Source organism: Priestia aryabhattai B8W22, from assembly GCF_000956595.1.
Lineage (GTDB): Bacteria > Bacillota > Bacilli > Bacillales > Bacillaceae_H > Priestia > Priestia aryabhattai.
In genome coordinates, this window is sequence record NZ_JYOO01000020.1 from 1 (window position 1) to 57671 (window position 57671).

The 57671-nt window shown below is 34.4% G+C and carries 60 protein-coding genes and 3 pseudogenes; 43 read left to right on the forward strand and 20 right to left on the reverse strand.

What is annotated here, in order from left to right; genetic code table 11:
* The first annotated feature begins 275 nt into the window (after positions 1-275).
* On the forward strand, positions 276-428 hold the full coding sequence (locus N178_RS15950) for a YjcZ family sporulation protein (protein ID WP_013058439.1): 153 nt from the start codon (positions 276-278) through the stop codon (positions 426-428).
* Positions 429-730: 302 nt separating this feature from the next.
* Positions 731-1201, forward strand: a complete 471-nt coding sequence (locus N178_RS15955; protein WP_045293422.1) for a DinB family protein — start codon at positions 731-733, stop codon at positions 1199-1201.
* A 377-nt stretch (positions 1202-1578) separates the two neighbouring features.
* Here N178_RS15955 and N178_RS15965 read toward each other — a convergent pair whose 3' ends face one another.
* Complete coding sequence (locus N178_RS15965; protein ID WP_045293424.1) at positions 1579-2769, reverse strand: DHH family phosphoesterase; 1191 nt, start codon at positions 2767-2769, stop codon at positions 1579-1581.
* Positions 2770-3095: 326 nt separating this feature from the next.
* Here N178_RS15965 and N178_RS15970 point away from each other — a divergent pair, with 326 nt between their 5' ends.
* From N178_RS15970 to N178_RS16015, 10 genes and pseudogenes are all read left to right on the forward strand, one after another.
* On the forward strand, positions 3096-3371 hold the full coding sequence (locus N178_RS15970; protein WP_045293426.1) for a hypothetical protein: 276 nt from the start codon (positions 3096-3098) through the stop codon (positions 3369-3371).
* Positions 3372-3422: 51 nt separating this feature from the next.
* A complete protein-coding gene (locus N178_RS15975; protein ID WP_045293428.1) occupies positions 3423-3836 on the forward strand; it encodes a general stress protein in 414 nt (137 codons plus the stop codon).
* A 660-nt stretch (positions 3837-4496) separates the two neighbouring features.
* Positions 4497-5855 (forward strand): SLC45 family MFS transporter, encoded by a 1359-nt coding sequence (locus N178_RS15980; RefSeq protein ID WP_045293429.1) that lies wholly within the window; start codon positions 4497-4499, stop codon positions 5853-5855.
* A 168-nt stretch (positions 5856-6023) separates the two neighbouring features.
* Positions 6024-6581, forward strand: a complete 558-nt coding sequence (locus N178_RS15985; protein ID WP_045293431.1) for a sugar O-acetyltransferase — start codon at positions 6024-6026, stop codon at positions 6579-6581.
* Positions 6582-6646: 65 nt separating this feature from the next.
* Positions 6647-7119, forward strand: a pseudogene (locus N178_RS27315) (aldo/keto reductase); the annotation flags it as partial.
* 319 nt (positions 7120-7438) lie between these two features.
* Positions 7439-7594 (forward strand): hypothetical protein, encoded by a 156-nt coding sequence (locus N178_RS27095; RefSeq protein ID WP_045293432.1) that lies wholly within the window; start codon positions 7439-7441, stop codon positions 7592-7594.
* A 317-nt stretch (positions 7595-7911) separates the two neighbouring features.
* The gene (locus tag N178_RS16000; RefSeq protein ID WP_033580026.1) at positions 7912-8241 is read left to right on the forward strand and encodes a PadR family transcriptional regulator; all 330 of its coding nucleotides are present in this window, start codon (positions 7912-7914) and stop codon (positions 8239-8241) included.
* Entirely contained in the window at positions 8228-8791 is a 564-nt protein-coding gene (locus tag N178_RS16005; RefSeq protein WP_045293558.1) for an HAAS signaling domain-containing protein, read from the forward strand. The genes N178_RS16000 and N178_RS16005 overlap by 14 nt, the downstream gene beginning before the upstream one ends.
* The gene (locus N178_RS16010) at positions 8781-9644 is read left to right on the forward strand and encodes a DUF4097 family beta strand repeat-containing protein (RefSeq protein ID WP_045293435.1); all 864 of its coding nucleotides are present in this window, start codon (positions 8781-8783) and stop codon (positions 9642-9644) included. Before N178_RS16005 ends, N178_RS16010 begins: the two co-directional genes overlap by 11 nt.
* A gap of 306 nt (positions 9645-9950) precedes the next feature.
* Positions 9951-10337, forward strand: a complete 387-nt coding sequence (locus N178_RS16015) for a hypothetical protein (protein WP_045293437.1) — start codon at positions 9951-9953, stop codon at positions 10335-10337.
* A 130-nt stretch (positions 10338-10467) separates the two neighbouring features.
* On the opposite strand, the gene N178_RS16020 is transcribed toward N178_RS16015, so the two are convergent.
* From N178_RS16020 to N178_RS16030, 3 genes are all read right to left on the reverse strand, one after another.
* Positions 10468-11580, reverse strand: a complete 1113-nt coding sequence (locus N178_RS16020; RefSeq protein ID WP_045293439.1) for a type II asparaginase — start codon at positions 11578-11580, stop codon at positions 10468-10470.
* A gap of 526 nt (positions 11581-12106) precedes the next feature.
* The gene (locus N178_RS16025) at positions 12107-12940 is read right to left on the reverse strand and encodes an STAS domain-containing protein (RefSeq protein WP_045293440.1); all 834 of its coding nucleotides are present in this window, start codon (positions 12938-12940) and stop codon (positions 12107-12109) included.
* A gap of 412 nt (positions 12941-13352) precedes the next feature.
* Entirely contained in the window at positions 13353-13844 is a 492-nt protein-coding gene (locus N178_RS16030) for a general stress protein (protein WP_237758495.1), read from the reverse strand.
* A gap of 176 nt (positions 13845-14020) precedes the next feature.
* Here N178_RS16030 and N178_RS16035 point away from each other — a divergent pair.
* The 7 genes and pseudogenes from N178_RS16035 to N178_RS16065 all read left to right on the forward strand — a co-directional run.
* A pseudogene (locus N178_RS16035) lies at positions 14021-14218 on the forward strand (KGG domain-containing protein); the annotation flags it as partial.
* Positions 14219-14314: 96 nt separating this feature from the next.
* The gene (locus N178_RS16040) at positions 14315-14512 is read left to right on the forward strand and encodes a hypothetical protein (RefSeq protein ID WP_045293443.1); all 198 of its coding nucleotides are present in this window, start codon (positions 14315-14317) and stop codon (positions 14510-14512) included.
* 17 nt (positions 14513-14529) lie between these two features.
* Positions 14530-14820: a spore coat protein gene (locus N178_RS16045; RefSeq protein WP_045293445.1), complete on the forward strand. Its 291-nt coding sequence runs from the start codon at positions 14530-14532 to the stop codon at positions 14818-14820.
* A 222-nt stretch (positions 14821-15042) separates the two neighbouring features.
* Positions 15043-16620 carry an FAD-dependent oxidoreductase gene (locus N178_RS16050; protein ID WP_045293447.1) on the forward strand — a complete coding sequence of 526 codons (1578 nt, stop codon included), beginning with the start codon at positions 15043-15045 and terminating at the stop codon, positions 16618-16620.
* Positions 16621-17013: 393 nt separating this feature from the next.
* Entirely contained in the window at positions 17014-17418 is a 405-nt protein-coding gene (locus N178_RS16055) for a hypothetical protein (protein ID WP_045293449.1), read from the forward strand.
* Between the two features lie 402 nt (positions 17419-17820).
* Positions 17821-18321: a hypothetical protein gene (locus tag N178_RS16060; RefSeq protein WP_045293451.1), complete on the forward strand. Its 501-nt coding sequence runs from the start codon at positions 17821-17823 to the stop codon at positions 18319-18321.
* Between the two features lie 387 nt (positions 18322-18708).
* Positions 18709-19254: a CBO0543 family protein gene (locus N178_RS16065; RefSeq protein WP_045293453.1), complete on the forward strand. Its 546-nt coding sequence runs from the start codon at positions 18709-18711 to the stop codon at positions 19252-19254.
* A 199-nt stretch (positions 19255-19453) separates the two neighbouring features.
* Here the strand turns inward: N178_RS16065 and N178_RS16070 are convergent, their stop codons facing one another.
* On the reverse strand, positions 19454-20038 hold the full coding sequence (locus tag N178_RS16070) for a YitT family protein (protein WP_080890204.1): 585 nt from the start codon (positions 20036-20038) through the stop codon (positions 19454-19456).
* 540 nt (positions 20039-20578) lie between these two features.
* Positions 20579-21292 (reverse strand): hypothetical protein, encoded by a 714-nt coding sequence (locus tag N178_RS16075; RefSeq protein WP_045293454.1) that lies wholly within the window; start codon positions 21290-21292, stop codon positions 20579-20581.
* A 553-nt stretch (positions 21293-21845) separates the two neighbouring features.
* On the opposite strand from N178_RS16075, the gene N178_RS27100 reads away from it, so the two are divergent.
* The 7 genes from N178_RS27100 (at position 21846) to N178_RS16100 (ending at position 27403) form a co-directional block, all read left to right on the forward strand.
* Positions 21846-22004 carry a hypothetical protein gene (locus tag N178_RS27100; protein WP_169746676.1) on the forward strand — a complete coding sequence of 53 codons (159 nt, stop codon included), beginning with the start codon at positions 21846-21848 and terminating at the stop codon, positions 22002-22004.
* Positions 22005-22173: 169 nt separating this feature from the next.
* The gene (locus N178_RS16080) at positions 22174-23094 is read left to right on the forward strand and encodes a CPBP family intramembrane glutamic endopeptidase (RefSeq protein ID WP_045293456.1); all 921 of its coding nucleotides are present in this window, start codon (positions 22174-22176) and stop codon (positions 23092-23094) included.
* Positions 23095-23137: 43 nt separating this feature from the next.
* A complete protein-coding gene (locus N178_RS27105) occupies positions 23138-23284 on the forward strand; it encodes a hypothetical protein (protein ID WP_165351634.1) in 147 nt (48 codons plus the stop codon).
* Positions 23285-23614: 330 nt separating this feature from the next.
* The gene (locus N178_RS16085) at positions 23615-23998 is read left to right on the forward strand and encodes a hypothetical protein (protein ID WP_045293457.1); all 384 of its coding nucleotides are present in this window, start codon (positions 23615-23617) and stop codon (positions 23996-23998) included.
* A 197-nt stretch (positions 23999-24195) separates the two neighbouring features.
* Complete coding sequence (locus tag N178_RS27110; RefSeq protein WP_169746677.1) at positions 24196-24363, forward strand: hypothetical protein; 168 nt, start codon at positions 24196-24198, stop codon at positions 24361-24363.
* A 1221-nt stretch (positions 24364-25584) separates the two neighbouring features.
* Entirely contained in the window at positions 25585-26094 is a 510-nt protein-coding gene (locus N178_RS16095; protein ID WP_045293458.1) for a GNAT family N-acetyltransferase, read from the forward strand.
* A 106-nt stretch (positions 26095-26200) separates the two neighbouring features.
* On the forward strand, positions 26201-27403 hold the full coding sequence (locus N178_RS16100) for an iron-containing alcohol dehydrogenase (RefSeq protein WP_045293460.1): 1203 nt from the start codon (positions 26201-26203) through the stop codon (positions 27401-27403).
* A gap of 281 nt (positions 27404-27684) precedes the next feature.
* Here the strand turns inward: N178_RS16100 and N178_RS27860 are convergent, their stop codons facing one another.
* Positions 27685-28020, reverse strand: a complete 336-nt coding sequence (locus tag N178_RS27860; protein ID WP_337588887.1) for a sulfite exporter TauE/SafE family protein — start codon at positions 28018-28020, stop codon at positions 27685-27687.
* Positions 28021-28079: 59 nt separating this feature from the next.
* Positions 28080-28421, reverse strand: coding sequence for a TSUP family transporter (locus N178_RS27865; protein WP_272946337.1), 342 nt, complete (start codon positions 28419-28421; stop codon positions 28080-28082).
* Positions 28422-29021: 600 nt separating this feature from the next.
* Between N178_RS27865 and N178_RS16110 the strand changes: the two genes are divergently transcribed.
* Positions 29022-29201, forward strand: a complete 180-nt coding sequence (locus N178_RS16110; RefSeq protein ID WP_045293462.1) for a hypothetical protein — start codon at positions 29022-29024, stop codon at positions 29199-29201.
* A 211-nt stretch (positions 29202-29412) separates the two neighbouring features.
* A pseudogene (locus N178_RS16115) lies at positions 29413-29883 on the forward strand (spore coat protein); the annotation flags it as partial.
* Between the two features lie 213 nt (positions 29884-30096).
* Here N178_RS16115 and N178_RS16120 read toward each other — a convergent pair.
* Together N178_RS16120 and N178_RS16125 are read right to left on the reverse strand one after the other, a co-directional pair.
* Complete coding sequence (locus N178_RS16120) at positions 30097-30897, reverse strand: DUF2935 domain-containing protein (RefSeq protein ID WP_045293464.1); 801 nt, start codon at positions 30895-30897, stop codon at positions 30097-30099.
* 414 nt (positions 30898-31311) lie between these two features.
* Positions 31312-32085 carry an alpha/beta fold hydrolase gene (locus tag N178_RS16125; RefSeq protein ID WP_045293465.1) on the reverse strand — a complete coding sequence of 258 codons (774 nt, stop codon included), beginning with the start codon at positions 32083-32085 and terminating at the stop codon, positions 31312-31314.
* A gap of 386 nt (positions 32086-32471) precedes the next feature.
* On the opposite strand from N178_RS16125, the gene N178_RS25530 reads away from it, so the two are divergent.
* Complete coding sequence (locus N178_RS25530) at positions 32472-32807, forward strand: hypothetical protein (protein ID WP_052942409.1); 336 nt, start codon at positions 32472-32474, stop codon at positions 32805-32807.
* 323 nt (positions 32808-33130) lie between these two features.
* Here N178_RS25530 and N178_RS16135 read toward each other — a convergent pair whose 3' ends face one another.
* Positions 33131-34090 carry a DMT family transporter gene (locus tag N178_RS16135; protein WP_045293467.1) on the reverse strand — a complete coding sequence of 320 codons (960 nt, stop codon included), beginning with the start codon at positions 34088-34090 and terminating at the stop codon, positions 33131-33133.
* A 157-nt stretch (positions 34091-34247) separates the two neighbouring features.
* Here N178_RS16135 and N178_RS16140 point away from each other — a divergent pair, with 157 nt between their 5' ends.
* Entirely contained in the window at positions 34248-35090 is an 843-nt protein-coding gene (locus tag N178_RS16140; RefSeq protein ID WP_045293469.1) for a TrmB family transcriptional regulator, read from the forward strand.
* A gap of 1078 nt (positions 35091-36168) precedes the next feature.
* Here N178_RS16140 and N178_RS16145 read toward each other — a convergent pair.
* From N178_RS16145 to N178_RS27115, 5 genes are all read right to left on the reverse strand, one after another.
* Positions 36169-36420 (reverse strand): YnfE family protein, encoded by a 252-nt coding sequence (locus N178_RS16145; protein WP_045293471.1) that lies wholly within the window; start codon positions 36418-36420, stop codon positions 36169-36171.
* Between the two features lie 429 nt (positions 36421-36849).
* Positions 36850-37674 carry a malonyl-ACP O-methyltransferase BioC gene (gene bioC, locus N178_RS16150; RefSeq protein WP_045293472.1) on the reverse strand — a complete coding sequence of 275 codons (825 nt, stop codon included), beginning with the start codon at positions 37672-37674 and terminating at the stop codon, positions 36850-36852.
* Positions 37667-38413: an alpha/beta fold hydrolase gene (locus N178_RS16155; RefSeq protein WP_045293473.1), complete on the reverse strand. Its 747-nt coding sequence runs from the start codon at positions 38411-38413 to the stop codon at positions 37667-37669. Before N178_RS16155 ends, bioC begins: the two co-directional genes overlap by 8 nt.
* Positions 38410-39588: an 8-amino-7-oxononanoate synthase gene (gene bioF, locus N178_RS16160; protein WP_045293474.1), complete on the reverse strand. Its 1179-nt coding sequence runs from the start codon at positions 39586-39588 to the stop codon at positions 38410-38412. Before bioF ends, N178_RS16155 begins: the two co-directional genes overlap by 4 nt.
* 310 nt (positions 39589-39898) lie before the next feature.
* Positions 39899-40036: a hypothetical protein gene (locus N178_RS27115; protein ID WP_165351633.1), complete on the reverse strand. Its 138-nt coding sequence runs from the start codon at positions 40034-40036 to the stop codon at positions 39899-39901.
* A gap of 219 nt (positions 40037-40255) precedes the next feature.
* On the opposite strand from N178_RS27115, the gene N178_RS16165 reads away from it, so the two are divergent.
* Positions 40256-40489: a hypothetical protein gene (locus N178_RS16165; protein ID WP_045293476.1), complete on the forward strand. Its 234-nt coding sequence runs from the start codon at positions 40256-40258 to the stop codon at positions 40487-40489.
* 265 nt (positions 40490-40754) lie between these two features.
* Here the strand turns inward: N178_RS16165 and N178_RS16170 are convergent, their stop codons facing one another.
* Positions 40755-41234, reverse strand: coding sequence for a hypothetical protein (locus N178_RS16170; protein WP_045293478.1), 480 nt, complete (start codon positions 41232-41234; stop codon positions 40755-40757).
* A 164-nt stretch (positions 41235-41398) separates the two neighbouring features.
* On the opposite strand from N178_RS16170, the gene N178_RS16175 reads away from it, so the two are divergent.
* From N178_RS16175 to N178_RS16195, 5 genes are all read left to right on the forward strand, one after another.
* Positions 41399-42214 (forward strand): DUF2935 domain-containing protein, encoded by an 816-nt coding sequence (locus N178_RS16175; RefSeq protein WP_045293480.1) that lies wholly within the window; start codon positions 41399-41401, stop codon positions 42212-42214.
* A 511-nt stretch (positions 42215-42725) separates the two neighbouring features.
* Complete coding sequence (locus N178_RS16180) at positions 42726-43358, forward strand: TetR/AcrR family transcriptional regulator (protein WP_045293482.1); 633 nt, start codon at positions 42726-42728, stop codon at positions 43356-43358.
* A 135-nt stretch (positions 43359-43493) separates the two neighbouring features.
* Positions 43494-45191: an MFS transporter gene (locus tag N178_RS16185; RefSeq protein ID WP_045293484.1), complete on the forward strand. Its 1698-nt coding sequence runs from the start codon at positions 43494-43496 to the stop codon at positions 45189-45191.
* Between the two features lie 199 nt (positions 45192-45390).
* A complete protein-coding gene (locus N178_RS16190; RefSeq protein WP_045293486.1) occupies positions 45391-45897 on the forward strand; it encodes a DinB family protein in 507 nt (168 codons plus the stop codon).
* A gap of 108 nt (positions 45898-46005) precedes the next feature.
* A complete protein-coding gene (locus tag N178_RS16195; protein WP_045293488.1) occupies positions 46006-46539 on the forward strand; it encodes an SF0329 family protein in 534 nt (177 codons plus the stop codon).
* Between the two features lie 398 nt (positions 46540-46937).
* Here the strand turns inward: N178_RS16195 and N178_RS16200 are convergent, their stop codons facing one another.
* A complete protein-coding gene (locus N178_RS16200) occupies positions 46938-47132 on the reverse strand; it encodes a hypothetical protein (RefSeq protein ID WP_013058394.1) in 195 nt (64 codons plus the stop codon).
* A 563-nt stretch (positions 47133-47695) separates the two neighbouring features.
* Here N178_RS16200 and N178_RS16205 point away from each other — a divergent pair.
* The gene (locus tag N178_RS16205; protein WP_045293491.1) at positions 47696-49141 is read left to right on the forward strand and encodes a DHA2 family efflux MFS transporter permease subunit; all 1446 of its coding nucleotides are present in this window, start codon (positions 47696-47698) and stop codon (positions 49139-49141) included.
* A gap of 252 nt (positions 49142-49393) precedes the next feature.
* The gene (locus N178_RS16210) at positions 49394-49861 is read left to right on the forward strand and encodes a hypothetical protein (protein ID WP_045293493.1); all 468 of its coding nucleotides are present in this window, start codon (positions 49394-49396) and stop codon (positions 49859-49861) included.
* A 264-nt stretch (positions 49862-50125) separates the two neighbouring features.
* On the opposite strand, the gene N178_RS16215 is transcribed toward N178_RS16210, so the two are convergent.
* Together N178_RS16215 and N178_RS16220 are read right to left on the reverse strand one after the other, a co-directional pair.
* Positions 50126-51424: a CitMHS family transporter gene (locus N178_RS16215; protein ID WP_045293495.1), complete on the reverse strand. Its 1299-nt coding sequence runs from the start codon at positions 51422-51424 to the stop codon at positions 50126-50128.
* Between the two features lie 727 nt (positions 51425-52151).
* A complete protein-coding gene (locus N178_RS16220) occupies positions 52152-53003 on the reverse strand; it encodes a MurR/RpiR family transcriptional regulator (RefSeq protein WP_045293497.1) in 852 nt (283 codons plus the stop codon).
* 438 nt (positions 53004-53441) lie between these two features.
* On the opposite strand from N178_RS16220, the gene N178_RS16225 reads away from it, so the two are divergent.
* From N178_RS16225 to N178_RS16245, 5 genes are all read left to right on the forward strand, one after another.
* Entirely contained in the window at positions 53442-54122 is a 681-nt protein-coding gene (locus N178_RS16225; protein WP_045293499.1) for an S-adenosylmethionine--2-demethylmenaquinone methyltransferase, read from the forward strand.
* Between the two features lie 20 nt (positions 54123-54142).
* Positions 54143-55033, forward strand: coding sequence for a prephenate dehydrogenase/arogenate dehydrogenase family protein (locus N178_RS16230; protein ID WP_045293501.1), 891 nt, complete (start codon positions 54143-54145; stop codon positions 55031-55033).
* Positions 55034-55078: 45 nt separating this feature from the next.
* Positions 55079-55231 (forward strand): hypothetical protein, encoded by a 153-nt coding sequence (locus N178_RS26765; protein ID WP_160297361.1) that lies wholly within the window; start codon positions 55079-55081, stop codon positions 55229-55231.
* A gap of 1013 nt (positions 55232-56244) precedes the next feature.
* A complete protein-coding gene (locus N178_RS16240) occupies positions 56245-56811 on the forward strand; it encodes a hypothetical protein (protein ID WP_052942410.1) in 567 nt (188 codons plus the stop codon).
* Positions 56812-57618 (forward strand): DUF2262 domain-containing protein, encoded by an 807-nt coding sequence (locus N178_RS16245; RefSeq protein ID WP_045293506.1) that lies wholly within the window; start codon positions 56812-56814, stop codon positions 57616-57618.
* Positions 57619-57671 lie beyond the last annotated feature (53 nt).

The following is a 57671-nucleotide window of genomic DNA, read 5'->3' on the forward strand; positions in this document are numbered from 1 at the left end:
GTCTTTCTCTAATTTGAGAAAGACTTTTTTATTCTAGGTTGTGCAGGGAGTACTTTTATACGCAATAGAACTGATTGGGCGGAAGTCAAACAATCTATTGCAGAGGGAGTAAAACTCATATATGGGATCTGAGGATGCTTCATTGTATGTAAAAGAAACTAAAAGGTTATTATTTTTTTATTTATAGTGATATAAAACGTAGTCTATCCACTTCGTGGAGCAAATTTTGTTTTTCATCATATGCTAAATGTATGAACGAGAAGGAGGTGAAGTTTATGTTCTTTGGCGGTTATGGCGGAGGTTGTGGCTATGGTTATGGCGGCGGCTGCGGTTACGGCGGTGGCAGTGGTTTTGCTTTAATTATCGTGCTGTTTATCTTATTAATCATTATCGGCTGTGCTTGTTGGGGAGGATTTGGAGGTTGCTAATTATTAGCCTGCCTTTGTCTCTAACTTAAAAAAGTTAGCTTTATGCTAGCTTTTTTTCTTTGTTAAATTTGTACATGTCCAGTGATTACGCCTTATATCTCTCGTGTTAGCCAATGGTTTACAGCTTGTTACTAAACGTTTATGGGATTTTTTACATAAAAGAATTGAAGATACGATTCCTAAAGTGTGAAAGTTATTATACTCAGCATAAGAACCATGAATATTTAAAATAAGTTTAGTTGAAAATTCACCTCTTTGTTTTGGGAAAATCATGTAAAATAATGATAAGAGGAGGAATGGAAATGAATGGTACAGATGCGATAGTATTAAATATAAAAGAGATTAGAAGAAGAAGTATAAAGATTTGGCAAGCAATTCCTGATGATAAACTCGATTGGAAGCCAGATAAAGAAGCTATGACATGCGTAGAAATGGTTCGTCATGTCCTAGAGTCAGAATACTATTATCATCTAGCGATCAAAAATTTGGGCAGCTTAAAAGAATTTGATTCTCCTTTTGAAAAAAGACCCTTACAATCTATAAAGGATGAATTGGAGTTTGCAGCATCATACCACAAACAATTTTTAGACATGATTACTACTTTTTCTGAAGAAGATTTAACTAATATTCAAATAGACCGTTCAGATGTTGGGTATATTCGTTCTTTAGGGGATATGTTGATGCGGATAGGCTATCATGAATCCGTACATGCTGGGCAACTCTTACACTATTTGAGAATCATGGAGGTTGATCGACCTAGGATATGGGATTAAATCAATTAAATAATATGTATGTTATGGATAAAGTTAGTTACCGTAATGTCCTTATTTGCTAAAAAACATTTTTTGTATTTATAGAAAGCTCATTGTTTACAATCTGTGCTTTTTGCACGTGAATTTGTCCAAACATCGCTGCAATATCTGCTCGAATAGACTAGTCAATTAATTAGCTATAAGCAACTATACCAGGGGCTATCTCCATGGAAATAGCCCCTGCGATTTCTGGATCTTGAAAGCGTGCTCCGAATGGAATATCATCCAAACCTGCTTCTGAATGTTCAGGCGAGGTCGAGGGAAAGCTACTCCATTTTCTTTTAATAGCTTTTCTACATCTTTCATTCATTAGATTAATCAAATGAATGTTTTGGTGCTTATTCTCCATGCTTTAGTTTTTTTATATACCTTATTAAGTACTTTACAAAGATATCATCTCTTACTAACCAAGCGGCATAATTCCTTTTTAAAAAGATTTCTGCTTCCTTAAAGCTTTTAAATGTATGAATCGATAGCCCTTTGCTATTTTCAATTATCCATTCATCTTCATTCTGAAGAGAAACAAGGAACATATCATCATTTCGAGTTTCGTAGAGAGAACCAGATGAAGATTCTTTCAAATTATATCGGTTTCTTCTTGCATCCTCTCGCACAGGATCCAGATGAAATGTATCTGTTACAAACTCGTTATAAGCTTCATTAGTTAACGAACATCCAGCAGCTTTTGCGTGACCTCCGCCTCCATAGTGGCCAGCAACTTCTGATACATCCACATGATCATGAATGGTTCGAATGCTAATTCTTTTTCCTCCCATATTCAACATGGCGATGTAATCAAGGTGAGGATATTCTTTTCCTAATTCGTTTCCAAGTTCTGAATGATACGATTCAGCGTATACGATTCCTGCTAAATAGTCACCTATAGAGGTTTGCACCAGTTCTCGTCTTTTTCGACGAATATAACGTTCTACTTTATCTTCTTCCATATCTAATATCTTCTGTTCAAACTCGTCAAAAAAGAAGTGGTCACTGTTTTGAAGCCTGTTAACCATTTTGTCTTCAAACTCGTCAATCGATATTAAAAAGAAGAGAGCATTTAGCCTGTGTGCTTCTTGGTTGTTGTTCTTTTCCCATTCCCAAGTATCATACTGCCTTACTAGTTCTACAAATTGATCAACCGCATTGGAAGTCTGGATAAGTTCATTTTCTATAAGGTATTCATAAAACAAGGACGTTCCTGAGGCTAAGTTCCCTTCGTTATCTTCCACGACAACGTGTCCCCATTCATATTCGTTGAAATGAAGAGCTGTTTTATGATGATCAAGCAGCTGGACTTTTCCTCCTGTTTGATAAAACTCTTCAAGTCTTTTTTCATTCTCTTCGTTTACTGATAAATCCGTGATAAATAAATGTGTATTTCTTTCTTCATTTTCTAAAAACCACTCTACTTCACGGTTAAGCGATGCAATAGAGTTATAACGAATTTTTATTCTGTCTCCAAAAGCTAACTTTGCTAAAACTCCGCATCCAACTCCATCTAAATCCGTATGCGATAACAGCTTATACATATCTTTCACCTCGAAATTATTATGATACGAGAGAAAGATTTTTAACCACTGAGGCTTTAGATTGCTGGAGAGCACTATCGTAAAACTAATTTTTCTTTAGTTAGCTATGTTAACGTCCTAAGAGCATAGCATATAAAGCTTCTTTCCATTTGATCTACCTGAATACAAACTAAAGTGCTGCCTTAATTATATGTTTAAGGAAGAGCTTCTTCGTTTAAAAGTATTGTATGTAACAAGAAAACATCTTGGTTAAGCATAATGATATCTGTGGTATAAGAAAAACATTGGTTGTTTACATTCTTTTAAGAACAGAAAGGGGATAATATATGAAAACTTCTGCTGAAGCACAAAAGAGTTTCGTTCAAACACCATTAAAAGGGAAAAATATTTTATCGAGACCTTATCTAAACAAAGGGTCTGCATTTACAAAAAGAGAAAGAGAAGAACTCAAGTTGGATAGATTATTACCGCCCACCCTACTGACATTAGAAGAACAGGTACAGCGTGCTTATCAACAGTTTAAGAATGCATCAAAAGATCTGCAAAAAAATAATTTATTCACTCTTTTAACTACGGGTCTATTGTTAAGAAGGCTAGAATAGCGGGTACATACAAAGTAAGGAGAAAAGATCTTAATGAAGGAGGAAAGCTCTATGAGTAAAAGTATTATAGGTGTATATGAGTCGCCGGAAGAAACATTAACTAGAATTGAGGAATTAAGAATGACAGGGTATGAGGATAATGAAATTACAGTTCTAACTAATCAAGAGACCGCAGCGGGCAATCTAGCTTACAGAACGAATGTAAACGTGGATAAGCTGTCTGCTGCTGACCAAGATGAAGTCACTCATGAAGATATGACTGGAGGGGCCCAGCCGGATTCTTTTTTTGATAAATTAAAGAAATTTTTTGTGGTCCAAAATTACTCAAATGAAGAAGACCGCGCAACAAATTTAGGTATTCCCACGGAGGAGCTAACCTCTCATAAAAAAGATTTAGATGATGGAAAGTTTGTAATTGCTGTGACTTCGCATAAATTGAATGAAAAAGGGTTAGACCTAGAGTAATATATTTAATTTAAAAGTGGAATGAAAAGGCGGCTGTAGGCATTAGCTTACAGCCCCTTTTGAGATATAGAATTCATAAGAAAAATTCTTTACAAAGAAGATTATTTATGGCCATACTCTGCCTTTAAATATTTGCGTAAGTGAATTAGGGACAGTCAAACCCAAGGAATACGTAAATTCTTTGGGTTTTTTATAAGATTTTAAGATTAAATCTTTCTTTCACTTAGAAATATTAAAACGACAGTAGTGAGCATGTACGCATAGTGTCACAAGATTTAATGGTCTTTAAATGCCTAAAAATAATTTGTGCAAACGGTTGCATTGAATTGTTAGTTTATTATATAATGTTCAAATAAAAGTATTCTCATGATTTTAATAATTGGATTTTATGACACTTTTAAGAAGGTATAAGCGATAGTCAATCGCTTACGAATGAGCAGATAGTGGGGATTTTTACTTACTCAAACAGCATTTTTAGACCAGGACTATTAGTTATGCCGTATTCCAGAGGTAATCTAGCAAAATAGAAAACTGCCAGCCAAAGACACTAGTATTTACAGTATTCATCGTTGTTTTGAAAACGTTAACAACGAACGTTGTAGCAATTTACATCAGAACTCTATCTTTGCGCGGCTGTTAATTAAATCATAGGAGGCAGTTATGTTAGGAGAAAAAATCGTTGAAACCAGTGAAAAAAGCGTTCAGCCAAACTTACCTTATCTACCGATCAGTACCATATGGTTAATTAGTTTTGGATTTTTAGGTGTACAAATGGCATTCTCATTACAGAGTTCAAATATGGGACGCATATTTCAAACAATCGGTGCTGATCCAACTACATTAGGCTTTTTCTTTATTTTACCGCCGTTGGCTGGTTTAGTCGTTCAGCCCTTAGTTGGCTATTTTTCAGATCGTACGTGGATGCCAAGGCTTGGCCGTCGTATACCTTATCTACTGATTGGCGCAATTGTAGCCGTAATTGTTATGTGTTTGCTGCCAAACGCCGGCAGTTTTGGTTTTAGTGCGGTGGCTGCCATGACTTTTGGAGCTATCACTATTTTGTTTATGGACGTATCATCAAATGTAGCCATGCAGCCATTTAAGATGATGGTTGGAGACATGGTCAATGAAGAGCAAAAAGGTTTTGCCTATTCTATTCAAAGTTTTCTATCAAACAGCGGTGCTGTGCTAGCTTGTATTTTCCCTTTTGTGTTAACGGTATTAGGTGTATCAAATAGTGCACCAAAAGGAGTAGTACCGCAATCAGTTGTTATTTCATTTTATGTTGGAGCCGGTGTGTTAATTATTTGTAGTTTATTTACAATACTTAAAGTAAAAGAATATTCACCTGCAGAATTTGCAGCATACCACGGTATTACAGACGAAGCTACAAAAGAAAATGTAAACGTTTTTAAACTGCTTCGCAACGCTCCAAAGATTTTTTGGACGGTCACGCTTGTTCAATTTTTCTGCTGGATGGGCTTTCAATATTTATGGACGTACGGTACAGGTGCAGTCGCTGAAAACGTTTGGTATACGAATCAGCCGTCTAGCTCAGGCTATCAAGCAGCTGGCAATTGGTTCGGTATTTTATCAGCTGTACAGTCGGTTGCCGCAGTCATTTGGTCGCTGGTTTTGTCCCGCGTAGCCAACAACGAACGTAAGCCAGCGTATGCTTTTAGTTTACTGCTAGGCGGTATTGGTTTTGGATCTGTCTTTTTTATTCACAATCAATGGATGCTGATTGCTTCATTTATTTTAATTGGTATCGCTTGGGCTGCGATGATGACGTTTCCGTTTACAATGCTTACCAACGCCCTGTCAGGAAAGAATATGGGAACATATCTAGGATTATTTAATGGAAGTATTTGTTTACCGCAAATTATAGCTTCTTGCTTGAGTTTTGCTTTGTTCCCAATAATCGGATCTTCTATGCCAGGCATGATTTTAATCTCAGGTATTTTACTTGTTACGGGAGCAGCGTCTGTTTCAATTATTAAGGAAACATACTCAAAGTAATCAGCAGCTGTGCGCGTGGTAAAAGAGTAACGTGGTTTCTTACGTTCTTTGTCTTCAAACTGTTGACTCAAACCTATAAGAATCTTATTTTTAAGTCTATTATCATGATAAAATGTAAACGAATTCAATCTGGTGGGAATTTTGATAACAAGAATGGAGAATGAATCAATGAAAACTGAAAAAGAAAAAATGATTGATGGCGAGCTGTATTTTCCAGCAGACCAAGAATTAGTAAAGGACCGAGAATCTGCAAGACGGCTTGTTCGTTTGTTTAATAATACAGACGAGACAGATTATGAAAAGCGTACAAAGCTATTAAAGGAACTATTGGGTTCAACGGGAGAACGTCTCTACCTTGAATCTAACTTTCGATGCGACTACGGATACAATATCCACGTAGGAGAAAATTTTTATGCGAACTTTGACTGCACACTTTTAGATGGGGGACGAATTACAATAGGGAAGAACTGCATGATGGCACCGGGCGTACATATTTATACGAATACTCATCCTGTGAATGCAGAACAGCGAATTACAGAAGTTGAATATACCAAGCCCGTCACGATTGGAGATAATGTATGGATTGGAGGACGAGCTGTCATCAATCCAGGCGTTACAATTGGACATAATGTTGTAATCGCTTCCGGAGCTGTTGTGATAAAAAATGTTCCAGATAATGTAGTAGTGGGAGGGAACCCCGCAAAGATTATAAAAAAGTTGGATTAGTTTTTACTAGCTGAACATCGTTTATAAAGTAACTAGAAAATAAAGTATTGCTTTATAAATAAAGGGAAATTCGTACGATCGGTGTTTCCAATTTCTATCCGGATCGTTTAGTTGATTTAATTCTAAATAATGAAGTTGTTCCGGCTGTAAATCAAGTGGAAAACCATCCGTTCTTTCAACAGAAAGCTGCAAAGGAAGTGATGGAAGAATACGGTGTGCAAATACAAGCATGGGGACCATTTGCAGAAGGTCAGAATAATATCTTCCAAAATGAATTACTTGCCGGTATTGGAGAGAAATATGGAAAAACAGAGTAGCACAAGTTATTTTGCGCTGACATATTCAACGTGGAGTAGTTACCATTCCAAAATCTGTTCATAAAGAACGTATCGCTGAAAACTTTAACATCTGGGATTTTACGTTAAGTAATGAAGACATGGCAGCAATTACTGCTATGGACAGTGGGAAAAGTGAAATCATTGATCATTTTATCGCCGATACGGCTAAGACTTTAAATGGATGGAAGGTTCATAAATAATGAAATACTTGCATCACCTAAGCAGTGAGATTTTTGATAGTAATCTACTTAAAACAGTCATAAAATTGACTGTTTTTATTATTGGAAAATGTAAAATAACGGTTACTTTTTTCTTAAACTTATTACAAAAAATCAAACGAAATTGATCCATTTCTATCAATTGCGGCAGAAACTGTTAAATTTTATCTAAAAAAGTGATATTCTTACAGTGATTCAATCAATATACTTTCAAAGCTATTTGTGGATTTAGTTTTTACAGTATAAAAAATATTGAGAACCATGATTACTGTATCACTCTGAGACTAAGGATGAGCAATGTATGAACAAACTTACAATACCAGCCATATTAGTTATCTTCGCTTTATGGGTCTTATTACAATTGGCTTTAGACGGTAATATCTTTAAAAACTCGCTAAATTATTTTATCTTAATTACCGTTTTCTTTTTATTTATCAAGCAAGCAAAAGAAAAATAGCCGAGAATGATCGCTGCTGAGTAGTCTATAGTTATAGGCTACTTTTTCTTTTGGTACATTAAAAATAATTCTATCTACAAGCTCCTTTTAAAAAGAAGGTTGAAACTTTCTTTTTAAAAAACACTTTATTTAATTATTATCAATCTAGGTTTAAAACTTCATTACGAGTGTAAAAATGGTTAAAATTCAAAAAAATATTAAACAGTACCTTGCAATAAACAATAGCTGGTGATATATTGTAATTATTAGGAAGTTATTATAAATCAGTACTATACAATAAACAGTAGTGGGCTGTGGAAAGAAAAGGGTGAAGAACAGTGAACGTACAATTTAAAAAAGGAGTTTTAGAGCTTTGTGTCCTTGTGTTACTTGATAAGAAAGACCGCTATGGATATGAATTAGTTCAAAAAATCTCTGATCAAATTGAAATATCAGAAGGGTCGGTATATCCTCTTCTGCGCCGGTTAACAAAAGAAGAATATTTTACAACGTATTTAAAGGAATCTACAGAAGGTCCTTCAAGGAAATATTATCAGCTTACCGATAAAGGCAGGGAGTATTTATACGAACTTATCGATGAATGGAATGAGTTTTCAAGAGGTGTTAATCAATTAATTAAAGAAGGTGTGAACAATGTCGAAGAGTAAATTTTTACAGCAATTAAATGAATCCTTAAAACCATTGTCCTCAAAAGAACGGGCAGATATTTTACAAGATTATGAAGAACATTTTTCGATTGGCTTAGAAGAAGGAAAAACAGAAGAAGAAATTGTAACATCGCTAGGTTCTCCGAATCAAATAGCTAAAGAATTGCTGGCAGACTATCACGTTGAGCAAGCAACAGCTAAGGCAACAACTCAAAATATTTTGAGAGCTACTTGGGCCGTAATTGGTTTAGCTTTTTTTAATGTAGTAATTGTGCTTGGGCCTGCCGTTGCATTAGCTGGCTTTATTCTGTCAGCTTGGGCAATAGGTATATGTTTCTTGCTATCTCCTATTCTAGTTCTTGGTGAGGCTATTGTACATTTGAGCGGCTTTTTTCTCTTTAATTTATTTATGTCTTTAGCATTTTGCGGCCTTGGATATTTTATTATGTTAGGTATGTTAGTTGTAACGAAGCTAGTTATAAAAGGCTTTGTACGTTATCTAAAATACAATGTATCACTTGTGAAAGGCGGTTTAAAACGTGTTGAATAAAAAGAAACTCTCCGTTCTTGCGGGCATTCTCATCATCGTGGGTATTATAGGAAGTCTCCTTACTTATCGTGCGATTGATCCTGAACCTATTTCAAAAGAAAAAGTCATTAACAGCAATCAAGTATCAAAGGTAAACATCGATACGGATAATACTCGTGTTCATGTGTACCCTATCAAAGGCAGTGATATCAAAGTAACGTTAAAAGGCGAAACATCTTCTAATATAAAAAAAGACTTCACTACTGATGTTAAAAATTCAACACTTTTCATCTCTTATAATGAACAGCAGCGCAGCTGGATCAATTTTGATATTGTTAGTGTATTAAAGCCGCTATCTATCAACGTTTATCTGCCTGAAAAGCAGTATAATTCATTGGGGGTTTCCAGTAGCAATGGATATGTGTCTGTTAAAAAATTACGCGCAGAAGATGTCTCCATTCGCGCGAACAATGGACGTGTAGAATTAGAGAACATTGATTCAAAAAACCTGAACACCAGCGTACACAATGGACTTACAAGCATAAAGAATGCTGCAGCAAAAACGATTCAAACGAAAGCAAATAACGGGAAAATTACGCTGAGTAACGTGGAAGGCAGTTTAAAAGGTGAAACCCATAACGGAAGCATCGCTCTTGAAACAGCAGAACTTGATCGAAATATAGACTTTAAAACGCACAATGGAAAGATTAAGATTACAACGAAAAAAGAACCGAGTAACGTTCAATTTAACGTTTCTGTCGACAACGGAAAAGTAGATATCTTGAATAAATATGATAGGGACTCTGTTATTGGGGAAGGAAAGAATATCATTAAACTAGCTACTCATAATGGCAGTATTTCAGTAGTAAAGTAACTATTTATTATAACTAAATTAAAAAGGTTTCACTCACTGAACGTTGATGAGTGGAACCTTTTTTCGTTTAGTTTATGCGCCTGTAGTAATGGTAACTGATAATGAGCTGTATACAATCCTCTCTCGGTTAACGCGTTTTTTAGTAGGGGAGGTCTACAAAAAATATATCTTCTTTTATCTTTTCTTCAAAAAAGGAATATTTCTTTAAATAAAACGATACTATTTTCTGATACAACCTATCTATCTCCCCAGCAGGAATGTTCTTCGCTATACCTATTAACCACTATCAGAAAGGAGCAAAAATAAATGAAACGAAATGTTGCCTACGGTTTGTTACTAACAGTATCTTTAGTATTTGCGTTTTTTTTAATTGTTGATTGGCGCCAATACGAAAATGGGTTAGAACATGCTATTGAACCTGCTGATAAGAACTATGAAAACAGCGAAAACTATGTTTCTGACGAACGTATGATAAATGTAATTGTAAAGCTAACGGAAGAAAGTCCTGCAACATTTGGAACGAGATTAAAAAGTGCGCAAAGAATAGATGAGAAACGTGTCCATGTGAATACCAATAAGCTAGAGGGCATTATCGAGCTAAAAGATATAGAAGGTAAGACCTTGGTATGGCGTGTGCTAGACGCCACATCCCATCATTTAATTATAGAAAGCAAGAACTGGGGAAATGAATAAGGGACCTGCTGATGTTTTTTCTTATAAAAACAGGCTGAGACAAAACTATGCTAGTGGTGTCTCAGCCTGTTATACTTTTGTTACCAATTGTTCTTAAAGCACCAAAATAGAAGAGGAAAGATATTTTTAATTAATACTCATTAAAATATTCTTGAATCTTTTTAGGGTCCTTTGTTTTCGTTAAAGCAAGCATTAAAAGAATACGGGCTTTTTGTGGGTTTAGCGAATCAGAGGTAACAAACGTATCTTTATCATCTGACTTTTCATGTGTCACAACTCCGCTTCCTACCCGGCTAGATCTAACAATAACTACGCCTTTTTTTACCGCATCTCTAGCACCTGTTAGAGCAGCATCGGAGAGCAGTCCATTTCCTGCTCCTGCAACGACTATTCCTTTTGCTCCAGCTTTTACGGCTGTATCATAAAAATTCCTAGAATCGTTTTGATACCCGTATATGATGTCTACTTGAGGAAGCTTATCTAATTTTGATACATCGAATATTGATTGTGTTGTATGCTTGCGAGTTGGTTTGTTATAAAATATTACCTTATCTCCAGCTATTTCTCCTACATATCCCTGTTCGTGAGATTTAAACGTATCCACTGCCGTTGTATGTGTTTTTGTTATATAACGAGCTGCGCCAATTCGATCGTTAAGCGCTACTAAAACGCCGATATTTCGTGCGTCTTTTGTAGAAGCAATTTTTACTGCATTATACAAGTTTAGCGGTCCATCTGCACTTATAGCGGTAGCTGGTCTCATTGAACCAACTACAACCACAGGTTTGTCACTCTTTACTACTAGGTTTAGAAAATAAGCCGTTTCCTCCATCGTATCAGATCCGTGCGTCACGACAATTCCATCAACATCCTTAGAAGCTAATAGTGTATTAATTCGCTTCGCTAGCTTTAACAAAATGCTGTTATCTATATTTTGACTTCCTATATTTACGACTTGTTCTCCGCTTACATTCGCTATTTTTTTTAACTGAGGAACAGCTTTGATAATTGTTTTAATGTTAAGAGCTCCTGATTCATATCCTGTTGTGTCTGTGCTGCTTTCAGAAGAGCCTGCAATCGTACCTCCAGTGGCCAAAATCTTTATATTGGGCTGTTCTTCTTTCACTGAATGTTTTACAGTCATTTTAGAATCATTTACCGATGCATTGACCAATGATAAAGGTCCCAAAAATAAGATAACGCTTGATAAAAAAGTGAGGCCTATTATTTTTTTCAGTTTCATCTTTGTTTAGCTCCTTTTGTTGAAAATACATGTAATGGTATTATTGATGATTTAAATTTAAAATATCCAATCATTTGTCCACATGAAGAATAAATAGATAAATGAATTATTTTTATAAGATACTTTACTATTTGTTTACTATCAAACGGATTATAAGAACGGGAAACCCTTAATAAAAAATGTGCAAACCATTTAAATATGTTAAGATTGATTCTATCATTTACATAACTTATAGAAGAAGCTCGTCAAAAAGAAGCCTTTGCTATGATTAGCAAAGGCTTCTTTTTGGCGAGAATTATGATGAATATGACTAGCTTAAAAGAAATGCACCGAATACTGCTTTTTTTATTTCTACCTGTCAATATTAGGAGTCCTAAAAGCTAACTCACAGTAGAAGATAAATCAAATACATTTTTAAAGCCATCACTAAAGAAATAGATGCCCTTCTTAATTTCCACCTTTAGGAAGGGTACGTCTATTTATGATATAACCTACATAAAAAAATGCTTAGTACTTTAACTCAATATCACTCACGCAAAAGCTTATTTACTGCATCTTTTAACTTTCCATAAGTTTTCAATTTGCTCATATCTATTCCTAATTGAACGGCAGTTAAGGCTATTTCCGGACGGATACCTGTGATGGTTGTATCAATTCCAAGTAGGTCCAACATCTTTATAACTTGAAATAATTCATTGGTCATCATAGTATCAATCGAAGGTGCACCTGATAAGTCAATAATTAAGCAAGACAGATCAAGTTCTTTTGCTTGCAGCATAACTTTCTTCGCAAAATCACTATTCTTATAATCATCAACCTGACCAATGAGAGGCAGCACGCCCACTGTATCGGAAATGCTAATAACAGGCGTACTAAGCTCAGAAATTAGCATTTTTTGAGCTTGAGACTGTGCTTCTGAAACTTGTCCATAATAAAGGGTGAAAAGTTCTATCATCCGATCAAATGCTTCATTCACTATTTTATTCCATGAAAAAAGCTCTTCGCATGTAATGCTAGATGAATGAAGGTGAAAAAATGATTCAATCCGTTTAAAAAAGATTAAACGAAACTTTTTAAAATGATGAATACTATGATACAGAGAATCGCCTCTCTGAGCCCTTTTTGTGGCAACTTCCTGTGCCCAATCACTAAGAGTATCCAATGACTCTCCTATAAGAACTTTTACAATTTTACAAGTAAAGTATCGATTTTGTACTCGAAGATATTCGGTTGTTTCGGAGGAAGCATCAGCGGTGTAGATCGAATCCTTTTCTACTTCCCGCGAGTCTAGCCATTCTTGAGACATTTCATCAATATGTTCTAGTAAAAAGTCATGTAGTTTTTCTGTCATTTCATGCATAACATGTTCTCCTTTACTGTTATCTAACGTTCCGTTTCCCGGTTTATTTATATGAAAAACTTCCACTTATTTACGTATGTAGGTTTTAACAGCTGGCTTCATGCTGAAGAGATTTCTTTTAAGGAACGATCAAATAAAACAAGTTAATTTCATCCCAATTAAAACATTATAGATAAACAAGGCCGATGTATAGCTGAGACGAGATTCATCAATATGCTAGAGCATTTAAATTAAAACATAGGCTGATGTTAAGTGGACTGGTGGATGTTCGTTTTATTTAAAAAAGCTACTCGTTTGAGTAGCTTTTTTTAAAACATATACTTAAAGGAATATAAGGAATTACGATTCCTGTGTTCTTAGTGTGCTCACAAACTTAAGTTTTCCTATTTACTTCTTCCCTTTTGCGAACATTCTATTTATGATCACGATGTTCGCCGTATAAAGATTTATCATAAACAGAGTCACCTTTCGCAAAAGGAGAATCTTCTCTATTTTCTAAGAACGGGTTTGTTTTTGTTTCTCTATTGGTTCTTACTAACAACAATACTTTTCCTTTTTGCAAATCATCTGCATAAGGTCCTGCTTCTGTAAGAGGAACGCCTAAGTTAATTAAACGCTTTTCTACTCTTGCTTTATCCCTAAGAGTGTCTTTAGGGTGATCGGACGAAAACATATGCTTAATTTTATCCATAATCGACTCATCTTGATGAATTTGATCCGTGGTTTCAATCTTCTTTATGTCAATTCCTTCTTTGTTTTCTACTTCTAAATAGTTCTCTTCATCGATATCTTTGCTGGTGACCAGAGAGAGGTCACTCTCTTGAAATCCTTGTGTTTTTAGATGTTGAATAGCCGTTACGATCGCTTCTTCATTATCATATGTGCCTATCACATTTTTTGTCATGAGTAGTTCCTCCTTCTAGTATAGAAAATGGTTTATATAAATGAATTCATTTATGCTACTTGTAATACCCTAGAGTATTTTTCTGAAACATTTAAAAAATTAGATAATTTCTGTTTAAATGGAAATGAGCTGGGAATATAGTTGACAAGCCAAAAAAATTTAAGGAGGAATTCAACATGGCAAAAAATAAAGAAAATGAAAAAATGAGCAGAGAAGAAGCTGGACGAAAAGGTGGAGAAACTACGTCTAAAAATCATGATAAAGAGTTTTTCCAAGAGATTGGAGAAAAGGGTGGAAAAGCCACATCTAAGAATCAAAACAAAGAGTTTTTCAGAGAAATAGGTGAAAAAGGCGGAAAAGCCAGCAATAAAAATTCGAACAGTTAAAAAGCTAGAAAAACAGCCTGCGCAGGCGGTAAATTACACGATTAAACTCTTTAAATATATACGATCATAAGGAGGAATTGAGACATGACAAAAAAATTAGCTATGCACGAGACGCTAGAAGTTCATGAAATCTTAACGCTTAAAACGTCGTGTGTAACAAAAGGCACAGCAATGCTGGAATTGGTAGAGGACGAAAAATTAAAAAAGATTTTGGAAGAAGATGTCCAAACGTCTACTGAAGCAATTAATGAATTGAAAAAAATCTTAAAGAAAGCTCAATAAACAGGAGGGATTTAGGAATGGCTGCTAAAAGTACGCTTAATAAAACATTAGACGATCTTGCTATTGCAACTGATTTGTTATTATCAGCGAAAAACGGTGTGCGAACATATGCTGTAGCTCTTACCGAAACAGCAACACCAGAAGTACGCAAAGTATTAAAAAAACAATTAGACGAAGCTATTGAGCTTCATGAAAAGATCGCTCAATATATGATTGATAATGAAATGTATCATGCTTATGATGTTGAAGAGCAAGTAAATCACGATTTAAAAAAGGCAAATAAAGCGTTAGAATTAGCAAAAGGTTAAAATCAATATTGGTAGATATATAAATAAAAAAGAGAGAGTCTAATTCAAATAGACCCTCTCTTTTTTATTTGTATAAGATTTGGGACTCAAGACTTTTTGAATGGAGGTTATAAAATAATATAAGTTCACATAGCGAAGGCTGTGTTCCTCATTAAGTATGAACTCTCAATAAATGGAAATCCTAGTAACGCTACTATTAAAATATTGAGTGGAGGTCTTAATGTGACTCATAATGAACGCAAGGGAGAACAGCTTCCGCAGGAGCCTGAACCATACTGGAGAGATTTTATTGATTTGCCGGAGTTTCCTGTTCTAGATAATGACATAGAGGTAGATGTTGTGGTGGTAGGAGGCGGGATTACAGGCCTTACTTCTGCTTATCTTTTAGTCAACGAAGGTCTAAAGGTAGCCGTTTTAGAAGCAGGAAGACTATTGAATGGCACAACGGGACATACGACAGCAAAAGTTACTGCCCAGCACGATTTGATCTACGATGAGTTTATTCGGAATTTTGGCAGAAGCAAGGCAAGGTTATACTATGAGGCTAATACAGATGCCTTGAACTTTATTAAGCAAACAGTTGAAGATCATCAAATTGATTGTGATTTTCTCATGCAAGATGCCTACATATATGCTACTACTGATGAGTATGCTGCAAAACTTGAAAAAGAGGCAGAAGCTTATAAAGAACTTAATATTAATGGTGAATTGGTTGATCATATTCCTTTTAACATAGAAATTAAAAAAGCCCTTGTGATGACAGACCAGGCACAGTTCCATCCCATTAAATATCTAGTTCACCTCGTTCAAGCTATTAAACAAAAAGGCGGACTTATTTTTGAACATACAACGGCAGTGAATATTGAATCTGGAGATAAGCAAACAGTTCTTACACGAGAAGGTATACGTGTTACAGGCAGCTACGTTCTTTCTTGCTCGCATTTTCCTTTTTATGAAGGGCTGGGACTTTATTCTGCCAGAATGCACGCTGACCGCTCCTATATCCTTGCTGTTAAAGGCAAAGAACCTTATCCAGGTGGAATGTATATTAGCGCTGATCAACCGACACGTTCCTTGCGCTCTGCAGTCATTAACGGTGAGGAAATGATTCTTGTGGCGGGAGAAAGCCATCAAACCGGTCAAGGAAAAGATACAATGGAACATTATAAAGCGCTAAAGAATTTTGGTGAACAAGTTTTCGACATAGAAAATACTGTGTATCGCTGGTCAGCACAAGATTTAGTCACGCTTGATAAACTTCCTTACATTGGAGAACTTACCTCTAGTCAACCTAATATACTCGTCGCTACTGGTTATAGAAAATGGGGAATGACAAATGGAACAGCAGCGGCACTCTTATTCAGAGACATAATTCTAGGCAAAAAGAACGCTTACCAACATTTGTATTCGCCATCGCGTTTTTACGCAAACCCCAGCTTGAAAAATTTTTTAGTAGAAAATGCTGATGTTGTAAGCCATCTTATCAAAGGGAAACTTGAAATCTCTGATGTAAGAGCTGAAGATCTATCTAATGATGAAGGGGCGGTAATCACGGTTAGAGGCCATCGAAAGGGAGCCTATAAAGATCAAGAAGGAAAAATCCACATTGTAGATACAACCTGTACTCACATTGGCTGCGAAGTCGAATGGAACAGCGGAGAACGGTCCTGGGATTGCCCTTGCCACGGATCTAGATTTTCTTATACAGGAGAAGTTATAGAAGGTCCAGCGGAAAAGCCCCTGCAGAAATATGATTACACCATGCTCGATAATTTTACCTCAGAGGATTCTGGCTATTAAAGACTTTCTTCCTGTATAAAAATTATTTAAATCGACAAGCTAGTACCGCGAGCCCTCAGTTGGAGTTGAAATTCCGTACTGCAGGGTTCTTTTACTGCTTTCCTATATGCATGATAACCATGAACTATAATTTCTTGTATGTAACTCCCCTATAATCTAACTCCTTATATAATATAGTAAATATGACATGCTTTTTTCCATTTTTAACTTACATCTATTATATGTTTTTATTCCTCACAATCAGCAGAAACTCATACAAAATAAACATTTTTCTGCCAGTTATAATAAAAAGCCTGTGAACAAAAAATTGTTCATTTTTCCCAAACATTTTTCTTCAAGGAACAGACAATTATAAACAAGTACGTTCTATCTATTTTAAGGAGGTTTTTAAGAATGACTAAAAACAATCAACGTTATAAGCAAAAAGATGCTCAGCTTCTTGGAGGGAATATTACTGATACTGAATTAGGACAAGAACTGGGGAGCATTCATCAAGCAATTTCGCAGCTAAGTCAAAATTTTTCTCAGTTGCAAAATTCTCAACAAGGTGCTCAAACAAGCCAAGCATCAAATCCATTAATGCAGCAGATGCAAATGTTTAGCTCTCAGGCTCAACAGCAGATGCAGCAAACAGACCAACAAGTTCAACAAAATATTCAACAAGCGATTCAATCTATGAACCAAGCTCTTCAAGGCATTCAAGCTAATCAAGTTATGCAGCAAATGAATCAAGCTATTCAGCAAGGTCAACAGCAACAAAATCAACAACAATCGTCGAACCAAAATCAACAAATTTAATAATGAATTACCTGCAAATTTGCAGGTAAAGGTGTAGTGATTTTTGTAAAATAGGGGTTTAAATTTACTTTTTGATTAGAACCCCTATTTTTTACAGGAATTGAGTATTTGGCCTGTAGGTTTTGATTGTAATCATGCTGGAAAGTAATAAAAAAAGACCTCATTATCATTGAAGTCTTTCTTCTCTTGAAAGATGAACGTTAGTATCTATTAAAGAGTTAGAATTGAAACAATTCCATAATTTTAAGTTTTCCGTAAATCCTGTTTTTATACGCTCTTGCTTTCATAGCTACTAGTAGAAGAAAAATGAGTTAACTTTCTTTGTTAATTACTATGTATGTTTCGAGAAGAATTGGAAAATTATAAAGAAGTACGTGTTATCTATTTTAAGGAGGGTTTTATATGACTCAAAATAATCAACAGCAAGATCAGCAACAAAAACAAAAAGAGGCTCAGTTACTTGGAACTAAAATTACAGATGTTGAGCTAGGCCAAGAATTGGGGAGCATTCGCCAAGAAATTTCGCAATTAAGCCAAAACTTGTCTCAGCTGCAAAACATTCAGCAAATGTCTCAGCAGGGATCACAACAGAATTCTCAAAGCAGCCAAGGCTCTAACTCTTTAATGCAGCAAATGCAATCATTTAGTTCTCAGGCTCAGCAGCAGATGCAGCAAACAGATCAACAAATTCAACAAAATATTCAACAAGCGATTCAATCTATGAATCAGGCTCTTCAAGGTATCCAAGCGAATCAAACTATGCAGAAGATGAATCAAGCTGTCCAACAAGCTCAACAACCGTTTGGATCACAAGGGTTTCAAGCATCGGGAAGCCAAAATCAACAAAACCAAAATCAACAAAACCAACATTCACATGAACAACAAAATCAAATTCAATTGTGATCTTAGAAAGCAAGCATTTGGAAATTTTTAATTAAAGGAATTTCATATACATTTTGCTCTTTTAATGTAGTCAACCTCCATGAAGCCAAAGGTCATGGGGGGTTCGTAATTCTCCGTATTCTTGATATCTTAGTATTTCATACACTGCATTTTTTATGCAGATGACTATTTCTTACTCCTTTTAAACTATATAGTCCATTGGGAAATAGCATTTATCAAGAACAGCTGCTGACTTTATTCAGTAGCTGTTCTTGTTTTTTATGTATACCGTCATATTGAAAGCTATCTTCTGTAATGAATTTTATCAGAATTAACACGTTAAAATACATATTATCTGGGCATATTGCAAATATCTAAGGTACTACATAATGTTGAAAGGAAAAACTAATGAAAGATAAAGAATCCATTTATGATACCTATTTTGAAAAGCAGAAAGAGCTGAATGATGAAAAACTTCATATTTGGTTAGACTACACATTATTTAGTTGGAGATGGTGGCTAGGAGTAGCACTTATACTGCTATTGATTGGGCTGTGGATAAAATTCAGAAAAAAAGAAAGCACGGATCGTTTATTATATACCGGTCTTTTTGTAGCTATCTTTTCTTCATTTCTTGATATGATTGGAGACTTTCTAGGGCTGTGGGATTACCGATATGAAGTATTTCCATTAACTTCTAACTACTTGCCGTGGGACTTGTTTTTATTACCTATTTCCATGGTGTTTTTTATACAAGTAAAGCCTAAAATTAACCCTGTAATCAAAGCACTGATTTATTCAGCAGTAGCTGCTTTTATTGGCCTTCCACTACTTCATTGGATTGGTATTTATAAACCGCTGCACTGGAGGTACATTTATTCCTTTCCTATTCTAATTGTTATTTACTTAACTGCATCTTACATAGCTTCTAGAAGAAAGTTTGAAAAACTATAGGTAGAAATAGTAAGACTAATGTTCAATAATTAGGGCAAGCTACTCAACATGCAATAGAGCATCAGCTAACGACTATTGTTAATTCTACTTATAAAGAAAGACTATCTCTTTGGAGTGGGAAGAGATGGTCTTTTTTTATTTTTGAAAATAAAGACATCTTAAAAACGGGGGATAGCATGTACTAATTTTATAATTCAAATTATTTTTTTTTAGTAATTAACGAAGTAGTCATTCCTCCTATAAAAATTGTTGAACATGAAAAAAGAAACGTTTTAGGTCCTAATAAAGGAAGAGCTGCTGTTATAATCAAACCGTCTATACTTAAAATAACCATCCCTATGTTCAAAGAAAAAGCTTTTGATAGTAGTTGAGCTAGTAAATCTGTTCCTCCAGTGCTTGTCTCATACCGAAGCATAAGACCAACCCCCGTCCCAATAAATATCCCTCCAAAGATTACACTAGGAAAGACAGAAAATTGGAACTGGTTTTTAATAGGTTCTAGCCAATCAATCAATAAAGAAGAAATAATTAGCCCATAAAAACTATTATAAAAATAATGACGCTCATAAATCCAAGCAAACCAGCATAGTGGGAGACCTAAAATAATTATCGTTACACCTGTAGGGAATTCAAAATAATAATGAAGGATGAGAGCAATTCCAATTGTTCCTCCATCTAATAAATAATGAGGAACTAAAAATCCATTAATTCCTATACTTAATAATAAGCTTCCTACAAAAACAATCAGTATTTTTTGGAAAATAATAATCACCTTTTTAGTCAATTTATCTCTTACTATATTTATATGTTTTTACTACCTCTTATGAATTTTTTTTCTTTTTATGTAAATGAATAAAGATTTATCTCTTGAGCAAACTACGAAAGGCACCGTGAGAGCATCATAAAATAGCTCTCCACTCCTTAGGATGAAATAAAAAGCCACTAATTAGAGGAGAAATCCCTAATTAGTGGCTTTTTATTTTTAAACTGTTTAGACCTTTACTGATTGTTTTAAACGTAGATAATTTACGAAGTGATAAAGTTCATACAACTTTTTGGCTGTAAAGTTTAAGTGAGGGATTCGGAGAAAGAAAAGTAAGTTTCATAAGTCAGTGTTATCAACTTGTTTTATTTCTTTCAACGAAGAAAAATTTCTAGGGAGTCAGAGACCCAGTCTAGTACGTCCCCATAGATACAACCAAGATGTTCAAATACCTTCTTTCTTGATTTCAGTAAATTGGCTATTTTTATATCACAACTGTTGGGAAATTGGAAAACTTAATGTATTAGACGAAAAATCTATTGCTCTACTATTGCCACTTAATTACCAATCAAAAAAAGCTTTCAATGAAATCATTGTAGCGGCGTAGACAAGAGATGAGATTAAGAAGGTTGGCAAGTGCGCGTGTTTTTCAAAAGGTAGTTCTTTACTGATAACGTTAAATAACATTGCACCTGAACTAAATGCAATCATCGACTCAATAAGCAGGCCGGATGAGGGCCCGAAGACGCCCATGATTGATCCAAGAAAAGTTGCCCCGGCAAGCATATAGCGACCTCTGTTTTTGTGCAAACGATGATGTTTTTTTCCTAGATGGTAGGACCACCCAATAAAGTGAAGGCTGATCGCCAATCCATAGAATAGTGATTCAACTCGCTTGACATCGGTTGAGAACACAACATAAGAAATGATAAAAGAATAAACCATAAAAAAACTCGCCTGTACCATATAAACGGTCAGTTCCGTTAGGTGTGAGGCTGCCTTTGTCTGAGCGAATGAATAAACGGAAAAATAGACGAGTAAGCCGAGAAGGCCAAGAAAATATAGTTCAGTATCAAGGGCCAGCGATCCTCCAAACTCTTCTTGTTTTTTATGAAGCGTCGGTAAGATATAAATAAACACATAAGCAATAGCAACACCACCTGATAATGAGAGCAGCTTTTGCTCCCCGATTGGAGAACGTTCGACAATCGTTAATGCGTATAGTTGAATGAGGATAAATACAATGCCTATTATAATTGATTCAATTGTAACCATGATTGTCTCCTTTTAAGGTTGAATTTTAGAGTTTAGTTCCCTTTAAAAGAAAAAGAGAAACCATACTTTGGATGGATACTTCTTAAAAAGGCACATTCATTAAGGGGATATCGTACCTTAATTATTTTCTGGAAATGTATTATCTCCATACTAAATGAGATGAAAAAGGTTATAAAAACTCTATTTAAGATTTAAATAAACGAAGCAAGCTCCTAATGATAGGAAGTTTGCTTTTCTGTTTCTTTAAATATTCCTGCGGGCCAACTAACACTCTTTTTCCAAAAGTTTTGGATTTATTTACATGCATGATACGAATCTAGCAATTTTATCTGTTTTACTAGACACTCCATATTGATTATCCTATTTTTCTTAGTTATAATATTGTTGTTACATTTGTAATAATAATGTAATATTATTGTAACTTATATACAGTTTTATAGTGTTATATAAGTTGGTTGCTAATTTGAAAACTAAAAAAGTTGTTTATGGATAAACTCTTAGGTGTTGTGGTAACAGCCATAAGGGTAAAAGCTTGAATAAAAAGGTGAGGAAAATGTTGAAAAAAATATTTATTTTAGTTGTTTTAGGATATATATTCTTGAGCAGTAAGTACTTTCTTCAAAATTATGTGTATGCGGGCGCATATGAGCAACATATAACGGTTCAAGAGGACTTGCTGTCTAGTCTTCTTTCAGAAAAAGCTGTTTTTTAACGGTTTTTATGAAGTTACGTAAGAGAAAAAGAGAGAATTCTGTATGAAGAATCAAGCGATAAATAAGTTGATGTTTCTCGTTCTAATAAGTTTATACATTGTTTGGACGAAAACGAAATAGAGAAAAAATATTTGATTGAGAAAAGGACGCTGAGGGAGTAAGAATAAAATGAAGAACTATCTAGATGTGGAAGAAGGAAAAAATGGCTGGAAGCGTTATTTAAGCACCACGATACTAGCTTCTGCGTTCATGGTACTAGGGTCAATTATTTATATTATAGCTGACATGGTTATGGTGGCAACAGATGAAAGTGGAAAGTCATACTTTGATTTCGATAGTGGAGTTGCTGTAGGAATCAATGCTAATCTTGATTTTCTATTATCACATATTGTGTACATATGTTGGATTTTTGGTTTGTGGATTGGAATTCGTTTTATTCATAAAAGAAAAATGAAATCATTAATCACTGCTAACAAACGTGTGAATTGGAAGAAAGTAATATGGTCTTTTGGAGCTTTTAGTTTTTTACTAATCGTTTCACAATTAATTGATGTCGTGTTTAACCACTCGGATTATTCATGGAATCATGTAAGTTTAAAAGAGTATGCCCTGTTAGTACTGATCACGCTTTTACTAGTGCCTATTCAAACAACAACGGAGGAACTGTTCTTTAGGGGGCTTCTTCTCCAATGGGTGAGCAAGAAAGTGAAACGCCCTATTTTACTTGCGATTATCGTTGGATTAATGTTTTCTATAGGACATTTTGCTAATCCTGAAATGAATAAATCCATTATATTGGTAGGACTAGATTATATTGTAGCTGGTTTTGCTCTTACATATATCGCGATTAAAACAAAAAGCTTAGAAATTACGATTGGAGCACATGCAGCCAATAATATGTTTATAGCTCTGTTCCTTACAACGGACGATTCTGTTTTCGGATCTATACCAAGTTTGTTTAAGGTAGCTAATACCGAACCAGGCCCTAATCTCATTTGGTCGATTATCACCTTTAGTGTTTTCTATATCTTATGTAGAGGGAAGATAAAAAAGGAAGAAGCAGCTAACAAAGATCAGCTTATTGCTTAAATTAGCGGAACCAATAACTAAATAAGATGGGAGATGTAACATAGTGAGTGGAAATCACGATGAAAAGAAACCGTTGACTCGTGCAGAAATGAAGCGAGGCCACTTAGCTACTCAACATCGTATTTTAAATGTACTTATCGTTCTTGCATCAATTGCTGCAGTGTATCTAGCTATCAAAACAATACTTTAAAAGAGCAACCGTTATGGTTGCTTTTTTTATTCCTACAGTACCTTAACTAAGAATGTATACAAATTAAGATATAAAATATAGAAAAAATGTTATTATATAGATATTATTTTTAAAATAAAATGATGTATGGGGGATATCAGCTAATATGTTTTTTTCATTATAGGATTTATAGCCGTCTTTATCACTTTATGTTCGTTAGAAGCTAAGCTAAGAACGATAGTGAAACAAAATGATAGATTAATTAAATTACTTGAAAAAAAGAACAGATACTAATAGAAAATCATCTGATAGTATATTTGGGTGCTTTTTTACCGTGTAGGAGGATTTAAATTGAAAAGGAAGTTTTTGTTTTTAGGACTTATATCTATTTTTTTATTAGTATTAGGTAGCTGTGGTAGCAAAGAAGAAAATGTGCGTTTCGAAGGTGAAGGAGATCATTGGAAAGCTTTATATCTTTTAAATAAAGGCGAGAATACTGAAAATGGGCAAGGCAGTATCATCTATAAAGGAAAAGATAAGGAGAAATTAGGAAAAGTTTCTTACGTTGTTGAAGGGGAAATAAGCAAATTATCAGGTGCGGATGACGAGACAGAAGGGAAAATTAATTTAAATGGGAGCTGCAGTGGATGTGCGACTCAAAGCAGCAACGCTCCTTTTCATGTGACAATAAAATGGAATGGTAAAGAAGATAAATTTGATTTAACACCAAAGTAGAACGATAAAACGTTGTATGTATGTGAAACTACAAATCTGGCTACATTAATAACGTATTTTCCCTATTCTAATAAAGTTAAAAATCCTTTGCCTACATCAGGGAAAGATTGTTTTTTATAAATCTTGCTTTTATTGGTTGTTTATCTAAATAAAGGGGAATTACATATAGTAAGAGCACACAAAGGGGATAAATATTAGTGACAAATTATAGGTACTATACGGGATCCCTGTTCGTCAGGGAATTAGAACGTTTAAAAGAAGAATATATTAAACTTGATCTCGACGATATGAAAAGAATGGTTGAAGAAGATATTTTACTGTTAGAAAAAGCGGTGAATATGCTGTCTATGAATACCATTTCTTAAATTAAGCAACTTACTCAAGATGCAATAAAGCATTATCTAATGACTACTTTTAATTCAATTTAAAAAAAAGCTACCTCTTTTGACTGGGAGAGGTGGTCTTTTTCAATTTCCAGACTGGATAGAGCATACTAAGTAGAAAAAAGCGTTTGAAAGCATTTTATAACATTTCCTAGTTTCTAAGAAATGTTGCCCAAACAAAAAAGGACATTTCTTCTATGCCCTGTTCCCTCGTATCAGCCCCGCCTACGCTAAATACTATGACAGCCACTCATGCCATCCAACCTATACTTAGTATAAACGAAAGCGTTTACAAAGTAAAGATATTAATGAAATATTCTGTCTATTATTTTTATTATATTAAACTTGTCTATTTTGAATAATTTCAAATATGATAGGCGAAATTTTTAATGTCTAGAGATTAACTCACTCATTAATCTGTTTAAAGCAATGTGTAATATATCATGTTCTGTATACTCTTGTTCAAAGGCTAGACTTCTTTTTTCTTTTTTTCTTTAACAACTTTCTAATTTCATCACATAAGTAAATTTGAGAATCCAAAAGCTTTATTTCTTTTATATCTTTTGTTTGTTTAGACATGAAATCAACTCCTTTATCACTCTTTAAGAAACTATTCTATCTTAAAAAGTAAAAATCCTTCTTCTATTACATCGGATTAACGTAATAGGCTTTATCAGAAGGAACAACCTTAGATTAGAGAAAAATTGATTCTGTTTTTTGAGAAACAATGTGTCAACAATGCTACAAAAGGATTCTTTTTCTGTTTAAATATTTCTTAAGGTGCAAATCCTTAAAAAACAACTTCCTTTAATTATAATTAATGGTAAAATAATCAATAAAAAAGGAGATTAAAATGTATTCACCATAGGAAGCCTTATTGGCTAGTTCTCTTTATTTTGTATTCATTATTCTATCTTTTATAATTAGTTTCTTTGTTGGAAGGATACTTATCATAAAATCTCATAGATCAGTAGGGGAAGTTCAGGCAACCTCTCTTTTTATTCATTTCGTTTTGTTTTGTTTGGAACCAACTTTAGATATTGACGGTGGTGGAGACACTCGGTGTCTATTCTTAACATCTTTGAATTTTTAGCCACTACTTTCATAAGCGTTCTTATCTTTATAATCAGCGATATTTATGGAATCAAGTATGGAGTGGATTATAGCTTGTGGTTAACTTTTTTAGAAGGAGTAGATAAATAAATGAGTACAAAAAGAATACACCTTACGCCTTTTGAAACAACTCACATTCAATACTTACATAAATGGTTAAATGATGAACGTGCAATACAAATGATAGGCAGGACACCTTTAACTTATGAAGAGGTAGTACAAGAAGTAGAAAAGAAAAGAATGAACAACGATTTAATTTTGGGAATTGAAAGCGATGAAAAAGAAGTAGTTGGATGGGTATTTCTGAAGGATATAGACTATGCACATGGAAGAGGTAGTATAGGGATTCTTTTATCTTCAGAATCTAGGGGGCACGGGTATGGTCGAATGGCTATGGAGCAAATGATTGATCTAGGGTTTAAACAGCTTCGTCTAAATAAAATCTATTTAACAACAAGAGGAATAAACGAACAGGCGATTGAATTATATAAAAAAATTGGTTTTGTTACCGAAGGGAAATTAAGAAATCATGCCTATGTGGAGGGGAAGTACGTAGATACATATTTTATGGGTATACTGGCTTCAGAATGGAACAAGTAAACTTACTTTTTTAGCATAAAAAGCTAAATTTATCGGCTGTCCTGAAATAAAAAAACTAGTACTTCTTAAGATAAGTATTTAATTTTAGACAATGGGAGGAGTATAAATGAAATTCTATAACTATTATTGTTCTACTCAAATTGAGGTAGGGATGGGGAAAGCTAGAGAATTACCAGAAATGCTAACATCTTTAAAAATTGGTTCATCAATTTTAGTCGTGAGTGATCCAGGTGTGGTTCATGCGGGACTAGTTTCACCTATTAAAGCTGCGCTGGAGAATTCCGGTTACCGAGTGCTTTTATTCGACTCGATTGAACAAAACCCTCGAGATACAAATTGTTTAGCAGGTGCTAAATTATTTCGTGAATTTGGTGCAGATGTAGTTGTTGCCGTTGGCGGCGGAAGTGCAATGGATACAGGAAAAGCTATTGCACTGTGCGGTCCAAACGGCGGGGAACCATCTGACTATGCAGACGGCCGACTCCTATATACAAACATTGCACCAGTTATTTGTATCCCGACTACTTCAGGTACGGGCTCAGAAGTTACTCGTTCTGCCGTTATTACGGAAGCATCTACACACCGAAAGATGACCCTCAAACATAGTACATTAAGACCTGTTTTGGCGATTCTTGATCCTGAACTAACATTAAGTCTTCCGCCTTCTGTTACTGCTGCTACTGGTATTGATGCACTCGTTCATGCGATTGAAGGTTATACGTGCAAAGTAACAAATCCTATTTCGCAAGCACTTGGGGCTCAAGCAATGAGAACCATTGTTTCGGCATTGCCTATCGTTTTCCTCGATGGTAAAAATGAAACCGCTCGTCAAGATATGCTGGAAGGAAGTCTCTTAGCTGGCCTTTGTTTTGGATCTGCAGATGTTGCTTCAGTACACTGCTTAGCAGAAGCGCTTGGAGGACTTTATGATACCCCGCATGGAGTTGCCAACGCAGTATTTTTACCATATGTATTAAGGTTCAATTCCATGGAGAACAAGCAGCTGCATGCTACATTAGCAAGGTATATGAACTTTGCTAAGGATTCAGATTCTGATGAAATAGCTGTTGAAAAATTAATTCAAGGGATTATAGAATTAACAGAATCATTAAACATTCCTAAATTGAAAGATTTAGAGGGTGTAAAGAAAGAAGACTTTCCGCGCATTGTAAGGTTGGCCATGCAAAACAACTCAACATCAAGTAACGTCCGTTTAATTACGGAGGCTGATTATATGCAAATTCTTGAACAAGCTTACTTTGACCGTGTAGATAGAAATTGGGATTCTGGAGTAGAGAGCTTGAATTAAAAGATAAAGATTAAATACTGGCTTCCAATTGTCAGGCTGTGTCTAACGATTGGAAGCCAATTTATAAACAGTATCTTCATGGCATTGTTTCTACTCTCTGAAAAGAATCAATATCACAGTTAAGAAAGCAGACCTTAGCCTGCTTTTCTATGTGTAAGCCATATATTTATATTTCACATAACGTTATTTATCAGCACAGAAAAGACCTTCTAACAAAAGAAGGTCTTTTTGTTTAACCAAAGAAATGAAAATAATATTCTTTTTTCATTTCTTTCACTTCTTTATGTGTTAATCAGCAAAAGTACTCCAGAAATCAGGATAATAATACATACTAACTTTTTAATAAGTGTACGTGGCAGATGCTCAAACCATCGAAGTCCTAATTTAGTCCCAATCAATATAACAAATAGGCTAGGTAGTAAATAGAGCCAAAAAGAAGGATTATAATCTCCGTTTATTCCATGCAAAGTTAAAGTAAAACCGTTTGTAATAATAAAAGAAGCTTGGAGATTTGCATTGTATTCATTTTTTTCTTTATAACGCATTAGAAAATAAAAAGTAAAAAATGGTCCCCCAACCGCAAATACTCCTCCAATAAAACCACCTATTAAACCGATAAATACGGTGAAAGGAACTTTTTTATAAAGAGGTGATCAAGTTGTTTTCTCTTTTGTAGTTAGCAGATAAATAACCATTGCAATAAGAATGAAACCAAGTATTTTTTTACCCAGTCCATATCTCCATATGTATTTAGAAAATAAAATGAACATACACGACCAGTCAAAGCTCCTATTAAAATAATAGTTATGTTTCTCCAATTAATTAATTTAAAAAAACGAAATAAAATCGTAAGCGAAATCACAACGGTCAAAGCTAAAACCAATAGTGTACTGTCTTTTAAAGTCAGAAAAAGAGGCAAAAAACCCATTGAGAATAATCCAAAACCGAATCCACTTGCTCCTTGAATAAAGCTTCCTATGAATAAAATAGACCAAATAAGAATTAATTCTTCTAACATATCTATGCTTTCCCCTTATTGGTTAATCATTGAGATATACTAATTTTATTCTTTAGAACATCAAGTAATGTTTCTTATTTATTTCTGGCAAAAGGTTCTTATTTGTATACTGTTTTTCTAAATGTATATGATCTGTCAACCTAGTCAATATAATCATTTTTTCCTAAATGCTTACATCTGCACGGAATGAACATTTATCAACAAAGCTAAATTTAATTTCCTCAGATTTACAAGGAATAGTTCCAACGCTAGGTAGAAGAGGGGTTAATACATATTAGTTTTATTTCCTGGGCAAACTATCCAAGATGGATAAATCATCACTTTATGAATACCCTTCAAAAAACAGAAAAATCACTGATTAAGCCCAGTGGTTTTTCTGTTTTAAAGGTGTATATCTTATCCACCTTTACTTATCATAATGTGATTTACAGGTACAAATAAATCGTTCATAACTTTAAAAAAGTAATAAATATTGATTTGGAATATATATTAAATGAAGAAAAGGCATAAGAAAGTATAAACAAAAATAACATTTATATCTAGGTTGTTAAAAAAACTTATTCTTAATGAGCATTGTTTAGTTAAAAGGAGGGATTTTATATGGGTAATAATCAATCAAATGATTTAGAACAGGTATTAGAGAACAATCCAGCTGAAGCCGAATTAGATAAATCTGAGAAAGAGTTTACAATAAAGCCTTCTGATCCTTATCCGCACAAGTATTATACCGGAGACATTTCTATGGCTTCTAATACTGTGCCACGAAACGAGAAAGAATAGAAAAGTTTCTTTTGATATCCTGAACCATCTTAGTTATGATAACAAAGATTATATACATTTTTTTCTTATAGAAATATCTTACTCCATAGAGGATAATATCTTATAAGGTATTTCTCACTCCATATATTAAGCCCTTGAAATTTATTTCGAGGGCTTTTTTGCTGCATCTTCATCATTATAGGTTAGAAATATGAATAAAGTTCTTCTTTTATTAAGGGATATCCTGAATCGCCAATTTCAATTTATGCAACAGGAATATAATACAGCTGTAGAATGTTTCAAAACAGGACAAAACCCTTCAACACCTACACAGAGTTATAAAAAGAATCAAGGCAATGACTTTGTATATGGACTTAAGCCTTCTCAGTCTAAGAAATCATTCCAATCTGCGTCAGAAATGACAGATGAGTGTATTTCTAGCCTTATGCTCGGTGCTGTAAAAGCATCGGTACCTATGAAACCGATGGCGGCTCTTGAAACAACCACTCCTGTTGTAAGCCGTGTGTTAGCTGATGCTGTTCCAAATTGCATTGAGATGGCGTATGAAATTTCTCTCTATCAAAACAAACACCATTATTACCAAGTATCACAGCTTGCTCAACAAGATATGAAGAAAATGGTAAATGCATTTGAACCTGCTCAAGGTAAACCGCAAATGCCAAATAATAATACCACTCATTAATATAAAAGAAGTAATTATAACGTAAGAGTGATTCATTTTATAGTGCTGGAAACTTGATATTTCGAATCTTCACCGAATGAAGAAGAAGTAATAGTGCTCAAGCATTTCAAAGCTATCCTTTTTGTAAAATAATCAAAAGGATAGCTTTTCTTATAAAATCAGATATATTTCTCCGTTTAAATCGTTCACAAATATAAAGAGTAAAATTGGCACCTATTTATAATGAGATGACGTAGGGTCACACGATGGTTTTGCAGTATTCGTTGATTGCGCTAACTTAGTTAAATAGTAGCATTCTTCCCTCATCATATGATCGGCCATTAAAGCAGAAAATGTACTAAGCATTTCGTTTGATAGTTCTAATTCTTCGATCTCATGAAGAAATACTTGAAATAACTCTATTTCTAACTTAACGTCTTTGTTCATTTTCTTTAATGCTGGAAAGGATTCAAGGTTCGTTCTTAAATAACCAGTTAATTCTACGGCCTTCAGATAAAAATGTTCAAAATGGGTGGAAAATTGCATACTCTTTTGTTTTAGTTGCTTTTCTACTGCATCAAGACTATCGGAAATAGCTCCAGCATGTCCCGCAGCATCTAATATCCATAATAAATGATGGTGAAGCTCGTGAAAGATGGGTGGAATTTGTTGTTGTCCTAAGTAGCTAAGAATTAATAAATACTCATCCAGCTCATTGACCATATGGTTTAGAAAAGTAGGTGTAAGGTGAATCGTAAAGTCAGTTGTTAAGTGCTTTCTTAATAAGGAAAGTTTAAATTCTTTGAGTGCTATTGTTTGAGCTTTGGCTTTCATTGTAATGCTTTCCAGGTTGTTATGCTCTGCTTTAACTTCTTCTAACAAACTATTAAAAGTTTGGATGAAAGTTTTAGCCATCTGTATTTCTTCTTGCTCTTTTTCAGCCAAGGCATCTAAGATAAATTGGGAATGGTCTTTCAAAATTTGAATCCAAAATGTATGTTCAAAAATTGCATTTTGAGTAAAGCTACTATTCATTGTTTTCCTCCTTTAATAAGATCGTCACTGTCCATACATATTAAAGAAAACCTATTTATATTAATATATAAGAGAAAATCTAGCACATTTAAGGTGAATGTTTTATCAAAACCAAAATACATTTTATAAAAAACAGTTATATTTCATTTTTTATTTCCGATTATAAGAGTAAAGTAGAAAAAGATTCTCTCATCCTCATTGCTTCAAGTGGACAATACGCTAAAGGAAAAGCCTACTGATTCATTCCGTATCAGTAGGCTTTCTAATTTATAATCATTTAAGCAAACTAGATCACCACTATAACTACCTTTCAACAAACAGAAGAACCGCTGATTAAGCTCAGTAGTTTTTTCTGTTTGTTATGTATTTTATAATAGTTAAAAAACACTTATAGAAAGGGTTTTTTGCTTTGGTTTATAAATGAGATCTATTTAAAACAAATCCTGTAATTAACTCATTAAACTGAGTCCACTGTTTGGTAGGCAGTTGGTGACCTTGATCGGGTAAAACAAAGAATTCAGCATGCTTACACTTATTTTTATACTCTTTCATATAGTGAGCAGTCCAATCCTTTTTTCCACCATATATAAACAATAAAGGCATCGTTAAGCGATGAAGCTTGTCTACACAGTTATAGTGTAATGAGTGATTATAATACTGATACCAGGATTCCTGGTCTGATTTCCTCATGTAACTAACTAGATTCTTTCTTAATGTTTTGTCTCGAGTATGACTTATAGCAAGGCTTGTTATTAGTATATTCCGATGTTCTTTTACCATATACATTCCTGTTTTATGTAATAGCCGTCCAGGTACATCTCTTACTATAGGATAAGCTCCTGAAAGTATTAATAATTCAATTCGATGGCCATAATGAATAGCTAGCTCTTGAGCAATTAGACAACCAGCAGAGTAACCACATATAATCACCTTGTCTAGATGCAGCGAATCCATAAAACGTACTAACTCGTTTGCATAAAAAGAAATTGATACAGGCTGTTTAGGTTTTGAGCTTCTTCCATGACCACTTAAATCTGGAAAGATGACTCTCATATGTTTGGATAACTCGTTTTGATATTGAAATACTTTATATCCAAGTCCAGGGGGATGAATAAAGATGACAGGGGCGCCTTGTCCATACTCTTCATAATACAGATAGTGATTAGTGTTTGTTTCAATAAAAGTCATTATTTTTCACTCCAAAAAAATGTATGAAATATATCATATAAAGAGAAAAACTTCCCCAGTCTGCCTAAGGGAAGCTCTTTTCATAGGTTGCTTATAGTACACAATGAGAAATTGAGAGTGAACACCTCTCCATTTATTCAATAGTTTGATCAAGTTTCCGTGCTTTATTCATTGTTAAGTGTATTTGTTGTCTTATTTCTAATAATTGTGAGTATCCTGACTAAATTTATATATTATATACAGTTTAAAAATAGAAAAAGACCATCTCCTTCCAGTCAATAAAAGAAGAACTAGAGAAAAGAAGCCTTGAATTAACCGCGACCACTCTAGTAGGAGAGCTTACTTCATCTAGTAAAACAGAGGAGCTCATTGCTTTACTAGATGATATGTCTGAACTTCAGCTTCGGTTTGAAAGCGCTAAATATGTCGTTTTAATTGATGATTGTTATACGGATCTTTTTTCTGGCGAATTGATTAGACTTCAGTTCTTAAATGAGGTAGAATCGAGCAAATTTATAAAAAATATTATAAAGATACGTGACCATGTCAGAACAAACTACAGTCTAGGGGTAGTTTTCCATCCAAATGCCCAAAGTCATGTAGAAACAGAAGAACAAATTGAAAAGCTGTTAAATGATACCGATATTAACCTTTGTTTAGACACAGGCCATCATGCATATGCAGATGGAGATCCAGTTGCTTTTATGCACAAACATTATTAGCCAATCCCTTACCTTACCTTACCTTACCTTACCTTACCTTACCTTACCTTACCTTACCTTCACCTGAAAAGCTGTGATTTAAAAGTAAGAGAAAAAATGAAAAGGGAAGGCTGGTCGTTTGCTAAAGCGATAAGCGAGGATGTTATGTGTGAACCTGAACTGGGTGTAGTTGATATGAAGGCTTCTATGAAGGTATTGGAAGATATCAGCTTTGATAAATAAAACAGAAGCATTTATCACCGCAAACTCAATGACTAGGTCAATGAGTTTGCGGCTTTTTTAGTTACTATATCTCTTATTATATTATTGGAAATAAAAAAGCCCTACTTTGACTGAGGACTTTTTTTAGGTTTATACTTTTTACTCGTTTCCTTCATGCTTAAAACCACACCCAAAAGGACAATGACTCCGCCAATAAATTGGTTTATGCCAACTACTTCATTAAGCAGCAGAACAGAAAATAATACACCAAAAATAGGAACAAGATTCATTAAAGTCATGGCAGAACTAGAAGATAATTTGCGTAATCCAAAATTATATAATAAAAAAGCGATAACCGAACAGAAAACGCCTAGATACAATAGGGTTAGAAATGATCTTATATCTGGTGTTTGCCAACTTGACTTCTCTATAAGGGCTAATGGAATAAACGTAATGGCTCCCGCCAAAGTTTGATAAAAAGAGATAGTAATCATGGAATATTTTTTGACAACTTTACGAGTTGTGAAGTTATAGAGAGCAAAAATAAAACCTGCCACAATTAATATAATATTGCCAATCAATTGTTTATCATCTGTCTGAGTTTCAGGACTATAGGATATTTGATATACACCTATCATCGCTACTCCAATTCCTATGGCCTTTACCCATGATGTCTTTTTTCTAAAAAAGAGAAATTCCATTAAAACCGTTATAGCAGGGTACGACGCTACAATAATAGCGGCATTCGATGCTGTTGTTAGTTCAACTCCTATGTTCTCCAGAGAAAAATAAAGGGTAGTACCTAGTACACCACTTATAGACATTAACCCTATATCTTTGAATGAAGGCTTTATTTTATCTTTCCTGATTAAGAGAATAAATCCTAAAATAACAGCAGCTATAACAAAACGAGCCGCTCCTAGTGTAAGGGGTGGAAAAGAGGTATAGGCTATCTTTGTCCCAACAAACGATGTACTCCATAAAAGGACGGCTATTACGGAAGCACTTATGTATAAACCATTTCCTCTTCTAACCTTTCTTGTTGTTAAGCTTTCTTGATGTTTCGCTATCATTGTATCCATTATTACACCTCCAAGCAGTATTAAAAAATATATAGTAGCTACTTTTGTAGCGTCTAAAATTAAATTATAATTTTTAATCCAAACTGTCAAGGGTACTAATGGTATACTTAGTTTAAAATTATTGACTCTATCCGGGTATTATCAAGGAGGACCAATCATGACACTAGATATAATAAAAATTTTGAAAGATGTAAATTTTACTGAATATGAGGCAAAAGCATATTTAGCTTTACTAGAAAAATCTCCTCTTTCAGGGTATGCTATTTCATTAAATTCTGGAGTGCCCAGATCTAAAATTTATGAAGTATTAGGGGGACTAGTGGATCGGGGAGAAGTCATGATCAGTCATGAAAATCCCGCTCTATATACACCGTTACCTCCTAATGAATTAATCAACTTGAAAAAACGTAAAGCTGAATCCTCGTTTGAAGTAGCTGAAGAAGCTCTTGAAAATTATTCTTATGTATCTTTAAATAGAGAAAACATCTGGAACATTACAGGTTATGAGCCTATACTAAATCGTACAAAGGAAGCTATAAAAGAAGCTACAGGGCGTATTTTATTGGAAATATGGGCAGAAGATGCCCAGGAACTAAAAGAAGAATTACAAGCAGCAGCCAAAAGAGGTGTAGAAATTTTAATTGTGTCCTATGGAGATTTAGTATTTGATTTTGCGCAGGTTCATCAGCATGATGCAAGCGAAGAAATAACCAATGAATATGGGGGACGATGGATTGTTCTAAGTGCTGATGATCGAGAAGTAGTTGCAGGTATATTATCACTTGGTAAGGACAGCCGTGCTGCCTGGACGATGCATCCGGGATTAGTTATGCCAATTACAGAAGTTATCATTCACGACTTGTATATCTATGAAATGATGAAAAAACATCGAGGAATCCTAGAGTCAAGCTTTGGTCCGAACCTTATTGAACTTCGTAATCGATTTAAATTTAACTCATCAGGTTATAGTGTAGCAGCAAAATTAGGTTTGATTAAATAGCCAGTATTAATGCATATATATGCTCATAATAAAGTTACTTATTATAGTCACCGTTATTGCTAGCTGTAACATGTTTTACGCAAACTAACTTCGTATAGGGGATGTCTTCATGGTTAATAAGGACATTTATTTCCTGAGACCTTGAAGATGACCATAATAACTTATGTTAGACGGTGAAATGAACTCTGTCTTGATATTATCAAATCAAAAACGTAATTCTTAATAAAGTGGAAAATGATAGTGGTAATCTTATAAGGAGATTAGATGATGAGAGATCATGATGATCAAACGAGCGAGGGATTAAATCAAATATCTGAAATCATTCTTAAAAGAACTGATTAAGTAAAAGAATTCTTGGAGAAGTAATATTTTTCCAAGTATTCTTTTTTAGATTATGAGGTTTTTATAGATCGTTGATATGACTACATTCTTTGGATAGCTGAAAGGAAAGAGCATGTATAAAAAAGCCCGCATTCTATATTAACAATCCACCTGTCCTGCAAACAATAGGTGGCATTTTAATAATTACTTTAACATCTTATAATTTGATTTAAATACATTGTCCGTAAACGTATAAGAAAGGGCAGCATTCTATTGAGGAAAGTGTCCTTAATGCAAGATAACGTGTGTGAAAATTAATTGTAGCATGATGTTTCTTTGAAAAAGTTGAAACGATAAATACAAAAAGACTTGCTCAAGGTAAAAAGCAAGTTAAAAGAAAGATAATCACGTGGTAATTCCATTATAATCCCCAAATAGTGAGCGTATATTAAAATATAGTTAAAATCAAATTAATTCATAAAAAAGATCAATTGGTTTTTTTTAATTGGTGGCAATTACATAACGTAAACACTAGCCACCTGAAAGGAGTTAGCTAAAAAATTCTATTACTGCTTTCATAAGAATTATACCTTAAAACAAAAAGCACCCGTGGAGGCGAGCGTTTTTATAAACTTAACGTGTTAAAGGAGAAGCGATTCGTCAGCAAAGGGAGGAGGCTGAGTAGTTACAGGACATGCTCGTTTTGTTGTAGTTATACGTATTTAAAGTAATTCAACAAACATCCATTATCAGAGTACTATTTCGTTAATTGATTATACATTTCTTCTAGCTCTGAAAAAGAGATATCTTTAGATGCATAACCTACAGCAGCATCCACAATTCTATCAAAACCTTCAGGTGAGATACTTTCTGCTTTGAGGTATCGCTCATACTGCTCTAGTTGCTTTTGCTGGTTTTCTAAATCCCTCTCTTTCCCTTCGTAATCAGGAGCTTTCATGGTTTCAATATTTTTTTTAACAACATCAACATACTGTCTTAATTCTTCCACGCTTATCATTCTCCTTACATTTTTGAAGTAACACATAGGGCAAAAATATGAAACATCGGGGAAGGTAAAGTGGCACTCTTCCTTTATAAATATTGGATTAACCCTTCAAAATTATACATTTAAAAAGACGAAAACACCCATAGAGGGTGCTTTTCGAAAAAACTCTTTATTGAAAGGAGAGACCATTCACCCACAAAGGGAACGGCGGATTGCTTATAGTATGTGTTATTTTCTTAAATTTATATGTGAAATAGGAAAGGCGGTTGAGCAAAAACTTATTAAACAAAATAACAGTATGAAGAAACGTGCTCTTTCACATAGAAATTGATATAAGATGATACGAGATTTTATATAAAATACTTTCTTGTATGACGCTTTTTAATTTAGCTGCAATCCATCACTTCTAGAGAGTAACCAGGGCAGGATTGGCTATTGGTTCGTTTTTGTCACATTAAATATTAAACAATGATAGGTTACTTTTATTCCGTTCTCATTACGATAATCGGTTTCATATAGATTGATTAATTCACGAAAAAATGAAGGGCGTTGACAGTAGCTTTCCTCGTTACTGTTACTTGCTCCAATTTTTTTTATTGATGTAAAAAATGCCTGAACGGTCGGAAAGTATTGAACCTCTAGTTTCTCCATTTTTGATAGTTTAAATGGATGCTCTCTCAATGGAACTAATGCTTGTTCACAAATTTGAGACAACTCTTCAAGAGAAAAAAACGATTGGCCAGGTGAACTGTTACTGAAAAGACCAAGCTTTTGTTTCGCATGACTGTAGCATGAATGAAGCTCTTGAAATGTACGATTACCAAAGGTTGAAAATAGCAGGCTGCCTGCAGGCTTAAGTTGTTTATACAATTTTTTTATTGTCGTATGAAGACTATTAAACCACTGAAATGTTGCATTCGAAATAATAAGGTCATAATGTCTTTCTATCCTTAGTTCCTCGATATCTCCGCATATGAAAGAAACTCGATCTTCCGTTACTTTTTTCTTTGCTAACTCAATCATTCCTGATGACAAATCAACTGCTGTAATAGCAGCCTTAGGAAAGTTTTTGCACAATAATTGTGTTAAATAACCCGTGCCGCAGCCAATTTCAAGAATCGTTATTTCCTGGTTGAAGAAATTAGTGGAAAGCTGATCTATTAACTGGTTTGCCATGCTTTTTTGTACATCGGCATAAGCATCATAAGTTTTAGCGTGATTATTGAACCTTTTCTTTAAAAGTTGCTTATTAATCATAAATGAGCTCCTTTTCGAGAAATTTCTCTATAAGCTGCGTGCACTGCTGAGGCTTCGTAAAAAAAGGAATATGGCCAGCTTTTTCTAGGATACACAGCTGCGCTTTTCCACCAATCCTTTCAGCTATGAAGGAAGAAGACTCAGGTAAACATATTTGATCATCTCTTCCATGAATCAACAAACAAGGAGTTTGAATTTGATTGAGTTGCATTCTAACATCTTGTTGGAGTAAATAATTCAGCCCTGTAAGGAGGGAATGCGTACTGTCTCCTTGATAATTACGCTGAGCAAATTCCATAAATTGCTGATGAAATTTCTCTTCTTTTTCAGATTTAGTGAACATAGCGTTATAAAATGCAGTAAGTGTTTTTTCTTTATTACGCTGTAGTTGTTTCTTCATACGTTCAACGATGCGTTGCTCCCATCCAAATGTATTATGCACGTCGTTTGTAAAGCGACTAGTTCCGCCAATTAATATGAGTCCTTCTATCTTGTTAGGGTATAAACTTGCAAGTTCAAGCGTTACAAGGGAACCTAATGACCAACCCATTAAATAAACAGTACCTTGAGTGGAAGTAAGCAATTGCATTGCTCGTTCTCTAAAGTCACTTAGTTCTTTTACACCTCTCCAGTCTGTACACAAAACGTTACATATAGTTGACAATGATTTTATGAGTGGGTGAAACGCTGCTTTTTCCATTCCCCATCCGGGAAATATTATAATAGTGGATGGTTTCATTGAATCACACTCATTTCTTTTCCAATTAGAGAAACTTTTTTTATGGCCCACTCTAAATCTTCTCGAGTATGATCTGCTGTTACAGTAAAACGAATTCTTGCTTTGTTTTCAGGAACAGTAGGGGGCCTAACTGCAATAGCAGCAATTCCTTCTTTCTGTAAACGCGCTGCAAACTGCATGGTTCTTTTGTTTTCTCCCGTCAAGATTGGAATAATTTGAGACTGACTTTTGCATGTGTTGAATCCTTCATATGTAAGTGCTCTTCTGAAAAATAGTGCATGTTGTTGAAGAAGTGTGCGACGCTCTGTGTCTTGTTGTACCTTTTCAATTGCAGCCGTTATTGCACCGAGTATAGCAGGGGGAAGAGCGGTTGAATAAATGAATCCTCGCATTCTATTTTTAAGATAATCTATCAGCCACTGTTTTCCGGTAACATAAGCTCCAAATGAGCCTAGTGCTTTACTAAACGTTCCCATTTGAATATCAATTTTATCTTGCAGATCAAGAAAATGCGCATATCCTTCACCATTTTTTCCGTATACACCGCTTGCATGAGCTTCATCAATCATTAGTAGTGCGTTATATTGCTCTTTTAACTTAACAAGCTCCTTGAGCTTGGCAAAGTCACCATCCATACTGAAAATAGTATCTGTTACAATTAACTTCCGTGACTCTAAGGGAACTTTTTTTAATAAATTTTCTAGGTGGTTCATATCGTTATGGCGATAGCGTTGCAGCTTTGCACGGCTTAGCAGGGCCCCATCAATGATACTTGCATGATTTAACTTATCGTTGAAGATGAAGCCATTACGCGGAACCAAGGCTGAGATGATTCCTAGGTTTGCATTATAACCACTATTGATAATAAGTCCTGCCTCAGCTTTCTTCCAATTAACAAGTGCTTTTTCTGCTTTTTCATAAAGAGAGTGATTTCCTACTATTAAGCGTGAAGCTGTTGCTCCTATTCCATACGTCATCACAGCATCACTCATTGTTTTCTTCAGCCCATTATCTCCTGCGTAGCCTAAATAGTTATTAGAGGCAAGGTTCAACATCCTTTGTCCATTGACTGTAAGCCATGGTTGTTCAGCAAATTCTGTAGTAACGAGGCGCCGTTTTTGAAAAATTTCATCTAAATAGGCAAGTTCTCTCTTAATATCTTCTTCCCAATCCAATACACTTTCACCACCGAAAATAAAATATGTTAACTTTATTATTTATATAGTTAACAATTATATCTAATCATGCCTTTAAAACAGTGTCAAGATAAAATAATTTAAAGAAGAGATACTAGATAATTGTCTCTACATAGCCTGCTTCAGTTCATTTTTTTAATCTCATGAGTAGACATGCAGCCTTATTTCGTTACTTAAATAAAACCTTAAGAATCCATACTTTGTTCACTACTCGTATTTATTAATTAACTTCTTTTCTTAATGAAAAAGCTGCCAAATAGGCAGCTAATAATACAGCTTTAATTTTCATTTAAGGTTTTGCGTTGCCCGGAGGCTTGTTAGTTGGAAAAATTGCTTTTTCCACATCTTCTGCTGCGATTACTGGATCTACCGTATTGCTATTTGGTTTGCCTTTTTGACTATTGCCTTTATCGCGTTTCTGACTCATTTTTAAATCTCCTTTCAAAGTTAGTTACATTGTTAAGATGAGTTAATAGAGCGGAGCTTATTCAAGCCATCGTCTTTTTTTAAATAACATTCTAGGACTTAAAAGTTCTTTTATCGAGACTTATCAGACAATATGCTTCCTTAGATAGTTAGGTCGGGAATTTGTTTTCTTTAGCCGAATATATATTAGATAATTAAAACAAAGTAAGGTGGATTAGACATGGATAAAAGGGTCATTTTTGACTTTGAAGTCGATTTTACTAATGGCGGTGGAATACAAGGGCAGGAATTTCGTCTTGATATTGATGGTGATGATATCTCTGATGAAGAATTGACTAAATATATTGTAAAAGATATGAGGCTGCTAATGGTGGGTGAGGTAAGGATACTGAACAAGAGAATTATTAGCGAAAAACATAAACGAAAACCTGCTGATGAAGATAGTGAAAAATAAAAAAACTTATTTATTTTTTGTTTTAACTACACAGGCATAATAGAAAAAAGAAGTTACCAAAAGGCGACTTCTTTTTTATTTAACCTTGTTTTCACTCTTTTTAAGCCTTAAGGCATATGATTCGTTAGCTTACTAAGGTAGCTGCATAGTATCTAAAAAATCATAATTCCACTTAGCAATCAGTATCTATTTCATTAATGTTTTTCTTTAATATACGCCCGTTTATAGACATTTTGTTTTGTTTTTTTATCTTAGACTGCAAAATTTATAAGGACGAATTCTTTGATAGAGAGTAACACTTTTCATAAACAATCTGAAACCCGTACAGCACAAACGTTTTTATTAAAAAAACAAGGGATAACTGAAATCTAGTCAACCGGGCTAAAGAGACATATCCTATTTTTTTTAACCATTTTAATCCGAAGTAAGTAAAAAAGGAATCAATAAGTATGTTTACTAAAAGATATAAGTTGAACTTTCCGTAAGTATATTTTAATATCCACAAAGATCCAACGAAAAAAGGACCAAATATCAATGGTAATTCTGCTAGAACATTCGGCTTGATTGAGTAAGGAAACCACCACCATTTTTTCTTCTCTGCAAACCTGCCTTCTGCAATAAGATACAAACTCATAAAAATGCTTCCTGGAAGGAATCTTTTCAGAGTCTTTCCTCCAATAAACGGAACACTAAACCAAGGTAAAATCGTCATTAAAATAAGTAGTAATTTATCATTTTTCTTCAAGTGATAGTCTCCCTTTTCAAAAATATGGATATGTATATATATTCCCTTTTTCATGAGTGTTTATGTGATGAAATAAGAGATCCTGTTTTTTATTACTTTGGTTCATTTCTTCTAAAGCTTCTAATAAACATGTAGTAGTAAGGAAACCGAAGGGAGAGCTAGTAATGATTTCATTATGGGAGGAACATTTATTTTGGTTAGAAATAATTCAGGACCATGGTTATTTTGTACGCGATCACTTATCGGTGAAGGAAGTCGAATACGTCCAAACAGCTAAGCAATATATTCATTTGTTTGATGACTTGCTAAAACGACTGAACTATTTATCCCCTGATGTTATGCATAACGATCCTGCATTAATAGAATTCTCGAGAAAGGCCTGGTCAATTGCCAAAGGGTATTTTGATTTTGAAGGGTCTCTTCAGGCTCTTCGAATTGAAAACGAAGTGAATCTAAACTTATCTCCAACCTATCTTAATGGTACGTTAAGTGAAAATCAGGAATATTTAAGATTTTTATCTTATCTAGTAAAAGGAAAGGAGCCGGTTCCTCTTAGCTTAGTCAAATTAATGGATTTATGGCTGGAAGATCAGCTTGGACATGCCGTTTTGTTTAAAAACCTGCTTGATCCGATTGAGATTATGATATCTAAACAAGCAGATTTATATATCGGAAAATTTCAGGCATTCATTGTACAAAATCATCATTTAAAGGGGTATTTGCGATTTAAGCAGCCAGGTTTTGCAAGACAAACAGAATTTGCTTTAGAAGTGGGGAAAACAACTATTGAGATGAGCCAGTTTGTTTATGCTATGACCGAAAAATACAAGGAGAACAAGCTTTTAAATAAGGAAACGTTAAGGTTTCTGATACATCATTTTCCTGAGACTTGTTATTTTATTAAAAAATTGAGTTATTATGCTCCCGAATTGCAGCAAGAAGCCAACCAATGCTCATTAAGAAGAGTTTCCTATCTTTAAGATAAGCTAAAACATTTCATAGGGCCTAAATCCACTCCTGCTTTATATTTCTGTAAGCTTTATTTATATGTATATAAAAAAGAAAGGTCTACTTTAGAGGGGAGACCTTTCTGGAGGAGGACTAATTATTGAAAGTAAAAGGAGTGTGGTGCGTATTTAATTAGTTTGCTATGTAAAAGCTACCTCAATGGTCCAATCCCCAGTACTTTTTACATCGCCAGTTATACCTTTCAGTTCTTTTTCTTTCCTTAAAAAAGATTTCACTCTCAAGCTCACGCATCCATATCTAACAGCCGAATGATTCGTTCTTAATCCGTTTTTGATATTGACAGATTGGCTATATTTTGTGAGACTTAATATACATAATGTTCATTAGTTTACATCATGTGCAGAATGTGTGTTGATGGTACAAGATCGTTTAAATAGTCAATCATCAGAAACAGTGGCTGCACCCATACATGTCACAATTATATGTCTGACACTCAATAAAAGGTACACAAGGAGACGAACGATGTCTAAAAAAGCAAAAGTAGACCCTAGGATAAAAAGAACAAATAAATACTTAAGAAACGCTTTAGTGGAACTTCTTAAAGAGAAAGACGTCACAGCCATTACGATTCAGGAAATTACGGAAAAGGCGGAATTAACGCGGGGAACATTTTATTTGCATTATCAAGATAAGCAAGATTTTCTCATGCAGAGTATGAATGAAGTTCTAGAAGAGCTGATCGAGAAGGTGAAGCCTAGACAAAATGATGAGTATTCTTCAGAACTAGAAGAAAAAGATGAATCTGTTTCTTTTTTAAAGCTTTTTGAATTTATCTACGAACACGCGGATTATTTTAAAGTCATGCTAAGTGATCGAGGATTGCCTCAATTTAGAAGTCATATGACGGAAATTGTAAAAAAGAGAGTGTATGGAGAGCTAATCTCTTCGATTGGAGAAGCAGAGGACGGACTTGATATTCCTAAAGATATCCTGATTAGCTATATCACATCAGCTCATATAGGCGTCATTTGTTCTTGGTTAGAAAGTGGTATGAAATTTAGCCCTGCATTTATGGCTGATAAATTAACCAGCCTAACACTTTTAGGGCCAATTCGAGTGGCGGGTTTAGAAAATAAAATAAAGCTTCCTTACTGAAGCTTTATTTTTTAGTTTGTTCAAATGCGGATAAATATCTTTCTTCTTTACCATAGCTACTGTGATGGTTTGAAGAAACATGAACGCCGCATTTTTAGTTTTTTACAATCATGAAAGGCAGAGAGGAATTGTAGTATGAAAATAGAAAAACACTGGGGGATTGCTTTACTTGCAGTTTTAGCTATTGGTCCTGGTTTAATGTTAAACACTTCATTAAATTCTATACGTGAAATTCTCCAACAAACGTTTAACGATCAATCTTATATTTCGATAACACCCGTTTTAATAGGGGTTATGAGCTTTGCATTTTGTATTCCGTTTGGACCTATCCTTCGACATAAGCTAGGGGAGAGAAGGACGTATGTTCTTTCGATGTGTTTGTTTCTTATCGGAGCTATCGTAAGTATTGCTTCGAACAGCTTCTTAGGAATGGGCATTGGGCGGTTTCTGCAAGGGGGAGGAACTGGTTTAGCACTTATGATGATGATTCCAATGCTGGTTCTTTCTTTTCCAATTCAGAAAAGGAACTTGGCATTACTAATCCTTATTGGCGGATTTTATGGATCTAGCGTTGTGGGTATTTTTCTCGGAATGTTAGTGAACAGCTACGGACACTGGAGAGGGTTATTTTATATAGCGGCCGTACTTTCCTTACTGGGAATATGTTTCAGCTACAAATTTTTAACAAATGATCATGCTAAGCAACAGCACAAACATCATGAACCATTTGACATCATCGGTGTAGCGTTAATGTTTATGGTTACCGCATTTATTACGTTTACATTACTTAACCTTCAAAAATCAGGATGGACATCTACTTATGTATGGATAGGCATAGTAGGAAGCATCATTTTTTTATGCTTTTTATTCGTAGCAGAATGGCATATTAAAAATCCGTTAATTCCCTTTCGATTAGTGGCTTCTCGAAAACCAGCTCTCGCTATTCTGATTGCTGTTATAGGCAATATTAGCATGAGTTTAACTCTTTTATCACTACAGGGATTGCTCAAAAGTGGATCTGGTTTTGATAAAGGAGATATTTCACTGATCTATATCGGGCTTTTTGCGGGGATAGTAATTGCGGCCATATTAAGTGCCATATTATATGATAAAGTTGGACCGGGCGTATTAGGTATTATAGGAGCCGTCATTATTATGGGAGTGAACATACAGTGGATGTATTTAGACGGTCATGCTTCAGCTTTTCTCTTTGTTAGTAGCTTTGCCGCTCTAATCGCAGGAGTAGGCTTCACAGTCGCTGCAGGTCTTATGGGTGCTGCTTTAGGCGGACCACTACCAAGTTTAGTCCCTCGAATGGTCACGGTTCAATTTATAAGAGTTACAGTATCTGCGATCATCCCTGTAATCAGCAGTATCGTCTTTGCAAAGGTGTATAAAAATCACCTTGCGACGGTAAGCGCAGAGAGCCAGGTTGCTAGTAAAGAAAATTTCACTCAGTCTCTACATGTAAAATCTGAAATCATTACGTATCATACGTTTTCTACGTTTTCGTGTGTATTAAGCATTGTAGTATTAATTCTCTCGTTTTTGATGTTCCTAACAGGTAAGGGCCACAAGCTGGCTCATAAGCCGCATGATAAAGAAAAAAATAAAGAAAAGCTGAGTACAGAAGAGGTTCACATTAAAAAAACTACTCCCGTTTTTGAGCGTTCACCTAAAGAGGCTGTTTCGAATGGAGTCATTGGTGACAGCGAGTATAGAGAAGCTTTGAAAAAGTTTGGTCAGCCTAAACCTTCTCCTGATAAAATGCTGCATATGAGAGATCAAGAATATAGAAAAGCTCTTAAAAGGATGAAGGATATAGGACAATAAGTTAAACTGAAGGAATTTGAGTAAAGAATAGAAAGAGCAAACTCGCATGGCAGTGAGTTTGCTTTTTTAATTTCTACATGTACGCTTTGCAGATATGTTTTTAATAAATCAATAACTAATACAAAAATACAGTGCAAATATGTGTTAATTTATGTATAATTATTTATTATATAGAATAAAAATCCAAAAGGAGAAATAGATGAATCCCTTCATAAAAGAAAGCATTGAATCCCTTGATACACAATTAGGTATAATCCAAACTTGTATTAGTAGATTAGCAGATGATGATATTTGGAAAAAGTTCCGCCAAGAAACGAATAGTATTGGAAACTTATGTTTACATCTTGCGGGCAGCGAATATGCATTTATCGTCAGCATAATTGGTGGTAAGCCTTTTATTAGACAGCGATCTAAAGAATTTACTGATAACAGAGTAATGGATTCCGAGCAGCTAATAGAAAATTTAATCCTTACGCGACAAGAAAGTAAAGAAATTATCACAAATTTTGATTTTAACGATTTAGAAAAATCCATACAAATGCCTTCTACAACAAGTACATTAATTCCAGAACCAGGTAAAATACAGTCCTGTTTAAGTGTTATCTTATATGCCGTTGAACATTATGCTTATCATACGGGACAAATCGTTTATATGACAAAGCTACTTCAAATGAAAAATGAACATATCTTAAAATGGAGACATTGAATTTAATAACCCTGTTCAGAAACACTAATTATCCATATAAATTTTCAACTAATGCTGCAAGTTAATTTTTAATGGTAAAATTCAATAGGTTGGAAGGGAGGAAGTTTATTGTTATATCATCCGAAATGGAGCAAAGCAAAGAAACGTTTAATGGGTTTTGTATGCGAATCTTTGCATTCAAGAGTAGATTTTCAAGTGATTAATTATCGAAAAGCACATGACCAGTTAGGTAGAGCTGTCATAACTGTTGATAAAGTAGAAATGTTAAGTATGTGTACGATTACTGCCGAAAGAGAAGAATATTATAGAGAAAGAGATATTCGTATTCAGTCAGATGATTTTAGTTATGATAATGTTTTTAATAATCGAGCAATCCAGGAACAAGCTCATGAACAATTAAAAATGGAAGGTATTTATGCACAATATGATTTCTTTTCTGCTTTGGAAGAATATTTTAATTCACCAATTGAAGTATCTTTAAAGTCGAATGATCGGTTAATAAAAATATTGTGTATGTTGGACCGCCGTGTAGGGAAAAGAACTTTACGTAAAATGAAAGAGTTCATGTTAGAAGAAAATACATTAGTCCAGGATTTTTATAAATTACGTTGTGACGCAGAAAATATACATAGTAGCGAATAAACAAAACAGAACTTTCATAAAATAGGGAGTTCTGTTTTTACGCTTAATATTAATGCCAAAATTTAATAGAGCCTTTTGTTTAGATATATTTAGTATGTGAATTCGAGTTGTTTGTTTCAAAGATAATTTTCTCAGAGAACGTTTCTCTGCACATTAAATGCATGTATTTAGCTTGTTTCTTACTTTATCTAAAAAGTATGAAATAATGAATTTTATCCAAAAAAGGAAAATTAGTAGCTTTAAATTAAGGATACGCTTGAAGGGAGCTAAATCTATTTTGGCTTCGAGTTGGAGAGAAATTTTAGTGACTAGAACGGGAAAAAAGAGACTGTCCTATAAGATATTGTATGGATATAAAAGGACATTACTTTTGTGATAACGTCCTTTTACATAGCTAATTATTCTTTTTCAACTACCGTAAAGTATTGGACGTTCCTTTTAACAATGACCAAATCATTTGCTAGATCCAATATTTTACTTTTGTCTTCAAACCTATACTGTATGTAGTTCTTTGCACGAATAAGTGATTTAGCTTCAACTAAATGACTTATTTCACCATTAATTAGATGAAACGTTACTTCATACTTTTTCATAAGAAAACACCTCCATATTATCAATTTTTACTATTACTTAATTTCTGATACGCTTTCTTTTGACTGATGATTAAAAAGTTAGGTGTGTTCTATTAGGGCGAACAGAACAAAAAGCATATAACAGAACCAAGTTTTAATTGTCACATGGTACCAAGTTGGGTATATAGCTGTTGTTATTTAGTATATTTTAGATAGAAACAGTACTTATAGCTGTGTTACAATATTCCTGTTATGTAAAATGAAATTCATTTTATATTTCTATTTCGTTTTAACTTACTTATTAAAAATTCCATATTATGAATGGAAATTAGTTTACATAGGAAGGTTTCTAAAGTTGATTTAGAAATGAAATGGAGAGGTATCTGTGGAAAGAAATGAATTTAGAAGACAAAAAGCACTTCGGTCAAAAGAGAAGAGAAAGAAAAAGCTTAGCCAACATAATGCCTTAAACTTATCACTAATCTTTATATCAATATGCATTGTTTGTCTGCTAATCAACTTATCATTGAGATAGAAAAACGCTCACCAAAAAGAGTATGTAAAAGAGAGGAAGACAATTTAATATGAGTAATCAACAAACAGTGGCCGAAAGCTCTAACATCAAAGTACTGCCGATTATAACGTCGTTTCTTATTGCTGGATTTATCGGTTTATTTAGTGAAACAGCGCTAAATATGGCATTAAAAGAGCTAATTTCTGGCTTTGGTATTCACGAAACAACTGCACAGTGGCTGACAACAGGGTATCTGTTAACGTTAGGAATTTTGGTACCTATTTCAGGTTTTATTCTTCAGCGCTTTACAACCAGACAGCTTTTTATAGCATCTCTAATCTGCTCCATCATTGGAACATTTATTGCTGCTGTTGCACCAACATTTGGGGTACTCATGATTGCCCGTGTCGTGCAAGCGGTTGGAACTGCTTTACTTTTACCGCTTATGTTTAACACGATTCTTGTTATTATCCCGCCGCATAAACGTGGAAAGTCAATGGGGATCATCGGCCTTGTTATTATGTTTGCGCCAGCTGTTGGACCAACTGTATCAGGCTTAATCTTAAAAACATTAACGTGGCACTGGATTTTCTGGATTTCACTTCCACTGTTATTTGCTGCCTTAGTGTTTGGAGCTTTCTTTATGCAGAACGTTACCACACCAACGAAGCCAAAAATCGATATGATTTCTGTTGTTCTTTCAACAATAGGTTTTGGCGGAATCGTATTTGGATTTAGCAGCGCCGGAGAAGGCGGAGGCTGGGGAAGTCTACAGGTTATTCTAACTCTTGTGATTGGAGCTATTGCATTAGTTGCATTCTCTATTCGTCAAACGAAGATGAAAGAGCCAATGTTAGATCTTAAAGCCTTTAAGTATCCGATGTTTACAATTGGTCTTTTATTAATTCTAGTCTGCATGATGGTACTGCTGTCTGCGATGATGATTTTACCTTTGTACTTACAAACATCATTAGCTTTATCAACCTTTGCCGCTGGCCTAATGCTTCTTCCTGGAGGAGTGATTAACGGAATTCTTTCACCGGTTATGGGGGGATTATTTGACCGCTTTGGTCCCAAATGGTTAGTTATCCCTGGACTTGTGATTGTAGCCGGCACCATGTATGGTTTTTCAACCGTAACGCTAGAAACGTCAACAGGGTTTATCGTTGCTCTGCACATTGCGCTTATGATAGCCATTTCGATGATTATGATGCCGGCTCAAACAAACGGATTAAACCAGCTTCCACCTGAGCTGTACCCGCACGGAACAGCAATTATGAACACTTTGCAGCAGGTTTCTGGCGCAATTGGAACAGCTGTTGGAATTTCCATTCTTTCCTCAGGTTCAAGAAGCTTCCTTGAGACGGTATCAGATAAAATGGATCCATTAAACCAAGTTCTTGCCTTTACCAACGGTGTTCAACATGCGTTCATCTTTGCGATTATTGTTTCAATTGTTGGATTGGTTATCTCGTTCTTTATCAAGAGAGTCAATGTTGAACAAAAAGCACATTAATAAAAAACACAGACCATCCAATGGTCTGTGTTTTTTAGATTTACGAGAAAATTTTAAGGTTCTGTATCAGCCGTATTAATTTTTAAAAATCTGAGGCATTTGATTTATCCTGCTGCGACTCACCTCCAAGCACATTTTAAACAAAAAGTGAAGGCCATTAAATAGAAATTCGTTGCTTAAAAGAAGGTTTTTTTTGTAATAAGTGGACACTATAAGAAGAACTAGATAAAGTACGTTGAGGTGAGTTCGCTTATGATATCAAGAAAACACTTAGGATTTAATCTATCTATAATAGCGATTCCATGGTTGTCGTTGTTATTTATAGGGAAACGCAGCATAAGACGTTATTCGTTAGCAGGGGTTTTTATTATTATCTTAGAAATTATTAATCATTTGTATGGGCATCAGAGGAAGTGGTGGAGGTTCTACGACAAAAAAGATTCGTTTATAAAAGATGAACTTCCTTTTAGCATTGGGCCTTATATGCCACTTTCAATGTGGCTGCTTAAATCTTCGTATGGCAACTTTAAGAAGTTTATATTATTGAATATTATAGTTGATGGAATCTTTGCTTTTTACTTTATTGATGTTCTTAAAAGGTTGAAAATTGTAAGTCTAAACCGATTAAGTCATTTTCAATTTTTTATCTACCTTCATTACAAAGCATATTTGTTATATGGAGTGCAGTATTTATTTGAAAAGGTGAAAAAATGGAGTTGATTTAAAACCTTAAGTGGGATTACGTAGGCACCATTTTTTAATTTCGTAGATATAGACATCCCCTTATTATTCAAGCAATTGAACATGAATTTGATGTCTAAACTGTTGAGATCAAATTGACAAACGGAGATACTGTATCAGTCATGATTGATTAGTGATTTGCTTATGTTATATTTCAATCTTTAATGTAATTTAAAGTTAAATATATAGAAGAGAGCTGTTTTGAAGAATCAGCTCTCTCTTTTGTATGTTCCCATAAATCATTCATATAGATAGTATTCCAAATAATACAGCCACAATCGTCATAACTAACGCTGTTCCAATGGCATACTTGGCAGCAAAGCGAATATGGTCACCTATATCAATGCCAAGGAGTCCTACTAAGACATAAATAGAACCTTGAAGTGGACTTAATAGATGCAAGGGTTGCCCTAGTAAAGAAGCTTGACCAATTTCTAGTGGAGGGATGCCAAAGTGAGCAGCCGTTTCAGACATAATAGGAATAATCCCGAAATAGAAGGGGGCATTTGCCATAAAAAATGTGAATGGCATACTTATAAGGGCAACAATTACTGTTAATTTTGGGCCAAGAGCATCAGGAATAACGGCTATTAAAGTATCCGCCATAGCTTTAACAATACCTGTTCCATCTATAATTCCAGTAAATATACCTGCAGCAAATATCATGGAAACCACCGTTAATATATTCCCTGCATGAGCATGCAAACGTTCCTTTTGATCTTGTAAATTTGGGTAATTAACAATCATCACGATAGCAAAACCAATCATAAACAAAGCTGGTAATGGTAAGAACCCTAGAACTAAAGCAGTAAGAAGTAAAAGTGTTAAAGCTAAGTTAAACCAAAATAATTTTGGACGCTTTATTGATGCATCCATTCCTACATCAAGAGCTGCAGCAATTTCATTATTAAATTCTGTATCTATATTGATAACTCCCAGTCTTTTACGCTCGCGTCGTCCAAGGAAATAAGAAACCCCTAAAACCCAGATAGTTCCTGCAATCATAGAAGGAATAAGTGGTAATAGCAAGTCTGTTACATCTGCTTTTACAGCCGCCGTAGCTTGTACAGCAGGACCACCCCAGGGAGTCAAATTCATAATACCCATTGCTAACGCAGGAATACAGGCTAGAATAAGTTTATTCATACCTAATCGATTGTATAGTGGGAGAAATGCAGTTACTACAATTAGATATGTAATGGTACCGTCACCATCTAAAGCAACTATTAAAGAAAGTACTGCAGTACCCATTACAATTTTTAGAGGATCACCGCCAACCATCTTTATAATCTTCGCTACTAAAGGATCAAATAATCCTGTATCAATTAACACCCCGAAATAGAGAATGGCAAAGATAATCATAATTGCTGTCGGAGCAATGGTTTCAAGACCCTTCATCATCATTGGTCCTAAATCAGTGAAGCCGCCCAATAAAGCAAAAACAATAGGAACCACTGTTAATGCACTGAAGGCAGACAAACGCTTACTCATGATTAAATACATAAATACTACAATCATCGAAAAACCTAAAAATGTTAACATATTATACCCCCTCTAGAACTTTCTTTCATTTTCCCTCTTGTTTATCTTTAATGTCATACTTTTTAAATTCTCATGAAACTATTTAACTATCATTCTTTATTATAAAGCTGCTTTGCACAATCATTCATTAGTAGAAAACAATTGGCTTTTTTTACATATTATTGGTTTAAAACCTGGTATCAGAACGAATGTAAGGGTTTACAAAAAATCTAGCGTGAATTCCCCGCTTAAGCCCACCGTATATATAGAATCATTAATAGATTATTTTCTATTCTCGTGTTTCTTTAACTAATCACTCCTTTACTAAAATCTTTTGTTGATGATTGCTTAGAACCAAAGGTAGCGCTCTCATCATTTGCGTGTTAACAAGCAAAATACAAGTGTTAGGATTAATAAACTTATAGTCACTTTGTAATATCTTAGTAGGGGAGCAGTCAGATATCTCCGGATGATATCTAAAAATGATTTTACAGAACTAACTATATTCATTATTACAACTCATTGTTTGAAGTAATAATTATTACTTTTTATTTAATTGTTGTAATAATTGTGACTATTTAAAAGTATACTATCATGGCTTCTAATGAAAAGTAAATGTTTTTTTATAGAAATGAAAAGTGAAAGGGAAGTATTAGACTTAAATGAAAAAATAAAAAAGTGGTAAAAACATAAAATATCGAATTATTTTATACATTCGATATTTCATGCTTTTACCACATTCGTAAATTTAATCAGTGTAATGATAATTAATTTTTGTAAGGATTGAAGTGATTTTATCGAGACGATCCTTTGTCTTTTCTGGATAATTTATAGCTATCGCACTTACAAGATAATCGGCCACAAGTAGCGACGCTATAGGTGAATTATGAAAAGCGATACTACTCGAGCTACAAGTCAGTACTAAATCTGAGTACTTAACTAAAGGAGAAGAATAACTGTCGGTAATTGAAATGACCTTGGCATCGTTACTTTTGGCAGCTGTTACAAACTCAACAGTTCTTCTAGCGTACCTTGGAAAGGAGGTTGCAATAACTAAATCTTTAGAAGTTAAAGTAATTCCTTTATCCACCCAATCACTTAAGTCAGAGACAATTAGCTCACAGTTTCCGAGTAGTCGATTAAGCCCAAAAGATAGATGCTGTGCCACGGGTAAACCACTTCTAACGCTTGTACAAAATAGTCGTTCTGCAGAGACAATCATTTCTAACGCTTTATTTAGGCTCTCTGTAGAAATCATTTCTACTGTTGATTGAATGTTATTGAATTGACTTTCTGCACAGCGCATCCACAAATCACTCTCATCTAAGCCCTTCAAATTTGTTTCTAATCTGATTTGAGGAGCAGCATTGTTACGTAAAAGCTCCTGAAGTCCTTTTTGAAACTCTGCATATCCAGAATAGCCTAGACTAAAAGCTAATCTCATTATCGTGGTCGTACTAGTTTTTACTGTCAAAGCCAATTGATCAACCGTTAAAAAAGCTACATCGACAGGATTTTTAAGGATATAGTCTGCTACTCTCCGTTGAGTTTCTGTTAGTTGTGAGATATTATCTTTTAATTTTAATATTGGATTTTCCATACCTTCGCTCCAATTAAACAGATTATATTGTAAATTTTATTTTTTTAAGCATATAAAAAGTATTTATCACAATACTTACTTGAATTTTAGCATGTTTACTTTTTTATGTAAAAATGTTTCTTCTAAGTAATAAAGCTTAGGATATGTTTTTCCTGTGCTTTATTTATAAAAATAGATTTACTTTATTAGGTACCGGTGATAAGATACATTTAAGATTATAGTAATAAATATTACTTAAATAAAAAATGTAGTAATTTTTATTACTTTATTTATTTTTTACGATGTTTTTCTATCTTTTTCAAAAATGCAGCAAATAAACTGTAGATATTCTGCGAATAGGGGGGGGCAATATCTAATTTTATTACTTTAATTTTGTAAGCGTTATCCTGAGTAGAGCATTGATTAGAATATATTAAAATTGAAGAGGAGTGTATATCAGTGAGTAATTTAGCACCAGTATTATCTGAAGACATTATTAAGAGAGCAAACCTTCTTAATACAACTCTTATATCCGATGCAATGGGGTGTACAGGCTCAATGGATTGTAAAATTAAGCCTGTATCTACAGGAATGAAGGTAGTTGGAACCGCTCTAACTGTAAGTTTAAGACCTGGAGATAACTTATTTCTTCATCAGGCAATCTATGACGGTACAGAAGGATATGTACTAGTTGTAGATGGAAAGGGGCATACGGCAAATGCTTACCTTGGAGAATTAATGGCAGCTGCAGCTAAAGCTATTGGACTTGAGGGGATTATTATAGATGGGGCAGTTCGGGACAAAGAGACCCTTAGTCAATCAGGATTTCCTGTTTTCTCAAAAGGATTTATTCCGAATGGTCCTCTTAAAGATGGTCCAGGTGAGTTACATAAACCTATTTCTTGTGGAGGCGTAGCTGTTATTCCAGGAGATCTAATTATAGGTGATGATGACGGAGTTGTTGTAGTTCCAAAAGAAAAGATTGAAGAGGTTCTTTTTAAAGCCGAAAAAAAACTAGAGTATGAGAAAACACGTTTAGAAACGATCGAAGCATTTGAAAGAGCGCGTCTGCAAGGTGAATCTGGAGGTAACATTCAGCCTTCATGGTTAAGAGAACAGATGAAAGCATATGGATTATAAACAGAAGGGAGAGCTTTAAAGTGAAATTAGGTTTTATTGGATTTGGAGAGGCGGCCTTTGAGTTATCAGTTGGCTTAAAAGGCGAAGGTTTAGAAACCATTTTTGCTCATGATGTTATGATAGACCATCCTACATATGGTCCACAAATTAAAGAACGAGCTGCTCAAGCTCAAGTAGAACTTCTTTATAGACCCGAAGAAGTTTTAAAACAAGTAGATATAGTAATAGTAGCAGTACCCGCAGATAAAGCACTTGAAGTTAGTGAGATGCTAAAACCATTTATAAAGAAAGAATGTATCTATGTAGATGTATCAGCTTCCACTCCTATCGTGAAGCAAAAAATTAACATAAATATACAAGAGAAGAATGCATTCTTCGCAGATGCCGCAATGCTAGGTCCCCTGCCAGTTTATAAACATAAGGTTCCTATTTCAGCAAGTGGTAATGGTGTAGATCGACTGATTTCTTTAATGACTCCGTACAGTATGGACATAACTAAAGTAAGTGAAAAACCTGGTGATGCCTCTGCTGTAAAGCTAATTCGCAGCATTTATATGAAAGGTGTAGTTGCTCTTTATCTAGAGTTATTAGAAGCTTCTCATGAATTTAATGTAGAACAATTAGTCTTAGATTCTATTAGTGAAACTTTAGATAGTAAGAGCTTTAGAGAAACAATGAACCGATTGGTAACTGGAACCTCTATACATGCATTAAGAAGATCAATTGAGTTAGACGGCTCTATTCAAATGCTAGAGGCTTCTAATTTAAATTCTGTTATGTCTAGAGCAGCAAAAAGTAAGTTAGAAACATTGGCTTCATTTAATTTAAAAGAAAAGTTTAAAGGACAAAAGCCAGATCATTGGTTGGATGTTATCAAAGCATGTAAAGAAGATGCTGCTGTAAACAATTAAATAAACTAATCTATTATATCAATAGTAAGAGACGGGGAGATTTACTTGGGAACATGGAATTTTCAAAGCGGTTCTATTTGGTTAGAAAAGGGGTTTATTCCTAATAAGTCTACAAGTATAGCAGCTACTCATAATATTTCCAGAGATATTCATTTATCAGAATCAAATTTAATTGTAACAGCCCTAGGAGATTTTTGATGTGGGTGGTTACTGTAATCAATGCTTATTCAAGAGAACATAATATTATCATGTTTGAATTTAACACAGAAAGGGAGGCAAGAGAAACTTTCGTGAAATTACAAAACCATAAAATTTTTTCTGAAATTATCTGTTGCTATAATCCAGCTTCTCCTCTAGCTGTTAACTGAGTTCTTTTAAGCTTAGGAAATCTACTAAAAAAAGATAGTAAAGAAAGCCAAGCAAAATGAGTGAGCACGCAAATATAGTAATTCTCCAGAGCTTGACAATAAAAGAGATGTAAACGTTATGTTTAAAAATAAGATAGTGTTGGTAGCCAATGGCGGCCCAGGAATTAGAAAGGCTGCTTTCCATGATCAAACTTGTGGAAATTAAAAAATACCTCATATGACACTTATATAAAAGATAATTGCAGGTAAGGAATTATAAAAGAGGTTACAGGAAGAACTGTAACCTCGATTAAAACAACTAGAATTATATGTGTGTGAATTCTTATATAAGTGATTTTGCATTTCTCCCTAAAATATAAAAGCTACGTTAGAAATCCTCTTTTATTAAGTAGCACCTCAGTTGATCTCATTTCTTTCTTTTGAATCCAAAACTCGCGATATAGGCTATTACTAACGAAATAACCGCAGCAACACTAATTTTTATGTAAGAAATCCCCAAAGCCCAAGGACCATATTTATGGGAGTTCAAATGATACATAGACCACCATTCTCCACCTTGGCCTTTAGAAAAAGAGAAGATGATCCATAGAAGAAGCAAGAACAGAAACCATACAAAAAAGATGATACTATTAGCGATTTTCTTATTTATTGGTTAACCCTCCATCTCATAATTTATAGGTAATGTGCTTATCTCTTATTATAGTAACAGTAATCGGAAAAACGTAAGAGTTTTTATTGAAAGAGGCTGAGTAATCTAATTGATGTCTGCTTTGTGTAATACTAAAATTAAACCTAGCAACCTAAAAACATAAGTAGTAAAAGCATAGAAGGGAGGAGGAATAAATGAGTGATCTTGAGTTCTCTGAACGAACCTATACAATCTCTAACTTCAAACAAAATGGGTATGAAAAACTTGTCCTATCTAAACCACTTGATCAATACGAAGCGGAAGTTCCAGTTACAAGGCAATGGTTTTGGAGTACGGATATAGGAGAATGGGAAGAAGTTGAAATTACGGTAGAGGGAAATAGTGAAAAGCCATATGAGGAATTTATTGAAATGGCTGATTCTATATTGAAACAATTACATATCTATCTTGAACGGTCATTGAAGTATTTAAAGCAGTGCATCTCTATACAAAAATTTAGTGTCTATTATCTGTCCGCTGTAAGCTTTGGGCGGCTTTTAAATTTTGACGGACATATTCTTGCGGGATTTTCTTTAGCTTTTGTTTACGGGGATTATCCCAATGTATTTCAATATAAAGTAAAGTTCAACAGAAGTGGATGGCCTATTGGGTTTGAAGGTGGACCGCTACAAAAAATCAGAGTAGAGAACAACATATTAGTTTGTGACTATATATTTAGGGCGAATTTTTCAACAGCAGTTAAAGAGGGGAATGTATATTAAATGAGTGAATTTAATGAAAAAAAGACATTTGAAAAAGAGTTCTCAGAAGACGTAATTGACATAGCAGCGGTTACAGGTTCAGTAGGGATTGGTGCTGGAATGTCCAGTGAAGAGACGTTATGGACAGCATCAATTGATTTAATTGCATGGAAAAGTTTAGATGAAAATGAAGCTGTCAAAAAAGAAGAGATACAGCTTAGATGGTTAGTGGACGAGGAAGAAGTGGAAAAAGCAATGAATCTACTGCAAAGTAATACCGTTGTAAAGCTACAAGTACGTACGGGAACGGATTCAATGATGCTCGTTAACATTCTGGAAGCAGAGTATGAAGACGAAGAGTTAGAAACGATAGTAAAAAAATCAGTGAAGCCGGTTTATTATTATGATGAGATATTTGGCAAGTTTACACTTGAAAAAAGTGTTAAAGTTTTTGAAAAAAACATTTCGTGGGTTAATGAACAGTGCGAGCTGTATTTTGATTGGCATGAAGATGAAAGTATGATGGAGTCTGCGCTGAAGACCGCACATACACTTTTTGAAGAGCAGGACAAGTGGAGCCAAAAAATTAGAATGTATGCCGCAGCGGAACTGGTCGATTTAGCAAACGATTGGCTACAGGAAGAGGATGAAATAGAGGAAATGACAAAAGAAATGTTTATGGATTTGATGAGTTTAGACACTATATCCGTTTATCCGGAAGGTGATTTTGATTTTTATTTTTCTGATGGAGATATGTTTGCAGGCCATAGCATCATTGTAGAAGGAAATATAAACGGGACTTTTACTAGGGCTCAAATTGCAGGATGAATAGATTGATTAAATGATAGTTGAAAAACAATTATGTAGTTTAAGAGAAGGCT

Coding starts and splice junctions, on each gene's coding strand:
- N178_RS16065 (WP_045293453.1), top strand. CDS start 18,709: ATGAAAGATAAAGAATCCATTTATGATACCTATTTTGAAAAGCAGAAA.
- N178_RS16135 (WP_045293467.1), bottom strand. CDS start 34,090: ATGGATACAATGATAGCGAAACATCAAGAAAGCTTAACAACAAGAAAG.
- bioC (WP_045293472.1), bottom strand. CDS start 37,674: ATGATTAATAAGCAACTTTTAAAGAAAAGGTTCAATAATCACGCTAAA.
- N178_RS16240 (WP_052942410.1), top strand. CDS start 56,245: ATGAGTGATCTTGAGTTCTCTGAACGAACCTATACAATCTCTAACTTC.
- N178_RS16205 (WP_045293491.1), top strand. CDS start 47,696: ATGAGTAATCAACAAACAGTGGCCGAAAGCTCTAACATCAAAGTACTG.
- N178_RS16155 (WP_045293473.1), bottom strand. CDS start 38,413: ATGAAACCATCCACTATTATAATATTTCCCGGATGGGGAATGGAAAAA.
- N178_RS15975 (WP_045293428.1), top strand. CDS start 3,423: ATGAGTAAAAGTATTATAGGTGTATATGAGTCGCCGGAAGAAACATTA.
- N178_RS27095 (WP_045293432.1), top strand. CDS start 7,439: ATGAACAAACTTACAATACCAGCCATATTAGTTATCTTCGCTTTATGG.
- N178_RS16015 (WP_045293437.1), top strand. CDS start 9,951: ATGAAACGAAATGTTGCCTACGGTTTGTTACTAACAGTATCTTTAGTA.
- N178_RS16095 (WP_045293458.1), top strand. CDS start 25,585: ATGAGTACAAAAAGAATACACCTTACGCCTTTTGAAACAACTCACATT.
- N178_RS15970 (WP_045293426.1), top strand. CDS start 3,096: ATGAAAACTTCTGCTGAAGCACAAAAGAGTTTCGTTCAAACACCATTA.
- N178_RS16175 (WP_045293480.1), top strand. CDS start 41,399: ATGATTTCATTATGGGAGGAACATTTATTTTGGTTAGAAATAATTCAG.
- N178_RS16060 (WP_045293451.1), top strand. CDS start 17,821: ATGACTCAAAATAATCAACAGCAAGATCAGCAACAAAAACAAAAAGAG.
- N178_RS15965 (WP_045293424.1), bottom strand. CDS start 2,769: ATGTATAAGCTGTTATCGCATACGGATTTAGATGGAGTTGGATGCGGA.
- N178_RS16120 (WP_045293464.1), bottom strand. CDS start 30,897: ATGAATAGTAGCTTTACTCAAAATGCAATTTTTGAACATACATTTTGG.
- N178_RS16215 (WP_045293495.1), bottom strand. CDS start 51,424: ATGTTAACATTTTTAGGTTTTTCGATGATTGTAGTATTTATGTATTTA.
- N178_RS25530 (WP_052942409.1), top strand. CDS start 32,472: ATGTCTGAACTTCAGCTTCGGTTTGAAAGCGCTAAATATGTCGTTTTA.
- N178_RS15955 (WP_045293422.1), top strand. CDS start 731: ATGAATGGTACAGATGCGATAGTATTAAATATAAAAGAGATTAGAAGA.
- N178_RS16165 (WP_045293476.1), top strand. CDS start 40,256: ATGGATAAAAGGGTCATTTTTGACTTTGAAGTCGATTTTACTAATGGC.
- N178_RS16030 (WP_237758495.1), bottom strand. CDS start 13,844: ATGACAAAAAATGTGATAGGCACATATGATAATGAAGAAGCGATCGTA.
- N178_RS15980 (WP_045293429.1), top strand. CDS start 4,497: ATGTTAGGAGAAAAAATCGTTGAAACCAGTGAAAAAAGCGTTCAGCCA.
- N178_RS27100 (WP_169746676.1), top strand. CDS start 21,846: ATGTTGAAAAAAATATTTATTTTAGTTGTTTTAGGATATATATTCTTG.
- N178_RS27865 (WP_272946337.1), bottom strand. CDS start 28,421: ATGTTAGAAGAATTAATTCTTATTTGGTCTATTTTATTCATAGGAAGC.
- N178_RS16040 (WP_045293443.1), top strand. CDS start 14,315: ATGACAAAAAAATTAGCTATGCACGAGACGCTAGAAGTTCATGAAATC.
- N178_RS15950 (WP_013058439.1), top strand. CDS start 276: ATGTTCTTTGGCGGTTATGGCGGAGGTTGTGGCTATGGTTATGGCGGC.
- N178_RS16110 (WP_045293462.1), top strand. CDS start 29,022: ATGGGTAATAATCAATCAAATGATTTAGAACAGGTATTAGAGAACAAT.
- N178_RS16185 (WP_045293484.1), top strand. CDS start 43,494: ATGAAAATAGAAAAACACTGGGGGATTGCTTTACTTGCAGTTTTAGCT.
- N178_RS16190 (WP_045293486.1), top strand. CDS start 45,391: ATGAATCCCTTCATAAAAGAAAGCATTGAATCCCTTGATACACAATTA.
- N178_RS16080 (WP_045293456.1), top strand. CDS start 22,174: ATGAAGAACTATCTAGATGTGGAAGAAGGAAAAAATGGCTGGAAGCGT.
- N178_RS27115 (WP_165351633.1), bottom strand. CDS start 40,036: ATGAGTCAGAAACGCGATAAAGGCAATAGTCAAAAAGGCAAACCAAAT.
- N178_RS16005 (WP_045293558.1), top strand. CDS start 8,228: ATGTCGAAGAGTAAATTTTTACAGCAATTAAATGAATCCTTAAAACCA.
- N178_RS16075 (WP_045293454.1), bottom strand. CDS start 21,292: ATGGTTACAATTGAATCAATTATAATAGGCATTGTATTTATCCTCATT.
- N178_RS16140 (WP_045293469.1), top strand. CDS start 34,248: ATGACACTAGATATAATAAAAATTTTGAAAGATGTAAATTTTACTGAA.
- N178_RS16125 (WP_045293465.1), bottom strand. CDS start 32,085: ATGACTTTTATTGAAACAAACACTAATCACTATCTGTATTATGAAGAG.
- N178_RS16200 (WP_013058394.1), bottom strand. CDS start 47,132: ATGAAAAAGTATGAAGTAACGTTTCATCTAATTAATGGTGAAATAAGT.
- N178_RS16020 (WP_045293439.1), bottom strand. CDS start 11,580: ATGAAACTGAAAAAAATAATAGGCCTCACTTTTTTATCAAGCGTTATC.
- N178_RS16045 (WP_045293445.1), top strand. CDS start 14,530: ATGGCTGCTAAAAGTACGCTTAATAAAACATTAGACGATCTTGCTATT.
- N178_RS16210 (WP_045293493.1), top strand. CDS start 49,394: ATGATATCAAGAAAACACTTAGGATTTAATCTATCTATAATAGCGATT.
- N178_RS16055 (WP_045293449.1), top strand. CDS start 17,014: ATGACTAAAAACAATCAACGTTATAAGCAAAAAGATGCTCAGCTTCTT.
- N178_RS16100 (WP_045293460.1), top strand. CDS start 26,201: ATGAAATTCTATAACTATTATTGTTCTACTCAAATTGAGGTAGGGATG.
- N178_RS16220 (WP_045293497.1), bottom strand. CDS start 53,003: ATGGAAAATCCAATATTAAAATTAAAAGATAATATCTCACAACTAACA.
- N178_RS15985 (WP_045293431.1), top strand. CDS start 6,024: ATGAAAACTGAAAAAGAAAAAATGATTGATGGCGAGCTGTATTTTCCA.
- N178_RS16245 (WP_045293506.1), top strand. CDS start 56,812: ATGAGTGAATTTAATGAAAAAAAGACATTTGAAAAAGAGTTCTCAGAA.
- N178_RS16180 (WP_045293482.1), top strand. CDS start 42,726: ATGTCTAAAAAAGCAAAAGTAGACCCTAGGATAAAAAGAACAAATAAA.
- N178_RS16025 (WP_045293440.1), bottom strand. CDS start 12,940: ATGCATGAAATGACAGAAAAACTACATGACTTTTTACTAGAACATATT.